Origin of the sequence: Anabaena sp. 90 (genome assembly GCF_000312705.1) — a bacterium.
In the GTDB taxonomy this organism is placed as follows: domain Bacteria; phylum Cyanobacteriota; class Cyanobacteriia; order Cyanobacteriales; family Nostocaceae; genus Dolichospermum; species Dolichospermum lemmermannii.
Genome location: NC_019427.1, coordinates 2,413,258 through 2,470,928 on the forward strand (window position 1 = coordinate 2,413,258; position 57,671 = coordinate 2,470,928).

The window sequence follows — 57,671 nt, forward strand, 5'->3', positions numbered from 1 at the left end:
TAATATTCTACTTTTGAAAAATTTTGTTCTCCACTTCTTAGGGATGAATATTTCAAAAATTTTCAAATGTCTGTTGTTCAGAATTTTCACGGATATCAAAACAGCCTAGAACCAATATAACCTTGATCATTAAAGGATGATCAGATATTTTATTTGCTATTTTTAGATAAATCCTGAAAAGTAATCAAGTCTGATAACCTTACTAAAGGAGTAATTATAAAGAAATAGAGCTACGCTTTTAAATCGGTCATAAGCATTATTGTAAATTCGCTTTAACTATAAAATTATTCTCTGTTACAAGAATTTTCATTCACCATTAGCACGATTTCATAAATTTATTCCTCCTCTATCAAGAGATAAAACAATACTACTTAAGAAAGAAGAAAATTATCTAGAAAAAGATATTCTTGTAAGAATCGGATAAGCAAACAAAGACATAATTGGCGACTCCGAAAAGAGCAATTTTCATAAAAGACAAGGTTTTACAGAATATAAATCCCATCTGATAGTTCCCCACACTAATCAGAAAGTGATTTTGCTCTTTTGTGGACTAATACCGCAGGGCGGAATTAAAAATTAACAATTAAAAATTAAAAAAGCAGATTGTATAAGCTTTTTATGAATCTTTAATGGTTAGTTGACTTACGCCGTTGTGGACTAGTGTAATTTTGAAGAATTTGTGAAAACTGGTTGATTGAAAAATATCATTCCAGCTTTTTATCAACTTGAATAGAGATTTGCAAACAGGTTATTAAATTTAAGTTCAAAGGAGTAGATGACAATGCTTGCAGAAAAAACACTCGACCAACCAATATATATAGAAATGCGTTTGGTAGATCAAGCAGACAAACTAGAAAGACTTCTGTTGTCTGAGGAGGAAATAGCAGCTTTAGAAAAATTAGCAATGTCGGGAGAATTCGACTCTGAAACCACCCAAAGATGGTTTGCTAATTGGGGTGGTGGTGGTGGTGGATGTGGACACTGTAGACACTGTAGACACTGTAGACATTGCAGACACTGTAGACATTGCGGCGGTGGCGGTGGATGTGGTGGTGGTGGTGGATGTGGTGGTGGTGTTGGTCATGCAACAGTATCAGGTGTATTGGAGGACACTGATGAAATTGGATTTGGATACTAACTAAACCTAGAGAAATAACAGAATGTAGAGACGTTACATGGAACGTCTCTGCATCTAGAAAACGCACTGACAAGCATTCAATTCCTAAAACCAATTTTATGAAATTAAATGATGGTAAGCGGTTACGGCTATTAGAACACGTTGTTATTAATGTGATGCCGTCAGATTGTAGTGGCGAAGAAAGTATGATCTTCAATACGACACGGCGAACTTTGAGAGTAAAAGGTCAAGCTTTACATAATGTGGAAAACATTGTTTTACCTTTACTAGACGGCTCTCGAACCATAGGAGAAATCCGCAATGCAATTGGCGAACAATTGACAGATTCTTCCCTAAATCAATGTTTAGAGTTTTTGATGGACAATCGCCTAGTAGAAGAGTCTCTAGAAAATACAAATGATTTAGATAGTCGTGCTTATTTACTTCCTCAAATCAGCCTTTATCATGAATTAGGCTTTGACCAAAAAGATGCTCGAAAAAACTTAGCCAATGCGAGGATTGCTGTTTTTGGACTGGGAGGTTCGGGACTGATAGCAGCAATTAACCTAGCTACTGCTGGGATTGGTTTTGTCCGTTTGTGTGATGATGCCTGTATCCTGCCGGCGGATTCCCTGATGATGTCAGGTTCGGGATTGAATAAAATTGGCACTTTTCGCAGTGTAGAAGCAGCGCGACAGATTGAGTCCATTGGCGGAATCACCGAGGCTGAGATTGTCACAGATGGTTTAAATGACGACGCAACCATCACTTCTTTGCTGGAGGACGTTGACCTTGTAATTGTCGCTACTGATGCCGTATCTGTGAATCTAGCCTATCGTCTGAACAGACTATGCTTGAAGATGCAGCGCCCATTGCTACCCGGTGGAGCGGCTGGGGTGGAGGGAACTGTCGGTCCGTTGGTTTTTTCCCAGGACAAACCCTGTTATCTATGCTATCGGATGCGGTCTATGGCTTGTTCCAAGTTTCCAGAGGCGGAATTGGCGGTTGAACAGTTGCTCAACCGAGAACGACGTTCTCAACCAAGGCTACGGGAAAATTTACCGATAGGTCAGATGTTGGTGGGTAGCTATTTAGCTCTTGAGGCTGTGAAAATGATGCTCGGTTTGGCGATCGCTACTGACGGAAAACTACTACATATAGACTTACTTGGCACAAAACTTACTCATAACGTTGTCCTCAAAAAACCAGGTTGTCCCCATTGTTCAGCCAAGATAGGGGTAGAAACAGCTTGATAATTTCTACCCATAACTAGCCTTATGTTACTGTTTGTCCAAGTCTTCAATAAGTTGATCAACAAATTCCCTTAACCGTTGCTGCTGTGTTAGGGACGGTTTTAATTTTTTCTCTGACCCCAGGCAACACCTTAAACTGCAAAGGTGATTTATCGTACGCTACCTGATTTTGTGGTTTAAATTTAATCCGAGGCATTGCCAAATCCTAATATGTCTGATATACTAGATATCATAGCCCAACATTGAAAGGTCGAATCAATGCTTTTATCATTCAAAACTGCACTAATTCCAAATAACCGACAGATTACAGCTTTTCGCAAAGCCTCTGGAGTAGCTAGACACGCCTATAACTGGGCAAATGCTCAAATCATAGATATTTTAGCTACTCAAAAAGAAGGCGAAAAACTTAAATTACCATCAGCTATTGACTTGCATAAAAAGTTAGTTGCTGAGGTAAAATCTGAGCATATTTGGTATTACGAAGTTAATAAAAATATCCCTCAGAAGGCGTTAGCTGATTTACGCCAAGCATGGGATAGGTGTTTTAGGAAGACATCAAAACAACCACGATTCAAGAAAAAAGGTCAACGTGATTCTTTCTATTTAGAATCAGGAACTAAGGCGAAACCGTTAATTAAAAACGATGGTAAAAGAATTAAATTACCGTCAATCGGCTGGGTACGTTTAGCCATACCTTTACCGATTACAGCAACTCATAATTGCGTGATTTCTAGACAGGCTGATAAATGGTTTATTTCTGTTAAATACGAAGTTGAAAAACCTCCTATACTTGCAGACAGACCGACCATTGGTGTTGACATTGGTATCAAAGAATTAGCAGTTTGCAGTAATGGTGAAGGATTCTCGAATCCTAAAGCCTACCGCCATAAGAGTAAACGCATGAAACGTTTACAGCGTAGTGTGAGCAGGAAAATTAAAGGCTCTAATAACCGTAAAAAAGCTGTGAGAAAATTAGCTAAATTACACGCCAAAGTTTCTAATATTCGCCAGGATTCTATTCACAAATTAACCTACTATCTAGCTAAAAACCACAGCATAATTAAGATAGAAGATTTGCACGTTAAGGCATTTTTGAAGAACCACAAATTAGCAGGTGCAATTGCAGATTGTGGGATGTATGAATTTAAAAGGCAATTAGAGTACAAAACTGAGAAGTTTGGCAGTGAATTAATCCTTGTGGATAGATTCTTTCCTAGTTCCCAAATATGCTCTAACTGCGGTAATCATCGTCATAAAATGCCATTAAAAAACCGCGTTTATATTTGTCCTGATTGTGGCTATAAAGCTGACAGGGACTTAAATGCAGCGCGTAATATTGACCGATGGTTTGTGGATATTTTTATCCCTGTAGCGTAGCGGTTCCTTTTAGGAACTACGGTCAGAAACGGTAAGTTCTACCGAGATTGCCTGTGGAGCGGAAAAACCTCTTAGAAGCCATTCTAAGACCGTGATGAAGCAGGAAGTAAACACTAAGGTTATCGCTGTCCAGATGTGTCTAGACTTTGGTAATTTTGGGTAAGTTTTATAGAACGGAACGGAAAAAGATAGGAGAGAACACAGTGAATACAGCGATTGCAAGTCCCCGTTGGCAAGATCTAGTCAGCCCCCATACTGGCGTTATCCGCTCCTTAGATAGATTCACCAAGCCTTATACAGAGTTCGATTTTCCCGTTTTGTGGCAAGCCGAATTAGCCAATTTTCAGCTTCGTAAACAGTCTGATGATTTACGCTACGGTGTCGGTAGGGGCATGACGGATGAACAAGCCATTTTTGGGGCTGTGGGGGAAGCTATAGAAAGATACTGCGGTGGTATTGTTGATTATCGGCAAATAATTGTTAGTAGCTACGAAGAATTAGGTAATCGTGCCGTCCCTTCGACCGTTTTTTCTCCTTTTTCTGACCAACAATACTCTCACCCAACTTTCCCTTTCCCGGCCTTTAATCCCACAACGCAGACTTCGTGGATGAATGCCCTTTCCTTAACCAGTAAGCAACAGGTTTTAGTTCCAGCCTTCTTGGTTTATTTAGACTGGGGTGGCGACCAACCAGGAGATCATATTTTACCTGTTAGTTCTAACGGTATGGCTAGTGGACCATCTTGGGAGTTTGCTGCCTACCGGGGTTTGTGCGAATTAATTGAGCGTGATGCTTTCATTATTACCTGGTTAAATCGCCTCCCTGCCCCACGCATCTATTTTGACCACCTACCAGGAATTGAGACGGAAATTGCTCGCCACTATGCCCGATTTGGCATTGAGTTAGTTGTCTTCCAGTTGATTACTGATATTCAAGTCCCAGTTTTCATGGCCATGTTAATTGACCGTTCGGGCAAAGGTCCCGCTGTGTCCACTGGTATGGGATGTCATCTTGATGCACCAACGGCTTTCCACAAGGCAGTTTTTGAAGTTTGTCAAGCTCGCTTTGGTGACATAGAACGGATGAAAACTGGCGCTGGGGCTAATCTCCATCAATATAGTGATATTCAGAATTTAGATGATCACAACGCTTTTTTTTACACAACGGCTCGGCTAGGTGAGTTGGATTTTCTATTTCACCATGACCAATCTTGCCAAGTTGAATATTTACCAACTTATGAATCTGAGTCTGAAGCAGAGAATTTGCAATCAGTAGTTGCCAAGTTAAATTCAGTAGGTGTTGAACCTTATGTAGTGGAAATTACTGCCCCTGATATCGCCTCTCTTGGTTTTCGAGTGGTGCGGACTTTAGCCAGTGAAATAGTCCCTATATATTTTGGTTATGGACAAGAACCACTGGGGACTCGGCGGTTATTCGAGGTCCCAGAAAGGTTGGGTTATGGTGGCCGACGGACTAAAAATGACTTAAATCCCTGCCCACATCCTATGGCTTAAAACAGCCGTCAGCGGGTTGTTGATTAAACCCAGAATTAGCTTACTATACTCAAAACGGTTGGGACATGGACTTTTGTAAAATCACGAAAAACCTAGTAGTCCGTCAAATTTATTTTGACGGGTTTTTGGTAGTGCGGGCATACTTCGACAAGCTCAGTACAAGTCTTGCCCGCGTGAGCGAGACGCTCACACTACAGGGCATCTTGCCCGCGTGAGCGAGACGCTCACACTACAGTCCGTCATTTTTGGATTGACAGACTACTAGATTTGTAGGGGTTTAGCATTGCTAAACCCCTACCCGCTTAAATCAAATAATTAAGCCGTGTTGAGTATAGTTGAATGCTGATAGGTGATAGTTTGTTAAAACGAGGAAATTAGCACAATGCACACAGCCAATGAACCTCTGGAGTTAGCTCTTCTCTATCATTTAAACTCTCCAGTCCCTAAAAGTTATGTTAAGCGGGTTCCGGCTACTGAACTGCGATATCTGCCAGAAGCTCCTTTTCTGGAATTGCCAAAAGCACCACGTGATAACCCGCTGTCTGAGCTTTTAGCGCGACGTACTTCTGTGCGATTATTTGAGCATCAGGTAATGCCACTTGTCGCCTTAGCTCAACTGCTCGACTCAGGATGTGGACTCAACGGACTGCGGGAAGTGGATGGTCAATGCTATGAGGCTCGTAACTCTCCTTCTGCGGGGGGGCTTTATCCTCTGGAGGTGTTCGTATCCACACAAGCGGTAGCAGGTTTGGTTAGCGGACTATATCACTATGAACCTCGCGGACACGGGTTACATTGGGTAAATGATGCAGTCCCAACAGATTTTGTAGAACCATTATTGCAGCAAGATTACATTCTCAATGCCAATGCTCTGTTTGTATTCACATCGGTTTTTATGCGCTCAATGGGCAAATATGGGGCGCGGGGCTACCGCTTTGCACTTTTAGAAGCTGGTCATCAAGCTGAAAATATCTGCTTAATGGCTGGGCAATTGGGGCTGGACAGTCTTTGTATTGGTGGATTTCATGATCTGGGTTTGAATGCTATGTTGGGTATTGATGGAGAACGTCATGCTGCTCTTTATTGTGTTGCTGTTGGGAGGAAGGGATAATTTTTTTAGGCTTCGCCCCGCTTCGCTAACACGCAGAGTCTCAGAGGCTCAGAGAGGAGGAGTTTGAGGAATTTTTCTTTACTGTCATTAGGGACTTCCAAATAAAAAAATGTCCCAAAACTAACGCAAAAACCCTCTCTATTTCTTCTCTCTCTGTGTTCTCTGTGCCTCTGTGGTTCGTTTGTTCATTTATTTATTGGGATAATTTATTTCCCGGAAGTCCCTTAGCAGCTATGACTTAAATATTGCTAAATTAACAAAGGATGCAACTATCTCATTCAATATGGTATCTAGTTCTATAAGATTCTCGGATATTCAAGGTCATTGGTCCCAAGGGTTTATTGAAGCTTTAGCAGCACGGCGAATTCTCAGCGGGTATTCTGATGGAACTTATCGCCCTAATAACCCTGTGACTCGGGCTGAATTTGCAGCTATTATCGCTGCAATTTTTTCCCTGCCTGTCAAACGGGAATATGTACCTTTTGTAGATGTTCCCCAGACGCATTGGGCGATAAACGCGATTAAAAAGGTCTATGAAACTGGATTTTTAACGGGTTATCCAAATCGGCGGTTTGGGATAGATGAAGGTATTGCTAGAGGTGATGCTTTAGTAGCAATGGTCAATGGCTTAGAACTTGCTGGTCAAGTTGACCTAGATTTAGTAAGTAAACTAGCAGAAATTTATCAAGATGGATCTTTAATTCCTTACTATGGGATTAATCAAGTCGCGTTAGCAACTCGTGCTGGTTGGGTAGTTAGTTATCCGAACAGAAAAATACTTAATTACAAAAAAGCCGCTACTCGTGCAGAAGTCGCAGTAATGGTTTATCAGGCTTTAGTATATTTAGGAAAAGCGGAAAAAATCCCGACTGATTATATTGTTGTTCCTCCAACCATCCCTAAACCTACCACTGCTCATACTGTTAAGCTAAATCATCGGCGGGAATTTCGGGGGGCTTGGGTTGCGTCTGTATGGAATAGTGATTGGCCTTCTCGACCGGGACTGGCTGTGGAACAGCAAAAAGCCGAATTATTAGCGATTATTAAACAGTTACAAGCTTTGAATTTCAATGCTTTAGTTTTGCAGGTAAGACCAGAAGGTGATGCTTTATATGCTTCGGAATTAGAACCTTGGAGTGCTTGGATAACGGGAACTCAGGGAAAAGCCCCATCACCATTTTATGATCCTTTGGAGTTTGCGATCGCCGAATGTCATCAACGCAATATTGAATTACACGCTTGGTTTAATCCTTATCGTGCTAGAGCAAATAGTCAAGTTTCTACCGTTCGTCCCCACATTGCAGTTACAAACCCCGAAGTTGTTTATCAATGGGGTACTCAACAATGGATGGACCCCGGTGCAAAAGTCGTTCAGGACAGAGCATACAACGTCATTATTGATGTTGTCCGTCGTTATGATTTAGATGCTATTCATTTAGATGATTATTTTTACCCCTATCCCATATCTGGTCAACCTTTTCCTGATCATAAAACCTACGCAGCATATCAAACCAGTGGGGGTAAACTAAATATAGAAGATTGGCGACGCGAAAACGTCAATCAAATGGTATTGCGACTTTCTCAAGGAATTAAAGCCACCAAACCTCATGTAAAGTTTGGAATTAGTCCCTTTGGTATTTATCGTTCTGGAGAACCTGCGGGAATTGTCGGTTTAGATGCCTACAGTGTCCTCTATGCAGATTCTAAAAAATGGTTACAGCAAGGCTGGATAGATTATATTGCTCCTCAACTCTACTGGCGTACTGACCAAACCAAACAAGCCTATCAAACTTTACTGCAATGGTGGACCGAAATCAATACTAAACAGCGTCACATCTATGCAGGTAATAATCTCGGACAATTAGATGGTAAGGAATGGAAAAATAGCGAAATTGCCAAGCAAATTCAGATTTCTCGGAATTTAGCAGGTAATTTGTCTTTAGGTAATATCTTTTTTAGTATGACTGGCATTCAGGAAAATCGCCAAGGCATCGCTGACCAATTTAAAACCTATTATCCCACACCTGCCTTAATTCCCACTATGTCATGGCAAAGTTCCATTACGCCACCACCTCCCAAAAACCTCAAGTTTATGGATGGTAAATTAAACTGGGAAGCAGGAGATGATCAACCTGTGCGTTCTTGGACTCTGTATTTGCAAAATAGCAATAATTGGCTAATTCAACGCATTTTATCCGCTGGTACTACCTTTGCGACAGTTCTACCAGGAACTTATGCAGTCTGTGCTGTGGATAGATTAGGGAATGAAAGTGCAGGTATGATGATTACCGTAACTTGACAATTAGCAAGTTGGGTTTTCTCCAGTCAACCCAACTACTTTTTAACTTATGTTTTTTCCAAAACCTATAAGTTTTTTCAATCAGATTTTCAAAAAAAAGCGCATTCCTCTATATTGTCAATAATCTTGAGAATATTCTCAATAATTGCCCCTAAAAACGTTCATTTCAGGACTTGATATTCTCAACTATTTTTTTTACAATAATTTTGATTATGATCCAAGGGTTATTTTTTATTTAATTTATTAATACATCAAACACCCTCTTAGCAAAATTCTCAAAATAAATATGAACTCGGTAGATATATAATTAGTCTACTGAGTTTTTTTATTTATTGGTACTGAGTAATTATATGAATGAAAGTAGTTCTTCTATTCCTCATAAAATTATTGGTGTTGCTGTTATTTGGAATGACCAAAAACAGATTTTAATTGATAGACGACTTCCTACAGGTACAATGGGTGGTTTATGGGAATTTCCAGGGGGGAAAATTGAAGTTGGTGAAACTATTCAAGAATGTATTAAACGAGAAATTTCGGAAGAGTTGGGTATAGAAATTGTAGTTAGAGAACATCTGATTACTATTGACCACACTTATGCTCATTTGCGGGTGACTTTGATAGTTCATCATTCTCAGCATTTAGCGGGTGTTCCTCAAGCCATAGAATGTGATGAAATTCGCTGGGTAAGTTTGGATGAATTAGATAATTTTACTTTTCCAGAAGCGAATGGGGAAATTATTGCGGCTTTGAGAAAATATCATCAGGAGAATTGATAAATTAGATAGTTATTAGGAAGGGTTTAGCAATGCTAAACCCCTACGAAATCTGAATTTAATTATCAATTTTGATTTTAACAAAAACCTGTTCCTTGGCATTTTTGACATTTTGAGGATCTGCGTGAACCGTAAGGTTGGATTCTCCCTGTACCTTGACAGGAAGAACATTCAGTTTTATGTTCTTTGTTCTCAGAACTGTTAGTATTTTGAATGTCTGGTGATTTTTCATTAGCCATGATTTTTGCTTTTATTTGCTGCTTTATTTGATCTGGGAATATCGAATTTATTTAGTTAAAACAAGATAGGTTAAAATTACATAATTGATATAATGCGTCACAAAATTACTATTCAAGAATGATAAAAAAAGCGAAACCTTTCATAAGTGAAATATTAATTCTCAATATCATCAGCCGCAGCTTAGGGATTTGTAATCTACGTTCCAAATCCGAGCTAGTCCCTTAGCACTTAGTTCTGCTCTAATTGAATCTTTGGCTTGACAAGCCTCGGAAATCATTTTGATATAATCACGCCCAATCTCACTCTCACTTCTTTGTTTTTGAATATCTACTAATTGACGATTAGTTTCAGCATTTTTTTGATCAGGTGAGCTAAAGGAATGAATTACACCAACAACTCCTTCTATTTGATTGCCTCCTGTACCATTAATATTATTAGTGGGAGTGGTACGTATAATTGCAAAACCACAACTACCACCGCAGTTTGGATAGTTTAGAGATCCTATATTAGAGTTGACGTTTGCATAATTATTTGAGCCTGTTTGTAGTAGTGTTGTGGGAGTAACTGTTACTGATCCAGCGCTTTGTGTAATAGGAGAGGTAACAGAAGCTTGTTCTGTTGTAGACGTTGCAGACTGCGTTGTATCTCCTCCTCCTGATAATGCTTTATCTATATTTATTGAGAAAGAGAAAAAGCTTGTTAGTACAGCAAATAAAATTGGATTTATTGATCTGTTTTTATTATTCATGAGTGTTGGCATAATTGTTTTTAGTGATTTCAATCTATAAAAAGAAGTGGAGATCGCTATCCATAGAAAAAATGCGATAGCGAAGCTCCGTAGGAATCGCCAGTCTCCAAAGCAAGAGTCATCTAATAAACACTTATGGACGAGTCAACGCTCTCTTGAAATGAGTTTCGCTACCTACTAAATCCCCAACATTCTCAAGCTGAAATCCATTAGCTGCGGTTAGAGGTACTGAAGAACCAGGAGTACATCCAGCACTCTTGCGCCCCTCTAAATGGATGTGAGAGAAAGAACCATTTGCAGGGTTTTGCGAAGATGTAGTGCCTAAAACATCACCGCGATTAACAGTTGCTCCATTCTGAACAGAACGGTTCATATGACCAATTAGCATACTCCGATTATTGTCTATTGATAGACAAACTAAGTCCGAGTTAATGTGATAAACTTTTCCAGCCGCAGGAGCAAGTACCGGGCGGTTAGCAGAACGATTTTGGTCTCCCCAACAAGCATTATTGCTACCAAAATCTTGACCCACTGATAAATCTAGGGCATAGGAATTTTGATGAGATACAGAGCCTCGATATCCTTGACATACATACCAAGTTTCACGCGATCTGAATGGTAGAGTAATCTGACCAGAAGGAGGTGGTGGTGGTGGAGTCACTGTACCATTCCTAAACCGTTGATTGGGACTGTTACGATCGCATTGCCATACGTGGATTTTACCGCCATTGTCACGGGTGGGGCTGTCTACACAGAGATTTGTGCCTGTACGTTGAATCTGAGAGAGGCCATTACCCAACGAGATGATATTGAAATTCTGGTCAGGATCGTTAGCGTCGCAAGGCCAAGTATTAACTACACCTCCATTTGTTAGATAATGTGAATTTAAACACTTGCCAGTAGAACCATGTCGAAGGAGAGTACCACCACGATTGCCAGAGATGCGATCAAATTGTTGATCTCGGTCAGTAGAACTGAACTCCCAAAGCGACATAACAGGATTTCCATCTACTTTGCGGAAATTGTTGTTGGTATTGAGAGCCTTATTGCTACCATCAACGACAAAGTTTTCGGCTAAAGCGGCAGCACCACCAATAAAGGTAGCAACTATCGTAAATAATACAAGAAGGTTAAATTTCTTCATGTTTTCTCTCTTAATTGACTGATTTTTGTTTTTTCTATGTCTAAAGTTTAATGCCGTGTATTCAGTGTGTCAGTGGTTTAAAGTGTTGTGTTGGGTTAATCTAATAAGTGATATAAAGTAACTTCAAGTGACATTGGGACTCAAAAATGAGATAAACTACAGCTTAGATTACTCAGTGTGAAATCAGACATGAATGTAGAAGACGCTATCAATTTTGCAAGTACGTTAGTTCATCAACAAACAAATAAACCTTTAAGCACACCTCAAACTATTATTATTCGTGAACTGTGGTTAAATCGTGAACTTACATATCTAAGTATTGCCTTGGCTAATGGATATACTGAAGACTACATTAAGCAAGTGGGAAGCAAACTGTGGAAAACACTAAGTGCTAAGACCGCATTAGGAGAAAAAGTTACCCAAGAAAATTTTAAGGTGGTTTTCGAGAGAAGATGGAATTTACAATTACAACCACCTCCACCTATCATTGACAATCATTTTGTAGGTCGGGAAAGTGCATTTACCCATATTAACGACCTCATCAATAAAGGTGCGAAAATCATTCTTATTCAAAGTCCAGGTGGTGGTGGAAAAACGACTCTTGCCAAGAAATATCTGCAAAATATGTTTAAAATAGTCATAGAATTTCCTATTGCCAGAGAAACAAAAGATATTGCCTCAATAGAAAGTTTATTAGAGGAAAAGCTGCGTCAACTAGGAGAAGAACCTGGACGGGAGTTGATGGTATCCTTACAGCGATTAAAACAGAAACTTGAAACAGAGGAAATAGGCATATTAATAGATAACCTCGAACCTGCTTTAGATGCTTCTGGAAAGTTTATTGAACAGCATCGTAGTTATGTAGAATTGTTGCGAGTTTTAACAGATTCTAAAGTTAAATCGCTTACCTTAATTACCAGTCGTGAAAAATTGCATGAAGCGAGTATTGAAATTGAAACTTATGGGCTACCTGGTTTAACTTTAGCAGCATGGCAAGAGTATTTTAATCATCAAAAGATAATAATAAATAGTGAATCTCTGCAAGAAATTCGTGATGCTTTTGGTGGTAATGCTAAAGCAATGGATGTTATTAGTAAAGCAATAATACAAGATTATGATCGTGATTTAGAAAAATATTGGTTCAAAAATAAGGAAGATTTACTGATTGAATCCACATTAGAAAACTTAATTAAAGAACAGTTCAAACGACTTGAAGAAATTAATCTTCATGATGCTTATAATTTACTATGTCGTATGGGATGTTATCGTTATCAAGATGTGCCAACTGTACCAGAAAAAGGTTTATTTTGTTTACTTTGGGATGTGGCAGAAAATAAGCATCAAAAAATTATTAGAGTTTTAAAAGAACGAGGTTTAGTTGAATTTAATCATGATGATTATTGGTTACATCCAGTAATTCGGAAAGAAGCAATAGATAGATTGATAAATAGTGAAGATTGGGAAAAAGCAAATATACAAGCAGCAGAGTTTTGGACTGAAAGTGTTGAAGAATTTAAGACTATATACGATGTAAATATAGCATTAGAGTCTTACTATTTATATCTACAAATTGGATCTTTAGAAAAATCTAGAGAGGTAATTTGTCAAACCAGAATAAATCAATTTGATGAAGTTGAACATCTTGGAAATTCCCTAATGAGATTTGGGTTATTAGAAAAATTAATAAACGTAATAATAGAAGTAGGAGAAATTGATGGATATTCATTTGTTTTAGCAAAACTTTATAATATGTTAGGTACAACATATAGATTAATAGGAAAAATAAGAAAAGCTATAGAATGCTATTATAATTCAAAAAAAATATCTGGAAAATGTTTAGAAGATAAAAATTATATAACAAATATAGATTCTCAAGATAAATTTTGGATAAAGCGGATGAATATACTTGCTTTATTGCATCAAGGAATGTGTTACTTAGAATTATATGAATTAGAAAAATCATTGATTTATTTTGAAGAATTATATTATTTGATCAATAAAAATAAAGATTGTGGAGAAATTTCACAGAAAATTGGATTATGGGAAAATGAGACAGATCAATTTGATGGATTGGCTTATGTTAACTCTTGTCTTAATAAAAGGAACAAAGCTGAATATTTTGCTAACATAACATATGAAAGAATATCTAGGACAGGCATCAGTGGTTGGGGAAAAAGTTTTGAAGCTATATTAATTGGAATAACTTATAAAAATATAGGTGATTTTGAAAAAGCATTTGAAATGTATTCTAAATGCGTTCAATTCTCTAAAAATTATGCTTTTTTACAATGTGAAGCAAAATCTTTATATTGTTTGGCAGAACTTTACCGAATCCAAAATAACTTTAAAATAGCGCTTACCCATCATCAAGAATCAATCGAAATCTTAGAAAAAATTGGTGCAAAATGTGATCTAGCAGAAGCATACTTTCAACTAGCATTAACCTATCAAAAAATGGAAAATAAAGCCAACAGTGAAGAATATTTTCACAAAGCAATGGATCTTTGGAGTCCCCAACAAATAGATGCACCCAAGCAAATCGAGCGAGTATTGAAAGCAATGAATGATTAAAAATTATTTGTGTGATGTGGGCAATATTCAATAAATACTAAATTAGTTGATGCGATCTCTGTACGTGGAGATATTTATGGTTTTAATTAATTGAAAAATTAGGCTTTTATGGTATAATGGCATTACTAAAAGTGCTTTTTCAACAAAAACAACGTTTATTTTTAAAATGAAAAGTAACAATCTATTAACTGTATTTTATTTGTTACCAATAATTTCCTACAATAGTTAAAAAGACTTTTATAAAAGGTGTAAGTAAAAAAATGTCTAAAACCGTTGCTGACGTAATGAGTCGTGATCCTATCCTTGTCCATCCTCAAACTCCCTTAAAAGAAGCTATCCAAATTCTGGCAGAAAAACACATTAGCGGTTTACCTGTAATTGATGACGCAGGTAAATTAGTCGGAATTATCTCAGAAACAGATTTGATGTGGCAAGAAACTGGTATAACTCCCCCTGCATATATCATGATTTTGGATAGTGTGATTTATTTACAAAATCCTGCAACCTATGAACGAGATTTACATAAAGCTTTAGGACAAACCGTAGGGGAAGTTATGAGTAAAAATCCCCTAACTATTTCTCCTGATAAACCATTAAGAGAAGCTGCAAAACTAATACAAGAACACAAAGTTCATCGTCTCCCAGTCCTTGACAATGCGGGTAAGGTAATTGGTATTCTAACTCGTGGTGATATTATTCGCACTATGGCCGCAGAGTAGCAAAGGAGAGAAATATTATCTGACAACTAACAACTGTACGGGCGAAGCATTTGGAGAACTATTTTTGGCAATGACTGATAATTTATCTTCCAAATGCTTCGCCCCTACTGACAACTGTACGGGCGAAGCATTTGCAGAACTATTTTTGGCAATGACCGATAATTTATCTTCCAAATGCTTCGCCCCTACTGACAACTGTACGGGCGAAGCATTTGGAGAACTATTTTTGGCAATGACTGATAATTTATCTTCCAAATGCTTCGCCCCTACTAACAATTAACAACTGACAAAGGACAATTAAATGAGTGTGTCTGCTGATAGTATAAGAGAATTACTGCGTTCTGACAATTTAGGCGATCGCTTGCGTGCAGTCAATCAAATTCGGGAACTAGAACCACAAATCGGTTTAGAATTAGTCCAAATTGCCATTCAGGATAAAAGTGCGCGTGTCCGTTATTCGGCCGTAAGTCAAATGGATACCCTGGGAACACAGGATTTACCATTATCCTTGAATATCCTCCGAGGTTTACTTCATGATCCAGAAGCAGATGTTCAAGCAGCCGCAGCAGACTGTTTAGGTGCGCTGAAATTACATGACGCTTTTGAAGACTTGCAACAGCTTTACCAAGAAACACCAGAATGGCTGGTACAGTTTAGCATTATTGCGACATTAGGAGAATTAGGAGATCCGCGAGCCTTTGAATTGCTTACCCAAGCACTGGCTTCCGATAATGGCTTAATTCAAACTGCGGCCATTAGTTCCTTTGGTGAATTGGGAGATCCAACAGCAGTTCCTCTCCTAGTTCCATACAGCACTAATCCAGATTGGCAAGTACGTTACAGAGTAGTACAAGCTTTAACTCGTTTGGGTAGTGATGAAGCTAAATCTATTCTAGCAACCTTGGTAAATGACGAAGTAGAGGCAATTGCCAAAGAAGCAAAAGCTGGTTTGCAGTTAGTTTAATTTAGTAGTTGCGTTTACGTAATCAAGCGCAACTGCTCACCTAATTTTGGCAAATAGCTTAATTTTTGATTCATACAAAAACTCTATCTAAGTTAAAAAACCAACCATCAGCCTATATTACTACTGACGACTATTTCTGTGACTCAGTGAATTCTGCTTTGTGAATAGTCCTAAAAAAGTAGTACATTGAAAAGTGCATCTAGTAGCATTAAAATCTTGATTAAATCACCTGTGCGGAAAATCGTTATTGCTGGAAACTGGAAAATGTTTAAAACCCAGGCAGAATCCGCAGAATTTTTAAGCGGATTTTTGCCTCACCTGGAGGAAACCCCCTCAGAACGAGAAGTGGTATTATGTCCTCCCTTCACCGACTTAAGCCTGCTGTCCAAATCTTTACATGGTAGCCGTGTAAATTTGGGCGCACAAAACGTCCACTGGGAAGAACATGGAGCATATACAGGCGAAATTGCCGCCCCCATGCTCACGGAAATCGGTGTGCGTTTTGTCATTGTTGGACACAGTGAAAGACGGCAATTCTTTGGAGAAACTGACGTAACTGTCAATCTCCGTCTTAAAGCCGCCCAAAAGCATGGACTCACACCCATTCTTTGCGTTGGGGAAACTAAACAACAACGAGACGCAGGGGAAACAGAATCAATAATTAGCAACCAATTAAAAAAAGACTTGGTAGATATTGATCAAACTCACCTAATTATTGCTTATGAACCAATTTGGGCAATTGGTACTGGTGATACCTGTGAATCCAAGGAAGCAAATCGGGTAATTGGCTTAATTCGCAGTCAATTAACTAATCCCCTAGTTCCTATCCAATATGGCGGTTCAGTCAACCCGAATAATATTGATGAAATTATGGCACAACCAGAAATTGACGGCGCTCTCGTTGGTGGCGCTAGTCTAAAAGCTGATAGTTTTGCCAGAATTGTCAACTATCAATAATGGGGATTGGGGATTGGGGATACATCAATTAAAAGTTAAAAAATTTCATGTCTAACAACTTAACTATCCGAGATCACTGTTTTACCTGGGGAAAGCGGACTTATCTCATGGGAATTTTGAATGTCACCCCGGATAGTTTTAGTGATGGTGGTAAATTTAACACCACCTCAGCGGCTTTAACCCAGGCAGAAGCAATGGTTTCGGCTGGTGCTGATATTATTGATATTGGTGGACAATCAACCCGTCCAGGGGCAGAACAAATATCCCTAGAAGCAGAACTTGAGCGGGTGCTATCTGTCTTGGAGTTGCTACGTCCAATTATTGATATTCCTATTTCTATAGATACAACTAGAGCAGAAGTAGCTAAAGCAGCAATTATCGCTGGAGCAGATATAGTTAATGATATTTCTGCTGGAACATTTGACCCCCAAATGTTGCCAACTGTTGCTAGTTTAAATGTGCCGATTGTCTTAATGCACATCCAAGGAACTCCCCAAACTATGCAAAAATGTACTGATTATGAAGATCTAATTGCTGATATTTATAACTTTTTATCTGAGCAAATTACAAAGGCTACACTTTTGGGAATTGACAAAAATAAAATAATTATTGATCCTGGTATTGGTTTCGCTAAAAACCATGACCAGAATTTAGAAATTTTTCGCCGCTTAAAATCACTAAAAACACTTAATTCTCCAATTTTGGTGGGAGCATCTCGTAAGAGTTTTATAGGTAATATTCTTAATCAACCAGATCCGAAATTGCGAGTTTGGGGAACAGCCGCAGCCTGTTGTGCAGCCATTTTCAATGGTGCAGATATCCTCCGAGTTCACGATGTTCAGGAAATGCAACAAGTTACTTTAGTAGCAGATGCTATTTATCGTGAAGGTTAGGAGTCAGTAGGGGCGAAGCATTTGGAAGATAAATTATCGGTCATTGCCAAAAATAGTTCTCCAAATGCTTCGCCCGTACAGTTGTTAGTTGTCAGTTGTCAGTTGTTAGTTGTTAATTAAGTCCATTACCATTACCGTTACCGTTACCGTTACCGTTACCATTGCCATTGCCATTGGCTTTACCATGATTTTCTTGTACTGAATCAGAAATCAATTCCTGAAACATTTCTGTTGAGTTAGCAGGATCTACAAAGACAATTTTGGCATTATTGCTTTCACCTAATTTTTGACTAGCATCTACATAATCTTGGGCAACAAGATACCTTAAAATATCCTTACTTTCAGGATGATTCCGCAAGGCTTCTGAAATTATTTCTATAGATGTTCTAGTTCCTTCCGCTCGTTTAACTGCCGCTTGTCGTTCCCCTTCTGCGGCTTCTATAGCTGACTTTTTCTTAATTTGTGCGTTTTGTTGAGCTTCCATTGACTTGCGGACACTTTCCGGTGGAGTGATGCTCTGAATATCTAAACGGATAATTTCAATTCCCCAAGCGGCTGTAATTGAATTTAATACGCCTAATATGCTTCGGTCTATCTCGTCTCTAGACATATTAGTATCCTCTAAAGAATTCTGAGCGATATTTTCCCGGAGGGTAGTTGTGGCTAAGTTAGATAAGGCAGTTTGTAAATCATCAATGGCATAAAAACTTTTCTCAATATCTTTAATCCGCCAGTAAAGAATTGCATCAACTTCTAAGTAAACTCCGTCTTTAGTAATGACATTTTGGGGTTTAATATCTAACAACTGCTCTCTGGTTGTATCCTCCATCACAATCTGATCAAGAATAGGAACGATAAAGCTGATTCCCGGATTAAGTTTGCGATGATACCGCCCCAAGCGTTCAACTAAGGCCACATTCCCTTGATTTACCATCTTTGCAGATGCCAAGGCATAACCTACTAGAGCTAAAAATATGATAAAAATTATTGGGTCCATTGAATTATTCTCCTCCTTCAGCTTTGGGCAGAATTGATTATTAGGGTTATAGCTTGCAGTAAATTAAAATGGGTTAAGTGCGTAATTTCCCAATCAGTAACTATAAAATGATAAACCTGCGATCGCATTATAGGCGATCGCTACACCTCTAATCATAAATTGCTGAAAAAATAAACTCAGATGTATAATAGACATCCCCGAAAAAGATCGTAGAGACGTTCCATGGAACGTCTCTACAAGGGTTTCAAGTCACGTACATTTAATTCTCGGAGATCTCTAAAATCCAGTAGTGAATAGTCTGATAATCCCCAAAATAGTACCTAGAGGACCAGCTACAGTATTAACTCTATCACCAGTTTTAGCTAAACCGTTGCGATCAACTATGACAACATCATTGTTGCGAAGGATCGGATTGGTTTCCTCATTAATTCCTTTAGCTAAATCCACTTTAACTGGACGTTTAGTAACTGTACCATTGGTATTGAGGCGAATTAATTCTACAGTTCCTTTACTAGCTCTACTATCATTGAAACCACCAGCCGCTAATAATGCCTGATTTAAAGAACTATTCGGTTGTAGTTTTACTGCTCCTGGTTTTTTGACTTCACCCACTACACCCACTTCAATAGTATTTGGGGACAAAGTAGTTGTTGCTAATTGGGTAGATTCAGCGGCACTAATGTCCGTAGCTGTAGGAATGACAATTGTATCTCCATCCTGCACCACAATGTCTTGATTGATATCACCGCTTTGTAGTAATTCCCATAGATTAATATCTATAGTTTGTTCCGTACCAGTTCGGGTAGGACGGCGTAATTTAATCTTCCGCACATCCGCAATGGACGTAATTCCCCCTGCTAGTTGTAAACTCCGCATTACAGTTGGTAAACCACCACCAGCACCACCACCCTCTGCTCCACCTGCATTTCCAGCAGTAACAAGATAAGAACCAGGACGGTAAACTTGACCAATTACCACCACTGAGCGGGGTGAAGTTTGACTAGCGGCAAAATTAGCTGCAAATAAATTTCGGGCTTCAGCCACATTCAAACTGGTAGCTGTGGGGACAACGATGGTATCTCCATCTCGTAAAGTAATCTCTTGGGATATTCTGCCTGTTTGCGTTAATTCCTTTAAGTCCAAGGAGACTGTCTGCTCTCCAGAACGTCCTACCTTGCGGCGTAATTGTACTTGAGTTACATCTGCTGCCAGTGTCACACCTTGGGCTATGGTTAATGCAGCTAATACCGTTGGATATTGGACACCGGGGTTATTCCCTGCTCCTCCTTCTAAGCTGAGGGTATAAGCACCTGGTCTTGTTACCTCTCCCGCAACAAATACATTGATGGGACGTGGTGATAATAAGTTGACGGAAATCAGGGGACGTTTGAGAAAGCGAGCATATTTTCTGGCGATTGTATCAGCAGCTTGTTCTGTGGTTAGTCCCGAAACAGGGATACTGCCAATTAAAGGCATATTAATTGAACCACCGGGAGGGACTTGATATTCACCTGTATATTCTGGTACTTCAAATACATTAACACGGATGCGATCGCCGCCGCCTAATAAATAATCTGTAGCGATACTACTGGATGTTGATGCTACTGGCTGTCTTTGTGCCAAACTCACAGATGGCAAAATGATATTCACTGTTGTTAACAATGCTAAACCCATCGTTGAGTGGGTGAGAAATTTACACAAATCTTTATTAAGCATATTTACCTGAGAATTGAAAATGGCGATATTTAGAGTTATTCGGAAACATTTTAACATCGAGTATACTGAAGAATCGTAGTGACTCAACAATTTTATTTTCTAATAAATCTTTAGTTTTCCGGACATAAATAATTTGTTGCGTAAGGAATTTGATTTTAAATCTTCTTTGAGGTTAGGAAATATTTTCAGTGCTTTTTGCAGGTTAAGTTTCCTAACTTATAACAATTTTCGATCCTATATTAACAACAAATTTATCAACTGATAGTACAGTCATAGCCCTAAATTGATCAGGAAGTATTAACACATAAGTAACTGATTTTTAGAATGATCAAATAATTCGCAAAAATTACTACTTATGGGTGATTCATTCCTCTTATTTTCTAGTTGTTTGTGCTAATTAAGGGGATGATTTCGGATTTGAATTTGATGGATAAAAAACTCTTCTAGAGATTGACGTGACAGATTCATAGTGATAATTTTTCCCCCCATTAATCTCAAACTAGACAGAAAATCATAATAATCTTCTTGGAGTATACCCTGCCAAGAACCATCAGCCCCAAATTCTAAATTACCTATCCATTTTTTCAAGATTTCCCCGTCTCCGCCTTGACCTTTAACATGATAGGTGTTTTGATTCCCTAAAAGTTCACTGAGAGAACCGCAACAGATTAATTCTCCTTGAGCAAGAATAGCCACGCGATCGCAAATTTGTTCAACTTCACTCAACACATGACTATTAAAAAATATGGTTTTACCAGATGCTTTCAGCGAAAGAATAATTTCTCGCATTTGGTAACGTCCCAGCGGATCAAGTCCAGACATGGGTTCATCCAAAAAAACCAAATCTGGATCATTAATTAAAGCCTGTGCCATTCCCACACGCTGAAGCATCCCTTTAGAATAGCGCCGCATTTGCTTTTTGCGAGCATCAGATTGAGATAACCCCACTAATTCCAACAATTGGGGAATGCGTTGACGTTGTAACTTTTGGGGAATTTGAAATAAACCCGCTGTCAACTGCAAAAATTCCCAACCGCTCAGATATTCATATAAATAGGAATTTTCTGGGAGGTAGCCAATATGCTGCTTGACTTTAGCGTTGCCTATGGGTTTACCTAGCAATAATCCCCGTCCAGATGTAGGGCGAATAATTCCCAGCAACAATTTTAACAGCGTGGTTTTACCCGCACCATTGGGACCCAACAAACCAAAGGTTTCTCCTGGGTACACTTGTAAAGAACAGTTTTTGAGCGATACAACTTTTTGATTGAGCCAAAATCCCGTGCGATAGACCTTTCGCAATTCAGAAGTCAGGACTACGGGTTTTTTATCTAGGGGATTTTGTTGATAATCGGGGTTGTCTACAACAGAATTCATGGGGATGAAACTACCAACTACTGACTATTTAGAGCTAACTAATAGATTAACCGATGCTGAGGATTTTTATAAGAAAACAGGGTGAAAACCCCATAATTGACACCTAAAAATCCCAAAATTTTTTAGGTGTTGATGTCTTTTAAGCCGGGAATGAAAGCCTTCTGGGGATTTATCCCCCAGTGACCGAAAAGACGGGACACAAGCCCCGTCCTTCCAGGACGGCTTTATGTTAAAATTTGGTCATAGTCGCCATAGGGCATTGGGAGACTTTAAACGGACATGGAGGGACGATAGGACCACTTGTGGCGTGTTCTGGCGAAGTGTCAAGTGTTTCCCCGCACCTTCAGGTCGGTGAGTATGTCAAAAATTGATTATATTTGATGTTATAATCTCAATCAACAGGAAAGGTAATCAACCTGTCTAAAAACCTAACTGCCTAACGGTAATCTGTACCTTGACAATTAAATCTATGCGGTTCTATTGCATTGTTCTAGTTTCCTCCTCGCAGTAGGTAAAAGATTTATAGGAGCTAGACTTGTGTTGAGCGAAGTCGAAACACGAATCAGAATTTTGAAACAAATCGTTTCTAGTTAAACAGGACTTGCAGCAATGCAACTACGGTCGGGCAGACCGAAAGTTAACCCTTCGGCTTCGCTCAGGGTTAAAGCCGAGCGGAGTCGAGGCTTTAACGCTTGAGGAGAGTCCCACCTCTGGGCTGGATAACGCAAGGAGTCTAGTTTAAGTGGTCTCGTTGAACCAAGAATCCCTGTGTCTTTAGACCGGGGAGTGTCAAAACACACCTTTGGAACTAGGAATTGTTTCTGCCCGTCGGGAATCAATTTCCACCGCCATTCGTATTGCTCTAGCAAAGGCTTTAAATGTAGCTTCAATAATATGATGGGAATTAATTCCATCCAATTGGCGAATATGTAACGTCATTTGGCTATGATTCACCAACGCCACAAAAAACTCCCGCACTAGCTGGGTATCATAAGTTCCCACCCGTTGAGTAGGAATCTCTAAACCATAACTAAGATGCGGTCTACCAGAGAAGTCTAAAGCAACTTGCACTAATGCCTCATCTAAAGGCGCAAGAAAATTCCCAAAGCGGACGATTCCCTTTTTACTACCCAAAGCTTGGAATAAAGCCTGTCCTAAAGTAATCCCCACATCTTCGTTAGTGTGGTGATCATCAATTTCCCAATCACCTTGAGCTTGAATATCCAAATCAAAAAGCCCATGGGAAGCAATTTGATGGAGCATATGATCTAAAAAAGGAATACCTGTAGAAACTTTACATATCCCTGTACCATCAAGATTGATAGTAACGTAAATATCTGTTTCCCCAGTAGTGCGGTGAACTGAAGCTATCCGAGAAGTTTGTTTGTTGGTCATTTGTCAGTTGTTAGTTGTTAGTTGTTAGTTGTCAGTTGTCAGTTGTCAGTTGTCAGTTGTCAGTTGTCAGTTGTTAGTTGTCAGTTGCCAAGGAATATTTCTCTTCCCTACTTCTTTCTTCTTTCTGACTCGGTGACTCCTGACTCCTGACTCGGTGACTCCTGACTCGGTGACTCCTGACTCGGTGACTCCTGCCTGTTACTACATTCCCATAATTTCATAACCTGCATCTACATACAGGATTTGTCCAGTAATACCGCTGGCTAAATCACTGCACAAGAAAGCCGCAGTATTCCCTACTTCTAATTGAGTAACGGTGCGACGGAGAGGGGCGACTTGCTCAACATGATGAATCATATCTAGAATACCACCCACGGCTGAAGATGCTAAGGTGCGAATGGGACCTGCAGAAATGCCATTGACGCGAATATTTTCAGGACCGAGTTCTGCGGCCAAGTAACGAACACTGGCTTCTAAACCAGCTTTAGCCACACCCATGACATTATAGTTAGGAATTGCTCTAACTGCTCCTAAATATGTAAGAGTAATAATACTTCCGCCTTGAGTCATCAAAGGTTTGGCTGCACCGCTTAACTGTACCAGTGAATAAGTGCTAACTTCCAAAGCTGTATTGAAACCAGAACGAGAAGTTTGACTAAAACCTCCAGTCAAATCTTCTTTTTTTGCAAAGGCCAAACAATGCACTAAAATATCTATTTTCCCCCATTCTTGCCGGATGGTTTCAAAAGTAGATTGAATTTGCTCGTCATTTTCAACATTGCAGGGCAAAAATAGGCTAGGACTGAGCGGTTCTACCAATTCAGAAACTTTTTTTTCCATTTTACCCTTGTCATCTGGCAAGTAGGTAATGCCCAAATTAGCCCCGGCTTTGTGCAGTTGTTGGGCAATTCCCCAAGCGATAGAACGGTTGTTGGCAATACCTGTAACTAGGGCATTTTTTCCAGATAGATTCAGCATAAACATTGCTAATGTAATTCATCATTAGGAGCATACTAGAATCTGAGTCTAGTTTGACTGTGTTGGGCTAGAGATTTTCCAAAATACTCCAAGCATAAGCAGTAAGCCCCCAAAAAACCATGACCATGTTCACAAAAATTCTCAAGAAATTGGCAATTTTTAGAGGCAAAACCTTGAGACTATAATTAGTGAAACTACTTATCAATAATTACTAGCTAAACGGAACAACAATTATGTATCATTATAAACGAAAGACTAGGAATTCCGCGTTTGAGTATAGGAAAAAACAGAAAATTTAATGATGATCTATTGATTTTTCAGGTGTATTCTTAGGTAATTAGTTTTTGTTTTTCTGGCATTGGGTAGGGGAAGGGAGAAAATGATAGTGACACAAGATAAAGCCCTAGCAAATGTTTTTCGTCAAATGGCAACGGGGGCTTTTCCTCCAGTCGTGGAAACATTTGAACGGAATAAGACGATCTTCTTTCCGGGAGATCCTGCCGAACGAGTTTATTTTCTTCTCAAGGGTGCTGTAAAACTGTCGAGAGTCTATGAGGCAGGAGAAGAAATAACGGTAGCTCTGCTCCGGGAGAATAGCGTTTTTGGCGTGCTGTCGTTGCTGACAGGGAATAAGTCTGATCGATTTTATCATGCAGTGGCATTTACCACTGTAGAATTACTTTCAGCCCCAATTGAACAAGTCGAACAGGCACTGAAGGAAAATCCAGAATTATCCATGTTAATGCTGCGAGGTCTTTCTTCGCGGATTCTTCAGACGGAGATGATGATTGAAACTCTTGCTCACCGGGATATGGGTTCAAGGTTAATTAGTTTCTTGTTAATTCTTTGTCGAGATTTTGGCGTTCCTTGCGCTGATGGCATTACCATTGATCTGAAGTTATCCCATCAGGCGATCGCTGAAGCAATTGGCTCTACTCGCGTGACAGTCACTAGACTGCTGGGAGATTTACGCGAGAAGAAAATGATTACAATCCATAAAAAGAAGATTACTGTGCATAAACCTGTTGCTTTAAGTAAGCAATTTACTTAGAAGTTATGGGGGAATGGAGTTGGCACGGGTTCTATTTTTGAGGTAGTGCGGTCTTGGGATCTCTCCAAGCAGAACAACTACCGTAGAGATTCAACCGTTAATTTGGGGGAAGATCTCAAAATTGGATAATTTCTACTTTTGCCTAACTCCATTTACCCACAGACAATGGTTAAACGTAGTAGGCTGGATCAGTCAGCATTACGGTAGCTAAAAATGACCACCGGGTACATTCTGATTGCAGCAATTCTCATTTTGGGAGGCGTAATTGCCACCGTGGGCGATCGCATCGGCACACGAGTTGGCAAAGCTCGTCTCTCACTCTTCAATTTACGTCCGAAAAAAACTGCTGTAATTGTCACTATTTTTACAGGTGGTCTAATTTCTGCATCAACTTTGGCAATCCTATTTGCGGCTGATGGCGGATTGCGAAAGGGCGTATTTGAGTTAGAGGATATTCAAAGAGATTTGGGTAACAAGCGGGAACAACTAAAAACCGCAGAGGCGCAAAAAAGCCAGGTAGAGAGTGAGTTAAATAAAGCCAGACAAGAACAAAGTCAGGCACAACAAGAATTACAGAAAATTAATAAATCATTACAGGCAGCAAATACTAAACAAAAGGCTACACAAGCCCAACTCAATCGCACTCTGAACCAGCAAGCTAAAACTCAAGCCCGACTTAATCAAACTCAAAGTCGTCTTGGGGGAATTGTGATTCAGTATCAACAAGCTAGAAATGAATTACAAACTCTTTACAATCAGCGACAAACATTACAAACGGCGGTGGAAGAGTTAAAGACGGAACGAAAAAGATTATACGCCCAAGCTAAAGAAGCTATTGATGAAGCAAAGACGGTGATTGAAAAACGCGATCGCAAAATTGCTAAATTAGATAAACTTATTCAAAATCGTAATCTCGAAATTAAACAGCGGGAAGAAGTTATTATTACTAGAGAATCTCGCTTGAAAGAATTAGAGAAACAACAACAATTTTTAGAGCAGGAAGTAGCCAGACTAGAAAAATATTATCAGTCCTACCGTGACCTCCGCTTGGGTAAACTAGCTTTAGTGAAAGGTCAAGTGATAGCCGCAGGGTTAATTACTGTGGACAAGCCTGATGCGGCACATCAGGCAATTATGCAAATTCTCCAGGAAGCTAACCGCAATGCCAACATTCAGTTAACTGAACCTGGTGGTACACCAGTAAATAAAGAAATACTCCGTGTTCCCAAAGATAAAGTTGAGCAGTTAATTGCACAAATTAAAGATGGTCGAGAATATGTAGTGCGAATTTTCTCCGCAGGTAATTATGTCAGAGGTGAAAAGCAAATAGAATTCTTTGCAGACGCAGCGAGAAATCAACTCGTATTTTCATCAGGTGAAGTGCTGGCTACTACTACAGCGGATTTAAAAAATATGACATCTGAACAAATGCGTCAACGCCTAGATTTACTAATTTCCGCTTCTCAATTTCGCGCCCGGAACGCGGGAATTGTCGAAAGTGTCCAAATAGAAGGCACTTTTCCGCGCTTTGTTACCCAATTACAGCAGACGGAACAGGAAGTAGAAATTAAAGCCGTAGCCGCAGAAAATACTTATACTGTAGGTCCGCTAAGAGTCAAATTAGTAGCCATTTTGAATGGACAAATTCTTTTTAGCACCTGACAAAGTAGGCAAGGGGGCAGGGGGCAGGGGAGTAGGGGAGGTAGGGGAAGTAGGGGAGGTAGGGGAAGTAGGGGAGGTAGGGGGAGAAAGAATTTTTCCAATGACAACTGACAACTGACAACTGTACGGGCGAAGCATTTGGAGAACTATTTTTGGCAATTACCGATAATTTATCTTCCCAATGCTTCGCCCCTACTAACAACTGACAACTGTACGGGCGAAGCATTTGGAGAACTATTTTTGGCAATTACCGATAATTTATCTTCCAAATGCTTCGCCCCTACTGACAACTGACAACTGACAACTGACAACTGACCAATGACTAATACACAACCTGTAATTTTAGGATTTGATCCTGGTCGTGATAAATGTGGGATTGCCGTGATGGGATTGGATAGACAAATATTCTCTCATCAAGTTGTATTGGCAAATGAGGCGATCGCTAATATTGAAACACAACTGCAAAGATTCCCAGTATCCTTAATTGTCATGGGAGATCAAACAACAGCTAAAAAGTGGAAACAGCAACTTAATCAAGAATTAAGTAAACCCACCAATATCATTTTGGTTGATGAACGTTATTCCACTTTACAGGCACGCGATCGCTATTGGCAGATGTATCCACCCCAAGGCATCATCAAACTATTACCCAAGGGTTTGCGTCAACCGCCCAGGCCAATAGATGACATTGTAGCCATTCTCCTGATTGAACGATATCTCAACCGACTAACTGACAACTAATTTACAATTCAGCCCGAATTGTAAAAGCATAATCCCCCCCAGGTTCTAACTGATAGTCCTGTTGTTCTAAAAACCGCCCTAGAGGTTCTTTGATTAAAGCACGACCTTGGGAAGGCTTTACAGAAAGTTCTCCCCGGCGGAAATGCCACTGGAAATGCCACTGAAAATTACCGGCGCTAACTTCACCTTCTAGAAAGCCTTGTTGCCAAGATTGGCGGGTAATTTTCACATAAGCAGTAGTTTCTGGCAGACGTTTAGCACTCACGCTTGTTTGATGTCACGGATGGGATAAAGGACAATTATTTATAGGGTTACTTATTCTATGTACCAAAAATAGCTTAATTTTACAAACTAATAAAAACAAGATATGTTAGCAAGCCCTAATTAGTCCACCCCAAATAAAAAAGGTTGCTGAATTGCTGCAACCCTAATGTTTAGCAGTATTGTGTTTTTAATCAATAGATGCCAATTCAACGGCTTGTAAAGATTTTGTCGTATCTAGAATTTTTTTATTATTTTCTGACCTGATCGGATTACCATTACCAGAATTTATGCTTGGAGATGAGTTCTCTTCTGTCTCATCATTGCTAGGTTCATGGATAATCAGGGTATTACACGGAATCGTATCTGATATAATAGCACTGGCCATCATCCCAGTATGAACTTCCATTTGTGCTTCTGGAAGAACTTCAAACACCAGCCTTTGTCCGGGAAATACAACCCTTTCAAAATACCAATTGGGAATATTGGAGATACGAGTCACCTGGATCTTACTCGTAGCATTGACGTAGCAACAGAGAATCTTCCCCGAATGCTCTGGTGGTAGAGGATCTAATATCTGAGCCATAACTGCTGAGGAGCTTATTTGCGCCACAATTTTACATTACATCAGTAAAGCTAACACCCGATGATCCCGAGTAACTGTAACTGTGACTACCAACTGCAATTTTCTGCATTATTTCTATCTAAAGATATATAGAGATTTTGACACTCTCCGGTCTAAAGACGCGGAGATTCTATAGAGAGTTTCAGTCTATATCCCTCAGTTATCCCAGTTTCAGGCATTGCCTTAAATATTTGGGTTCTTGCCCTGATTTCGTTTGCCCTGGCGGGCGAAATCATATCTGACAAGCGTAACTTTCCGAGAGTCCTTCGGTAGCTTTTTATGTCTTTAGTGACAATTTGATTCTATCACGAATATGGATTAAAATTTGAAATAATTTCAAATTTTCAAATTAACGTCAATGCAGGATAAAGGAAAGCAACTAGTACATCACGGCGTAAATAAAGCAACCATATTCAATCGCCAAAAAGCCTACTGTATATTAGTTTTGACTTTTGACTTTTGACTTTTGACTTCCGCCCTGCGGTACTAGCCTTCATCCCTTGTCTAAAGCCCAAATGTGGCTGACTGAGTCAGCCACATTTTCAAGGGTTTTCGGCGTTCTTCCTTATAAAAGTTTTCAAGAACTAGAGAAAATCGCTGATGTTTTGCAATACTGTAGCCAAAAAAAGTAAAATTGTACCTCACTGATTTGAAAATTGCTATGATTATAATTGATAAAGCTGTAAAAGGTGTTCACCATTGAAGTGAATCAAATGAGTTGCATCTTCTGCTACCCATACATCAGTCTCCCAAGAAATTTCTGGTAAATACTCTTTCATGGCTTTGCGGTTAAGGAAAGCTGTCACCATAACAAGGGGTATTTTAGAGTTTTTGAACAAACTTTCAAGTTCAGTTTTACGTTTAGCATCAATTGGTCCATGGGATGTCACAGCTTCAATTAAAACTAACCAGTTTTGAGCCAGGAAATGAATGATGATATCCGGCATTTTTCCATGAGTATCAATTTTAATTCCTAATTGCAACAAAGCTGATTCATCAAAATGGACAAATTTTTCATCTGTATCACCAACATAAATGATGTTACTACTAGGTGTAAATCGTGGACAAAAATCATTAATTATTTTCTCAATTAAAATATTTTGACCACCTGGTGAAAGTGCGATTACTTTACCTAGAATATTCACTTCTATTCTGGCTTTTAACCTTTCTTGAGCATATTTGGTTTTGAGGGTTTCAATAGATGCTAAATAGGTTGACAGACTTTTATCCCATTCATCAGTTTTAAATGTCCGCAGCAGTTCTAAAGCACTATCTTCAATTTGGTATACTGTTTTTGGACTATTAACAGGACGCTCAATATTATCAGGATTTACAACAATTAAACCTGCATCAATAAATTGGTGTACAGTTTGACGACGGACTGTTTCTCGCGTATTAGGTGCATACTTTTTAGCATATTGTTGTTCCATAAATTCCATCATTGGTGTAATACCTTGAAGTGGTGCTTTTGCAGATATCCAAGGTTCATGGGGTTTTAAATCAAGCAATGCTAGTAAAGTTAAACCAGAACGTTCATTTAGTTGCTTACGTGGAAAACCTAAAGTAGTCAGTATTTCTATGGCTTCATCAATACGCGATTTAATGACAATTGGATTATTTTCTGATGAATTAGTCATATTTAATAATATGGTATTTATTAGTTGATCTATTTCGGACTGGTTAGGAAATTCTGCTCCTATATGTTTACCTAGTGCATAAAGTTGTGCTAAATTGGGGTATTTTAAACTTCGTAAATCAGTAGCATTTACTTGAGTATGTCCATTAAATAGACGGAAAAATGCATCTACTAGACTAGAGTTAAGATAAGCTGCAAGACCTCTAGCTACAATTAAATCTAGTCCATGTCCCTGTTGATGAAAATAATTCAAATGGTTTTCAAAGCCAATACTAGGAGTATCAATTTTTGTGGAATCATAAACAACAGCAACAAGTCTTTTTTTTTCCTCCTTAGCAGAAACCCGTTTAATTAAAACATAATGTTCATTAGGAATTACAAGATTAGTTGTCTCTTTACATAATACTATAGCTTGACATTTTTTAGTATTCTTTGGGTAGCTGATATAACCATCATGAAAATGAGTTGGATATATCAATGGAACTGTACCTTTTTCTTGATTGAGTTTCAAATATGATTTGATTCTAAAATCAACTACTTTACCTGTAGAAACATTTAAACATAAATCTTGAATTTTGCAACTAAAATGGTTGATTTGCTTAACTATTTTCTGGCTTAAATTATCTGTTATAATGTGAATAAATTTTTCTGTGTCATCAGGATGAATAACATCTGTGTAAGGGATTTCATGAGATAGGATTATATCATCTTCAGCATTAATACTAGAGCTAATTAATATATTAGCTGGATTTTTTGGCTGTTTATTTGCATGAAAAATAACAGTTTCTTGCAGTATCTTATCATCAGAAAATACTTCTTGACGAGAATCGAATAAATGAATTTTATCTAACGCCATATTTTCTAGAAAAAATTGCCGAAACTCTCGAAAATATGAGCCATTGCAAAAACTTCGGGGAGTAATTGCTACTAGTTGTCCATTTGATTTTAGTAATTTAATTGTGGCAAAAATAAAACCTGTATATATGTTAGTAGTTTCTAAGCCTATAGAACGTAATAACAGACGGTATTTTGATTGAGCATTGATTTTATGATATGGTGGATTAATAATGGCGTGTGTAAATTCAGTTGTTATTGAAGGAGCAAATAAAGGAAATTGTAATAAATTAAATACTGATTCAATAAAATCACTATGATAGATTTTGTATGTAAATTTTATACCTAATTGCTTACAAGCATTATGACAACATTCTAAGGTTTTTTCTAAATAATTAATCAAAATAGGGTCAATTTCGTAAGCGGTAATATGTAAAGATTTTGGTTTTTTCTGAAGTTGACACAATTCAGCTACAACGGTTGTTAATAATGCACCAGCCCCTGCACCCGCATCTAGTAATGATATTTCTGATAAACTAAAATCAAACATATTTGCCATTAAACTGGCTATTGATAAGGGTGTTAAAAACTGCCCTTTTTGATTTTTATGATCTTGGCTAATTTGATTATTAGCTGCTGTATGTATTAGCTCAACTTGATATAATAGATTTTCGGTAATAGTTTTGCCCCTATCTATAAGCGTCAATGTTTGATTGTTGTTAATAATCATTTTGTGTTTAGATATTCACATTTAAATATCACTAAAAAGTAATCTAACTATATGTGACAAATATAGCATATCTTAATACTTAAATTTATCCTATATTAAATATAATTATCCATACTCCCCACAACCACCCCCCAATTTAGATACAATCTATAAACTGACATAACCTTGACTTAACCAAAATGACAAGCATCTCCACCCCTACCCTCAAAATCCCTGAACTCCTAGCACCTGCGGGTAACTGGGAATGCGCTCAAGCAGCAGTAGAAAATGGTGCGGATGCGATTTACTTTGGTTTAGAAAAGTTTAACGCGAGAATGCGGGCTGAGAATTTCACAGCAGCAGATTTACCCGAATTGATGGAATTTCTGCACCTGCGGGGTGTGAAAGGTTATATCACTCTGAATACCCTGATTTTTCCCCAAGAACTAACGGAAGCACAGCAATACCTCAAAACCATCATTTCTGCGGGTGTTGATGCTGTTATCGTGCAGGACGTGGGTATTTGTCGGCTGATTCGTCATCTTTCCCCTGACTTTCCGATTCACGCTTCAACGCAGATGACTATTACCAGTGCTGCGGGGGTAGAATTTGCTAAATCTTTGGGTTGTCAATTGGTAGTTTTAGCGCGGGAATGTTCGATTTCGGAAATTAATAAAATTCAACAACAAATATCTCAAAAAAACACTTCCTTACCTTTAGAAGTTTTCGTTCACGGTGCTTTGTGCGTCGCATATTCTGGACAATGTTTAACCAGCGAAGCACTAGGAGGACGTTCTGCAAATCGGGGAGAATGCGCTCAAGCTTGCAGAATGCCTTATGATTTAATTGCAGATGGAGAAGTTATTAATTTAGGTGATCGAAAATATTTATTAAGTCCTCAAGATTTAGCAGGTTTGGAAGTTTTACCAGAATTAGTAAAATCTGGAGTTACTTCCTTAAAAATTGAAGGACGTTTGAAAGCACCAGAATATGTTGCTAACGTGACTCGCGTTTATCGTCAAGCATTAAATCAACTATTAGAAACAAATATAGAAACATTTTCTAGTCGAGAAAAAGACCAATATAATTTAGAAATGGCATTTTCTCGCGGACTATATACAGGTTGGTTTGAGGGAATTAATAATCAAGAATTAGTGCATGGGAGATTTGGTAAAAAACGGGGTGTTTACTTGGGAGAAGTTACCCGAATTAGAAATGCAGAAATCACAGTGAAATTAGAAGCACCTGTGAAACCGGGAGATGGCATTGTTTTTGATTCTGGACATCCTGAAAGGAGGGAAGAAGGGGGAAGAATATATGCAGTTATTCCCAATGGTCGAGATGTAATATTAACCTTTGGTAGAAATGATTTAAACTTCCATAGTATTCACATAGGTGATAAAGTTTGGAAAACAAATGATCCAGAATTAGATAAACAAATTCGTCAAAGTTATACTGGAGAACATCCCCAATTTACCAGACCGATTAATATCGAAGTGCATGGAGAAATTGGTGAAAAATTAATAGCTATATCCCGTGATCAATCTTGGAATATAGTTCAAGTAGAATCAGAAATATTGATAGCTGAGGCCCATACAAAACCCCTCTCTACAGAAAGATTAAAAGAACAATTTGGACGGTTAGGAAATACACCTTTTCATTTAGACACTTTTATAAATAATCTCAACGGTAATATTATGTTACCCGTGAGTGAGTTAAATCGAATGCGTCGGGAAATAGTTAGTAAATTAGAGGAATTAAGAAGTAGACCAAAACTTTGGGAATTAAATCATCAGGGAAAATGGCAAGATCTAATTAGTTCTAAATCTACACCAATTCCTGATTTTCCTTCCCTGATTGTTTTGGTGAGAAATATCGAACAATTAAAAGCAGTATTAACAGCAGATATCAAAACTATATATTGTGAATTTGAAGATCCTCGTAAGTATAAAGAAGCAGTAAAAATAGTCCGAGAATCAAAACAGGAAGAAATTAGTATTTTTGTCGCACCACCCCGGATAACTAAACCTGGAGAAACCTGGATTTTAAACCAAGTTCTTGCTTCCCAAGCTGATGGTTATTTAATTAGAAATTATGATCAATTAGAATATTTTGCCACAGAAAGATGTGTTGGTGATTTTTCCTTAAATATTGCTAACCCTTTAACCGCAGATTATTTTCAACAACGCTTTAATTTAGAACGATTAACCGCATCTTACGACTTAAATATTAACCAACTTGAAGCTTTAATTACAAATTATCCACCGCAAAACTTTGAAGTAACAATACATCAACATATACCAATGTTCCACATGGAACACTGCGTATTTTGCGCTTTTCTATCTGACGGAACAGACTACACCAATTGTGGTAGACCTTGCGACACACAAACTGTTACAATTAGAGACAGGGTAGGTAGTGAACACATTCTTAAAGCAGACGCAGGATGTAGAAATACAGTATATAACGCTACTGCACAAACTGGAGCAGAATACGTGCAACGGTTGATAGGATTGGGTTTACAGTATTTACGGGTTGAATTTGTCAATGAGACACCGGAACAAGTGCAAAAAATAATACAAAGCTATCAAAAATTACTCGAAGGAGAAATCATCGGTTCGCAACTTTGGAGAGAATTGAAACTACAAAACCAATTAGGTGTGACTCGTGGTGCGTTGGGGATGAATTAGATTAATAATGATAAATATTATTACGATATTTACAGTCACTGTTAACTAATTTACGTATCAGTAATAGCGTACTAGTACCATTAAATTCAAACATACAGCGGTTTCCGCTCTTATGAGGTACAAAGTTGAATCATGAAACTCTTGTAGTGCGGGCATCTTGCCCGCTAGATATGTACCTCATAACACCGGGAAGTGCTGTAAGTTAAAGCTTTACTGAGATAAATGGTATTGAAGTGATGAAAGAAAACTTAAAAATTTTCCAATGTTCTGAAAATAAATATGTTGATGCAAAAATTTTGCCTTTATCTCAGAAGCATCTTGAAGAGATAGAATTGTCTTGGAAACCTGAACTTAACAAGAATAAATGCTGGGACAAAGATTTAGAATTTAGCAAATATTTACATGAGAAACCATCCTTAAAATTCTATGTATTGGAATGTAATTTAGTTGCCCAAGGTATAATTGGGTTAATTCCTGGTCGTCCGTCAATGTTAGAACGGGGTGAAAATTTAGTTTACGTGGCTATATTAACTGTAGCACCTTGGAATCGCGCAGATATTAACAATTCACCGAAGTATAAAGGAATAGGTACAACTTTAATAACATTCGCAGCTATGTTTAGTATTCACTTAGGATTTGAAGGTAAGATAGGTTTACATTCTGTGAAAACAGCAGAAAGTTTTTATAAACGTTTAGATTTTCTTGATTTAGGGAATGATATAAATTACAAGAATTATCACTATTTAGAGTTACCTATTGGTAATGCTGAGTTATTAGTTTTAAACTCTTTATTGCTTGACAATTTAAGTAATTAGGGTGCCAATTTTTGTCGTACCACTCCAGATAACTAAACCTGGGTAAACCTACATTTTAAAATAAGTTCTTAACTTTGGCCAAAATTGAAGCTACAAAACCAATTAGGTGTGACTCGTAGTGCATTGGGGATGATGTAGCTAAACTATGATAAGTAGTATTACAATATTTATGCACCTTGTTTACTACTTTTTATGTCAAGTTTAAATCCTCAGTGTCAGCAATTGCAAGCACAAGTTGAATCTATTCTCCAACTTCTACAGCAAGAAGCAGCTTTGCGTTCTCAAGATATTACATCTGTGAAAATTTCTTTGGATAAAGCGATTTCTCCCAAGTTTGAAATTGTGTTTGCGGGTGCTTTTAGTGCGGGTAAATCAATGTTGATTAATGCACTTTTGGAGAGAGAATTATTATATAGTGCAGAAGGACACGCAACTGGTACAGAATGTAAAATTGAATATGCACCTGTAGATTCAGAAAGAGTTGTTTTAACCTTTTTGAGTGAAAAAGAAATTCAAGAACAAGCGGTGTTTTTGTGTCAACAATTGGGATTTAATACCGTAGAGAATATCAATAAACAAGATGTAGTTGATTTATTGCATCAAGGTTGTACAGCAATTATTCAACAAGAAGGAGGAGAGAGTAAATCAGAACGTGCAAAACAAGCAAAAGCATTAATTTTATTGTTAGAAGGATATGTTGCAAACAAAGAAAGAATTAACAGCTTTAATAATGCAACCTATTCCATGGAACAGTTTAATTTTACTAACCTCAAAGAAGCCGCAGGATATGCGCGTAGAGGTAGTAATAGCGCGGTTTTGAAGAGAATTGAATATTATTGTTATCACCCGCTTTTGGAAGATGGTAACGTGATTATAGACACACCAGGAATTGATGCACCAGTCGAAAAAGATGCACAATTAGCTTATGCAAAAATTCAACACCCAGATACATCAGCAGTAGTTTGTGTTCTCAAACCTGCTTCAGCAGGAGATATGACAAAGGAAGAAACCCAACTGTTAGAAACAATGCGGGAAAATGCGGGGATAAGAGACAGGGTTTTTTATATCTTTAACCGCATTGATGAAACTTGGTACACTAACCAACTTAGACAACGGTTAGAAGATTTAATTAACAGTCAATTTCGAGATACTACTAGAGTTTATAAAACTAGTGGTTTGTTAGGATTTTACGGAAGTCAAATTAAACAAACAACGCGATTAGATAGATTTGGTTTAGATTCGATTTTTGCAGAAAGTGTTAAAGGTTTAGATGGGAAAGAAGAAACACCACAATTTGTAAATGAATTTAATCGCTACTGCGTTGCTTCAGGTAAACTTTCTCCCAGTCAATTTAGAATTTCTCTCCATAATTATGAAACTTCTAATCACAACTATGTGAGAATTTTAAGCGAACAGGGAACACCATTAATTAACCAACTAATTCAAGATAGTGGAATTGAAGAATTTCGTACATCAATTACTCGCTATCTGACAGAAGAAAAACGTCCCCAATTATTCAAAAACCTTGCAGATGATTTAGAAGATATTTGTATCAAACTCAAGAACCACTATCAAAGTGTGCAAATTGATTTAGATAGTCAACCGCGAGAAATCGAAAGTATGAAAGAATATGAGTTGCAAAAATTAAATCAGCAACTCCAGCAAGTTGGAAGAGATTTTCATCAGCATATTCATGATGAAGTTAACAGATTAATTAATAATAATTGCGAAGAATTTGAAACAGATTTTCGACAATTACAATCACGCATGATTCGTCGTCTTGATGAATTACTAGATACCTTTTCCGTTGCAGAAGCTTATCGTCGCGCAACTTTGAGTCATCCTAGAAACGCAACCGCACCCTTATTAGCTATTTTAGTAGAGGCTTTTTATTACCTATCAAATCAGTTGGAAGACATTTTAATAGAGTCTTGTCAACAAGTTATTGCTAATCTATTTCAACAGTTAATGACAAAGATTAGAAAAGCAGAATATTACCGTCAATTATATCGTTTGTTGGGTAATGATGGGGGAATTGAATTACAGGTAAAAGAGATAGAAAAATTGATTACTCAAGCTTTGGTAACTGTTGCTAGTGTTGAATGCGATCGCTTTGTGCGAGAAAGTCCTAGATTTTATAATGAAGGAACTTTTTCTATCTATCAATTTCGACAAGTGTTGGAACAAACTTCTCAAGGTTATGATGCAGAAAGTATTGTTGACGCTGAACCTGCAATTAGACAATTATTGAAGTTAGACTTTGAACCGAAAGTTTCCCATACTATTCGTCAATCTTTCCGTCAAACTATCAACCAAACTATCAAAATTCAGTTGTTACCAATGGGGGAAAAACAAGCAGATGAGATATTACAACAATATCCTTATGCGAAGGCTTATTTAGAGAAGACTTTACAACAAGAAGCTGAGGAAAAGATTGCTAATAATCAACGTTTGTTGAGTCAGGTTGGGGAGAAAATTCAGGAATATAATACAGCAGTTGCGGGAATTAATAGCTGTTTACAAGCGATGCAGTTATATGAACATTTACTGCCGATAATTGGGGAAGAAGAGGTATAATGTTTGGGGTGAATGCAGGATTTTTCTGTGTTCACCTAATTTTGAGGTTTCGCGCAAAGTCGCAAAGAAGCAAAGACGCAAAGGAAGAAAGAGATGGAAGAGAAGTTTCAAATTTTGGATTCTGAAGAAGGTGATGTTGTGATTGATTTTGGAAATAAAACTTTCAAATTAAGTCTGTTAGTTTCACTAATGACAGAAATCATTTTGAATAAAAAGCTAGAAGAATTGAACAATAAACTCCGTGATCATGGTAGTGGTAAACTTCCATCTTATGACGAATCTTATTGGTCAAGTGCAGGTGTAGATTGTCAGATTTTAAAACCTAGTAAAAATTGGCAAAAAGGAAAAATAAGAATGAAAGTTTCTCTAGAATTTTGTCCTGAAGAACCAGAAATCAAAGAACCAGAATCACCCCTTATGGAGATACAACGTAAGCTAAATGAAGCTACATCATAACTCTTACCTTTGCGCCTTTGCTTCTTAGCGCCTTTGCGCGAAACCAAAACATGAACAAAACCCCACGAATCCCCATACCTCAAGAAGTGAGAACCTACGTTTTCCAAAGAGATAAAAATCAATGTCAAAGCTGCGGTAAAATCTCCCAAGAAACGCAACTCAGCATTGATCATATTATCCCCTTATCTCGTGGGGGAAAAAACGATATTAGTAACTTACAAACTCTGTGCTTAATTTGTAATCAGCAAAAAACTAATAACATTGATAACCGTTTTCGCCGACATTTTGAAACTTAGTGACATTTAGATCCCCGACTTCTCTAAGAAGTCGGGGATCTGATTCTTATTCTTTCACAGTTTTAAACCACTTAGTTATCCCGTCAGCTAAAATATTAGCCATTTTCTTCTGTGCTTGAGGATTAACTATCTCTTCAAACTCATAGGGACTACTCATAAAACCCAATTCCAATAATACCGCCGGTGCAGCACTAGGACGAGTCAGGGCTAAATTATTCCAAAATACACCGTAGGAAGGTTTACCAAGTTTTTTAACTACGTAATTTTGTAAAAATACTGCGAGGCTGTGTGATTGAGGATGATACCAAAAAGTACCAAAGCCTTTAGTTTTTTCCGCATCACCATTATCTGGTAAAGAGTTATGATGAATGGAAACAGCGATCGCAGGTTCTTGTTTATTAATTATCGTCTGACGTTCCCCCAAAGACACATCTCGATCATCTTCCCTCGTCATCACCACCTTAGCACCGCGCTTCACCAACTCATCTCGCAGCAATTGAGAAATTATCAAATTCACATCTTTTTCTAAATACCCAGTTGGTCCACTCGCACCAGATTCTTTACCTCCATGTCCTGGATCAAGTACAATTTTGATGCCAGATAAAGGTAGGCGTTTACTATTTTTAAGCTGGGGTGGATGACGTAAAGTTAAAACCAAAGTTGTATTGTCATACCTCAGCTTATAGCCCCACTGTTGGAGCTTTTTGAGGTTAAAAGTATATTTGACCTGTGTGGGGCTTACCTGTTGCCAATCTAGGCGAGAAATTAGGGGATCATCATCTAGACGAATTGTGTCTGTTTGAGCAGTGGTATTGTAGAGGGTGAGAATAAAGGAGTTATTTCCCTGTTCTACACTCACGGGAACAGCAGTTTCTAAGGGAAAACGCATCTCCGTTGCTTCAGCCAATTGCCGATAGCCGACACTCCGAATAACTGTCTGTGGTGCAACCGCACCTGATATAATTGTAGTTTCCTTGCTATTAATCCAAGCCCCATAGTCTAAGCGCAACCATTCACCTTCTTTTCCCGTAACACTTGCCATAGTTCCCTTTGGCAATGGTGTCAGTCGTGAATAATCGGTACTAGGTCCCGTGCGAGTAACGCCTGATTCTGATGCAATTTCTGCAACTGCTAATTGTGTGGGCGCGAGAATTTCGATTTTACCTAAACCAGTTTGAGTTATTCTTTGATCATTCAGTTGTAAATTAAATTGAGGTTTTCCTAAATCAGCAGCATTTGCGACTGTTGTACAACCTTGGTATTTGGTAAGAATAGAAAGATTAGGCTGATTTAACCCCGTCAAAATACTCGAATTTGGAGGTAATTGTGCAAGTGAAGGCTGGGGTAAAAGGGCAATATTTTGATTTACCAGATTAACCGAGACAGTAGCTTGAGGTGGTGCAACTGCACTAAAACAAATTAATTCTCCTGGTAATCTGGCAATATCGACAGCAGGAGTCAAGGAATCCTTAGCAAAGCCTAACCCTTGGGGTAACTCAGGTTGAGTAGATACCCTGATGATCTTAATCTCTCGTTCTTGATTTTGGTAACGAACTTTAAATATATTTTCTCCTAACTGTAAGGGAAAACTGGGGGAAAAATGCCCGGCTTTGCTACGGTTAACGAGCTTACCATTAATTAAAACTTGCCCGTCGGGGGGCGCTGTACCGATAAAAAATATTTTTTCTGTGCTGGTTTGGTAGTTTGTCGGGGGAAAAACTACTAAAAGTGGTTCTTGTGCTAATGCAACTGAGGAGGTGACTAAAAAATTAAATAATACTAATCCTAAGAGTTTTTTCATGGACAAACACAGAAGATTTCAGAATAGGGACTGTGGCACAATGGCCAAGATGGAGTCAAACATAAATGATGTGGAAATGGCAATACATTGGCCAAAAAGGTTGGGACGTGGAGTTATTGGGCAAAATTCATCCTCCAAACAAGCCTCGAAAATCGTCTACACAAATTCTCCTGCGGGAGCAAAATCTATATTTAGAAGTTGCTAGAAATTGAAAATACTATGACTAAGTTTATCTTTGTGACTGGGGGCGTGGTTTCCAGTATTGGTAAGGGAATTGTAGCAGCAAGTTTGGGACGTTTGCTCAAATCACGGGATTATTCGGTTTCGATTCTCAAGCTCGATCCCTATATTAACGTTGATCCAGGGACAATGAGTCCTTTTCAGCATGGGGAAGTTTTTGTCACCCAAGACGGTGCAGAAACAGATTTGGATTTGGGACATTACGAACGGTTTACTGATACTTCTATGTCTCGGTTAAACAGTGTTACTACTGGCTTGATTTATCAGTCAGTTATTAATAAGGAACGCCGAGGCGACTATAATGGCGGTACTGTTCAGGTAATTCCGCACATTACCAATGAGATTAAAGAGCGAATTCTCAGAGTTGCTAAAGAAACTAATCCTGCCGCGGTAATTACGGAAATTGGCGGAACTGTGGGTGATATTGAATCACTACCTTTTCTAGAAGCAATTCGTCAACTGCGAAAGGAAGTAGGAAAGCGTAATGTGTTGTATATGCACGTTACTTTGTTGCCTTGGATCGCTGCGGCGGGAGAAATGAAAACCAAGCCTACTCAACATTCTGTCAAAGAATTGAGATCAATTGGCATTCAACCAGATATTTTAGTATGTCGGAGCGATCGCCCCATTCCGGTCGGCTTGAAACAAAAGTTATCAGAGTTTTGTGATGTCCCTGTAGAATGTGTTATTACCAGTCCAGATGCTCGCAGTATTTATGAAGTTCCAGTAATTTTAGAACGGGAAGGATTAGCTGAACAAGTTCTTAACTTACTACAAATGGAACAGCGTCAACCCAATATGACCCAATGGGAAAACATGGTAGACCGGATGTATAATCCTAAATATACCGTCGAAATTGCTATTGTTGGTAAATATGTGCGGTTAGGTGATGCCTATCTTTCTGTAGTCGAGTCTTTACGTCATGCGGCTATTGCGACCCATGGTGATTTGCGTCTGCGGTGGATAAACTCGGAAGTTTTGGAAAATGAACCACCGGAAAACTATCTTGCAGGTGTTGATGGTATCATTGTTCCGGGCGGTTTTGGTAGTCGGGGCATAGATGGGAAAATTGCGGCGATTAAATACGCCCGCGATCGCCAAATTCCCTTTTTAGGTTTATGCTTAGGAATGCAGTGTTCCGTGATTGAATGGGCGAGAAATGTCGAAGGCTTATCTAATGCCAATAGCGCCGAATTTGACCCATATACTGACAATCCGGTTATTAACCTGTTGCCAGAACAACAGGATGTAGTAGATTTAGGCGGGACAATGCGCTTAGGACTTTATCCTTGTCGGGTACTTCCCAATAGCCTAGCTTTCCAACTTTATCAAGAAGAAGTCATTTATGAACGCCACCGTCACCGTTACGAGTTCAATAATGTCTATCGTAGTCAGTTATTAGATTCTGGTTATTTGGTGAGTGGCACATCTCCAGATGGTAGATTAGTGGAAATTATTGAATATCCCAAACATCCTTTCTTTATCGCTTGTCAATTTCATCCTGAATTTCAATCTCGCCCCAACGCACCTCATCCTTTATTCAAAGGATTTATGACCGCTGCAATTTCTCAATTTCATTCGACAACTACCACACCCAAGCCTGTACAAGTTTCTTAGTTGTCAGTTGTCGGTAGGGGCGAAGCATTTGGAAGATAAATTATCGGTCATTGCCAAAAATAGTTCTCCAAATGCTTCGCCCGTACAGTGCGAAGCATTTAGAAGATAAATTATCGGTCATTGCCAAAAATAGTTCTGCAAATGCTTCGCCCGTACAGTTGTCAGTTGTCGGTTGTCGGTTTTCCGTTCTATAAAACTTACCCAAAATTACCAAAGTCTAGACACATCTGGACAGCGATAACCTTAGAGGATGTTTGAAAAGTGGTATTCCGTAATTTTCATCACATTGCTACCCCCCTTAGTCCCCCCTATGCTTTGGGGGGAAACAATAAAAATCCAGTTCCCTCCCCTTTACAAGGGGAGGGTTAGGGTGGGGTAAAAAATATTTGATACATCAACCATAACTTTTCAAACACCCTCTTAGTGCTTATTTCCTGTTCAATACTATTGCCAAAATAAGAGCCTTGATAATTTTTGGCAAAAACGGCAAAAATAATCATATATAAGCGTTTCGATGAAAAGGTAGTTTAGAATCTAAAACCCTTATCCTACCGTCAATACATTTAAAAAATCCTTGTCGGAAACCTTTAAGGAATTTTTAGGGGTGATTGTTTTTGCCAAGCAAGAGCGAGGAACGGGAGTTCATGGTTAAAGCATTATCATCTCACCCTCGTAATTTGACTAAGGTATTGCTGTTTAATGGCATTTTATGACGATGATTACCGCAGTTAGAGGATGTTTGCGAACTAGGAAAGAACCTATCCACAAGGATTAGTTCACTCCCGAATTTCTCAGTTTTGTACTCTAATTGCCTTTTAAATTCATACATCCCACAATCTGCAATTGCACCTGCTAATTTGTGGTTCTTCAAAAATGCCTTAACGTGCAAATCTTCTATTTTAATTATGCTGTGGTTTTTAGCTAGATAGTAGGTTAATTTGTGAATAGAATCCTTGCGAATATTAGAAACTTTGGCGTGTAATTTAGCTAATTTTCTCACAGCTTTTTTTTCTTGAATCGGGGTTGTTTGATGTTTTTTACAAAACACCTATCCCAAGCCTAGCGTAAATCAGCTAACGCCTTCTGAGGAACATTTTTATTAACTTCGTAATACCAAATATGCTCAGATTTTACCTCAGCAACTAACTTTTTATGCAGGTCAATCGCTGATGGTAATTTAAGTTTTTCGCCTTCTTTTTGAGTAGCTAAGATATCTATAACTTGAGCATTTGCCCAGTTGTAAGCGTGTCTAGCTACTCCAGATGCTTTACGAAAAGCTGTAACCTGTCCGTTATTTGGAATTAACGCGGTTTTGAATGATAAAAGCATTGATTCGACCTTCAATGTCGTGCTATGATATCTAGTATATCAGATATATTAGGATTTAGCAATGCCTCGGATTAAATTTAAACCACAAAATAAAGTAGCCTACGATAAATCACCCTTGCAATTTAAGGTTTTACCTGGAGTCAGGGAAAAAATTAAAACCGTCCCTAACTGGCAGCAACGGTTAAGGGAATTTGTTGATCAACTAATTGAAGACTTGGACAAACAGTAACATAAGGCTAGTTATGGGTAGAAATTATCAAGCTGTTTCTACCCCCATTACCAATTACCTATTGCCAATGCTAACTTAGCAGCGCCTACCATTCCCGCTGTATTTCCTAATTCTGCGGGGAGAATTTGCAAACCTGCACGGGAAGTTGGTAAAACTCGTTTTTCGATTTCTGCTGTTAATGCAGGTAAGAAAAATTCAAAACTCCCACTGACACCACCACCAATAATAATTGCTTGGGGTGTCAGCACATAGAGTAAACTGGTTAAACCAATTCCTAAGTCTTTACCATATTCTTGCCAAAAAGTCAAGGCTTCTATATCTCCAGCTTGGGCAAGTGCGCCTAATTCTGCTGGTTCTTTGCCTGTGCGGCGACGGATAGCAGAGATTGAAGTATGCTGTTCTAATGAGCCTTGATTGCCACTATTACACATTGGTCCATCAGGATTTAAGGTAATTAAACCTAATTCTGCTGCTGCACCTTGATGTCCGACAAATAATTTACCATCAAGAATAATTGCCCCACCAACGCCAGTCCCCAAAGTTAGTAAAATCAAATTGGGGAAATTTCGGCCTGCACCTAACCAAGCTTCTCCTAAACCTGCACAGTTAGCATCATTAGCCAAAATTGTCGGTTTACCCGTTTTGGCTTCTAACCAATCTGCTAGGGGGACATCATGCCATCCTACTAGATTAATAGCAACTTTCGCAATTCTTCCCGCAGCATCAGCAGGGCCAGGAGTACCTAAACCAATGGCGACACTTTCATTATTGGGGTCAATTTGTGATATTGCATCTACTATTGTCAATAATACAGCCTCTGGTGTTGCGGGTTGGGGAGTATCCACAGATAAAGATTGCAAACAATTACCATCTGCTGTGAACCGACCAAGTTTAATCGCAGTTCCCCCTAAATCAATACCAATTACTTGCTGCATAATTTTAATTTATTTTATTTTTACTGATAATTTGCACGTTGACAATGGGGTGTAAATTATTATGTGCCTGTTGCCAATTTGCGATTGGCGCACCTTTTAAAATACCAGACAAGGCTAGAGAAACCATAAATCCACCTGTAGCAGCCGCAATTAAAGTAATATTATCGTTCACAAAACTCTCTCAGTAATAATTAAATTTTTGTTGGTTGACAACTAACAACTGTACGGGCGAAGCATTTGGAGAACTATTTTTGGCAATGACCGATAATTTATCTTCCAAATGCTTCGCCCCTACTGACAACTGTACGGGCGAAGCATTTGGAGAACTATTTTTGGCAATGACCGATAATTTATCTTCCAAATGCTTCGCCCCTACTGACAACTGACTATTACCTATTTTCTCTTCTTAGACGAGGATTGACAAATTCATTCAACCCCTCACCAAGTAGTGATAACCCTACAACTAAAGTTGTCATTGCTAAACCAGGAAACAGAGTAGTCCACCAAATGCCTGTAGGTAGTGCTTCTAGAGCTTGTTTTAAATCATATCCCCATTCTGGCACGTCTTCGGGTAATCCTAACCCTAAAAATCCTAACCCGCCTAAAACTAAGATGGCATCTGCGGCGTTGAGGGTAAAGAGGACGGGGACGCTTTGAATAACATTGAAAAATAGATACCTTGATAAGACAACCCAGGTAGAAGCACCCATGGCTTGTGCAGCTTCTATATATACTTCAGTTTTGACGCTGACGGTGTGGTTACGGACAACGCGATAATATTGGGGAACGTAAGCTATACTAATAGCGATCGCTGCATTTAAGATTCCTCTTCCCACGACAAAAGCCAATGTTACTGACAGTAGTAAACCTGGCAAAGTATAAATACTATCCATAAGAAATAATAGAGCTTTATCTAATTTTCCCCCCAAATAACCGCTGACCATGCCCAAAGGTACACCGATGATCATGCTCAATGATGTCGCTAAAGTCACAACTTGCAGCGCGGCTTGTACACCAAACACACTGCGAGAAAAGACATCATAACCCAAACGGCTCGTTCCAAACCAATGTTTGGCCGAAGGTGGTTCATGAATAGGGTTAGAGAGAAACTCTCTGGGGTTTTGCAACCATCCCCAACTTTGGAAAACAGGAGCAAAAAAGGCTAAGAAGATGAAAAATAGGGTCATACCAATCCCAATTAGCATTAATCGCTGGGATAGGCTCGGATTTTTCGTAAATTTCCAGAAATTTGGTAATTGCTTTTTTATAATCGTCATGGGGAAATTCAGAACTGGGTATATTCAACTCGTTCCCAGTCTCTGACTGGGAATGTAGATGTGAGGCTCTGCCTCGAATCAAGTATAGTAGAGCCACAGCTTTTTGGAGTCTATTCCCCGGTAGAGCTAGGGAACGAGGGATAGTAGCCATGTCTATTTTCAGCCTCTAGATAGTGAAAGTACGTCTATATAAGGATTTTAGCCTATTTTTAACCCCCCAGTTAGAACTGTTGAACAGATGGGGAAAAAAGTTTTTTCCTGGAAGTGATATGAAATTGATCGGAATGGGGTAAGTTATTTCCATCAAGAAACGAACAATAGTCCAAATCAGGGAAAAATACCATGAAAACCGAACTAAAAGCCAAATTCATCCAACAAATCCTCAGCAAAAAGAAAGATAGCGAAGGTTTCACCCTTATTGAACTGTTAGTTGTTATTATCATCATCGGTATTCTATCCGCTATTGCTCTACCTTCTTTCATCAACCAAGCAGCAAAAGCTAAACAAACGGAAGCAAAAACCACCGTTAGTTCAATCAACAAGGGGCAACAAACCAGACGGATAGAACAAGGCTCATTTGCTTCCACTATTCCCGATGTAGCAGTTGGACTAAACACCACAAGGACTGGTAACTATGACTATATTTTAAATGCTAGTGCTACATCTGCCACTATTGCGGCTTCTGCTCTCGATACGAGTTCTCTCAAAGGCTATGGCGGTGGTGTATTTATCTCAGCGAGTGGTGATGCTCCGAGTATCATTTGTCAAACAGTTAATGTCCAAGGCGCTACTACTTCAGGTAATTTACTTCCGACTAGTGGTACAAGTTGTAACACTCCTACTATGGACGTTCTCAAATAAAGTTTTTGGCACTGCTGAATAGACATCTGAAGAGCAAGATTGTAGAGACGAGAATCCCTACCCGGGTCGAGTCTCTACAAGGGTTTTAGGTAACGCCTAATTCCCAGCAGATGTCTAAGAGGTTGTTTGAAAAGTTATGGTTGATGTATCAAATATTTTTTACCCCACCCTAACCCTCCCCTTGTAAAGGGGAGGGAACTGGATTTTTATTGTTTCCCCCCTTTACAAGGGGAAAGGGGGGTAGCAATGTGATGAAAATTACGGAATACCACTTTTCAAACACCCTCTAAGAGGTTGTTTCAAAAGTATTGTATGAAACCCATAATCTCCAAAAACCTAACCCCCTCCCCCCCTTCCCTACAAGGGAATGGGGTTTTTAAAGCCTCTCCCCTACCAGGGGAGAGGTTTGGAGAGGGGTCTGTTTACACATTAAAAACTTTTAAAACATCCTCTAATCAAAAAATTCATTGACAAGATAATTAGATCAATACCTTTGCCATTTTCCCGTAGGTTGGGTTGAACGAAGTAAAACCCAACGTAAACTCAACGTATTTGTTGGGTTTCGTTCCTCAACCCAACCTACAAATCTAATCAAAAAGTTCATTGACAAGATAATTAGATCAATACCTTTGCCATTTTCCCGTAGGTTGGGTTGAACGAAGTAAAACCCAACGTAAACTCAACGTATTTGTTGGGTTTCGTTCCTCAACCCAACCTACAAATCTAATCAAAAAATTCATTGACAAGATAATTAGATCAATACCTTTGCCATTTTCCCGTAGGTTGGGTTGAACGAAGTAAAACCCAACGTAAACTCAACGTATTTGTTGGGTTTCGTTCCTCAACCCAACCTACAAATCTAATCAAAAAGTTCATTGACAAGATAATTAAAAGTAGTTCAATTTTTAAATGATTACCACCAACTTAAATACTCAAATTTCTGCTATCCCAAGCTTATTAACTATTCAAGAATATGAACAAAATATTACAGAAAATCCCCAGGAAGTTACTAATTATTGGTATTTAGGATTAGCTTTGTTATTAGCAGGAAGAGAAGAAGAAGCGCAGATAGCCTGGATGACTCCACTGCTAGAATTTGGAGAGGAAGAATCAGAACAATGGCTACTGCAATTAACAGAAATTTTATTCAATGCTGCCCAACAACAGGAAACAGATTCTCAATCTCAACTAGCTTGGGTAATTCGTCAACACATTAGAGAATTTGTCCCTGGTGATATTAATAATCTTTTAAAAATAATTGAACTAAATATTGATTTAAAAATTGAGGATTGGGAAACAACTATTAATCAATTAATTGCTATTATATCTGAACTAATAGAACCCCCTATTTTTGATGAGACATTATTAGTGCAAGTGATTGAGAAGTTGCTTCTTCCTAACCCAGTTAATCCTCCTGCTTTGATAGATAAATTAGTAGAAGCCTTTATACCTTATTTAATAAATTCTGAAACTATTATTAAATTATTGATAGATAAGGCTGATAGCTATTATTTTTGTTTTAACCTTGGGATGTCAATTTATTTCTGCAAAATTGGCTTCCGCTTAGAACCTGATAGTCTATATTTTACTGTCAAAATAATCAGTACCCTACAATTACTAGGAAGAGATTATTATCAAGAGTCTATTGATTGGGCAAACAAATATTTAGCAACGTCCCCAGAACCAATTAAGCAAATATATGGCACTCACTACTTACTTGCAGCATTTTTAGAGTCTCTCGAAAATCCAGAAAAAGCTCTACAAACGTACCAAAAATATAAACAACTTTTATGTGATCTTGTCAGCAGTGAAACAGAAAGCAAAAGTTTACTTACAAACTCCCTCTTAGCATTTGGTCACTTTTTCCTATACATGGAAGATAATCCCCATGAAAATAGATTAATTCGCAATAGATTAGCTACTTTATGTCAAAAAATGATCTGGAAAGAATTTCCTGAAGAGATCAACATTTATCAACAGCGTTTGAATAAACCTCGTCCTGCTTTGAGTAAGCGTCCTTTAAGGATAGGCTATGTATCGGAGTGTTTTCGTTCCCATTCTGTTGGTTATTTAGCTTGGTGGTTATTAAAATATCATAATCGCCAAGAATTTGATATTCATTTATATTCTTTAAAAGAGAATATTTATGATCTACAACAACAAGCTTATCAAAACGAATTTGGTGATCATTTTCATCAATTATGCCCGCCGATAGTGACAATTGCAGATAAAATAAATGAAGATGAAATAGATATATTAGTTGATTTAGATAGTTTAACATCCTATGGAAATTGTGCTATTTTAGCCCTGAAACCTGCACCAATTCAAGTTACTTGGTTGGGGTATGATGCAACTGGTTTGCCCGGAGTTGATTATTTTATTGCTGATAACTATGTCTTACCTGCATCAGCACAGGATTATTATACAGAAAAGATTTGGCGACTCCCGCAAAATTATATTGGTATTGATGGTTTTACCGTGGGAACACCAACTATTAGTAGAGAATCTTTAGATATTCCTAATGATGGAATTATTTATTTTAGTTCTCAAAGTGGATTAAAACGTAATCCCGATAATATCCGGTTACAAATGCAAATTATCAAACAAGTTCCTAATAGTTATTTTCTGCTGAAAACTTCTCGCAGCAATCATGAAGATATGCAAAATTTTATTGCCCCCCTTGCTGAAGCCCAAGGACTTGATTTAGAATGTTTTAGGTTTTTACCCACTGCACCTACAGAGATGGAACACCGCGCCAATTTAGCCATTGCAGATATCGTTTTAGATACCTATCCCTACAATGGTGCAACTACTACTTTAGAAACATTATGGATGGGTGTACCGATAGTGACAAGAGTGGGGGAACAATTTGCAGCCCGGAACAGCTATACAATGATGATGAATGTGGGTGTAACTGAAGGTTTAGCTTGGAGTGATGAAGAGTATGTCGAGTGGGGTGTGAGGTTGGGTAAGGATGAGAAATTAAGACAAGAAATTGTGTGGAAATTGCGAAAGTCCAGACAAACATCACCGCTATGGAATGGTCAGAAATTTGCCCGGGAAATGGAGAATGCGTATCAGCAAATGTGGCAAAGGTATATTCATCCATAAAATCAGCAATGCCGGAAATCGAAGCGCCGGAAATTATGTTAATCTTTAATCAAAAGGCTGATTTTACAGCACTTCCCGGTGTTATGAGGTACATATCTAGCGGGCAAGATGCCCGCACCACAAGAGTTTCATGATTCAACTTTGTACCTCATCAAAGCGGAAAACGCTATAAATGACCCATCCTAACAAAAAAAGGATTGTGATTATGTTAAATAAAACACCAAATCAACTACAAAGACTGTATGAAATTGACGATTATCTCTGGTTGGAAGAAACTATTAAGCTTCTAAAAGCAAAAAATTTAGAAAACTTAGACTTAGAAAATTTAATTGAGGAGTTAGAAAGTTTGGGAAGAAATGATTTAAACAAAGTTAGAAGTCTATTAAGACAAATTATAATTCATATTTTACTATTAGAATATTGGCAAGACGAATATGATCGAAACCATCGGCATTGGCAGGGAGAAATAATCGCTTTTAGAGATGATTTAAACAATAGCTTAACTACTACATTAAAAAATAAGTTAGTTCAAGAATTAGATCATATTTACAATGTTGCTTTGAAAGTTGTTGTTCAAAAAACAGGATTAGCATCAAATCTATTCCCTGATAATTGTCCCTATTCTTTAGAACAATTATTAGAGGATGTTTGAAAAGTATCAGAATTAATTCAGATCCCCCCAACCCCCCTTACAAAGGGGGGCTAAATTCCTCAAAGTCCCCCTTTCCAAGGGGGATTTAGGGGGATCTGCGGGTGTCAGATCCCACACGAAAAAGTTTTCAAACAACCTCTTAGATGATAATTGGTATCTTCAAAAGTAACTGGATTTGATACAGCGGTTCTTGGTTGAGTGAAATACAAGGACTTCAGCTATCAAAAAGAATCAAAAGTTGCACTATTGCTTAACCCAACCTACATTTCTAAGACTCTTAAAATTGACTTATCAAACTATCCAATGGATAACTTTCTAAGTTACTAACTGGTATTTGTGCTAAATTTATTTTAGCTTCATTACTCAAGATAACTCTACCATAAATGCGGGGTAATAAAGATTGCCATTGCATATCCCCTAGTTTACCTACCAGAGAAATATCTATGGTATCGCTAATATCTAAATCTTCCATTAACAGATTCATAGCTACACTAGATAAAAACATTTCTGCATCTTCAATAGCAATATTACCTGTGTGGATAATCAGAGTAATTTTTTTATTTTCAGAATGATTTGCTAATGTTTGAATCACCTCTTGTAACTCTAAACCTAGTTCATCTTCTGGTAGTAACCAATCTGGGAATATAATTAAGTTAATATCTCTGAGGTTTAAAGATAACTGTGTTGCATTAACTAAAGCATTACTAACAGTTTCAGCCATCTTTCTCCAAGAGAACTTTTTAGCCTGTGCTAAACCTGCATTGATTAAACTATTTCTGATACTGGGTTTTTGGACTTCACATAAAGCATCTGCTAATCCCATAACATCATGATCATTTATATAAATAGCTGCTGCTCCTGCGACTTCGGGAAGGGAAGCGTTACGGGTGGTAATTACCGGACAACCACAGCCCATAGCCTCTATTACTGGCATTCCAAAACCTTCATATTTAGAGGGATAAACTAAAGCTACTGCACCAGCATAAGCTAATCGCAATTCTTCATCAGTTAATTGCAGTCCATAAAAAGTACACCCTGGGATATATTGTCGCCATTCTGAAGGTAATTGGTTGCCTGTGCCAGTAGAAATAATATCAAAACTTTGTTTATTGACTAATTGACTCAAGGCTTGGAAAAAAAGAATTGAATTTTTATATCCTTGTAAATTACCCAAGAGAAAATAAGGTTTATTAATACCATACTTGTGTTTGAAAGTATTAATTTCTTTTTCAGAAGCAGGAGAAAAAAGAGGATCTACACCACAGTGAGCAACAGTAATGGATTCTAAGGGTATATCAGGGAAACATTTATGTAAGTCTTTGGCTGTATGTTCAGAGATGGAAATATAAGATGATGCGTGTTGTATACCGTTATGTTTTTCACGCCACATAGGTTCATTTAAGTTTCCTCCTAATACTTCGGGAATCATATCATAAGCCATAAATACCGAAGGTGTTTCTATCGGTGTGGTGTAGTAGGTGGAAATAAATAAATCTGCTGATTCCTCATGACAAACATCTTGCAGCATTTGTTTATCAGCTTCGGTATTGTTATAGTTGTAGGCGGAAATTGTCCGATAACGAATACCGTTAATTTTAGGCGCAGTATTGGCTCTATCTAAGACTAGAATATGACTAGCAAATTCTGTGTTTGCCCATTGTTCTAAAAGACTTTGCCATACTCTAGCGATTCCTGTTTGATATAGTTGGAAAAAGACACCATCAATAAGAATAGTTGGTTTTATTTTTTGGATTTTATTTTCTTGTTCCTCTACTTCTTCTGGTTGTAAAAACTTCCAATTATTACTATTAGTGGCTCTCTGTGCTATTGGTACAATACCAAAAGACTCAGCCAGGTCTACCCTCGTTTCATCTCCTACCCATGCAAAATAATCTCGCAGCAAAGTGGGAAATTCATTGTTTGCTTGTAAAGCTAACCATTGAGAAACAGCATTACTATAGCCATAGTATTCTTGTTTAAATTGTAATTGTTCTAGTGTTACATAGGCAAAGTGTTGAAACACTAAACCATTCTTTTCAGTTTCATTATGTAAAAAAGGATTTATGGCTGCGATATTTTGATGTTTTCCATCTAGAAGAGATTTAACTAATATGGGAGGTTCATGTGCTGCCCAAAATGCACCAGGTTTAAATTGCCAAGTTCTCAACCAGTCTTGCTGAGGATTTTGTGCATAACAGTTACGGGTACTGATTATGAGTTTTTCCCCAACGAAATACCAACACCAATAAAATGCAGCAGTTTTTTCAGGGTTACTTATGAACAGTTCTCTAACAGTACAAATCTGCTCTAATGTCCACAGTTCATCTACATCAATTTGCCATAATAAACACTCTTCTTGAATATTAGCAAGCGGTGCATTCACCATTTCCCTTTTACCATCCCAAAACGCGCCTTCGGGTTTACGGTAAATTGTAATGTTATTTGGATATAGTTTCGCTAGTTCATCCAGATATTCTTTAGTACCGTCATAGCTGCGACCATTTTTATGAAGTTCGTCACTAATATTTCCACCAAGTTGTACACTCCAACTTGTATCGTGTTTTAAGTCAGCTACGCCTTCAATAATATGCCAATGCCATTTAAATGGAAGTTGTTTTAAGACTTCTATATGATATTGAATAAATGGTTGCCCATTCAAAACAATGGTAAAAAAGTTAATTGCTAATGTTAGTGTTGAAATAGCGTTGATTTCTTTTTGCCCACAAGCTAAACTGGACGAATATTCGTGATTTTCTAAATAAAATTTAGCCGTTTTATGCCATACACGTTCTGGTCCAATCCAAGTATGTATAACATCATGGAATGCTATCCAGCCACTGGTTTTTACCAATGGAAAAGACATTTCAAAATCTTTTAAGACATCTAGGTATTGGTGAGAGCCATCAATGAATATAAAGTCAATAGCTTTGCCACCTGTAAATTCGTGCCAACGACCTATTATATCATGAGAGTATCCACGTAAGGGTATTACATATTCTTCTAGACCATTCGATTTAACATTATGCTGCCAAATTTCAAAAAATTGCCGCTCAGAAAAATCAGAATCATTGCCATCCCATGTATCAATTGAATAAATTTTTCGCTTTGTTCCTATGCAAGCATATCCCATAGCAACTGTCGAGCGACCTTTAAATGAACCAATTTCTACTATCACTGCGTCTTCAGGTAGTGACACCACCTTATTGAAAAGGAATTCTTCCTGTCCAGGAATCATGAATCCTTTAACAGATTCAACAGCAGACCGAATGTTATTATAGCTAGTTTGCTTCATAGACGTTTTTTTAAAAATAGCATACCCATTACGAACATTATGATTAGAAGTAATTAGAATATATTCATAGTCATACTCTTATTTACTTACCCTAATAATTAAATTTTACTAGTGATCAATCTTACTTTCCCCCATTCTCTTCCTCACATCCGCCAAAACAGCTTGATAATCATGTCTGTCTGGATGTAATTTTACCAACCTTTCCATCAAAGCGATCGCTTGCTTTGTCCCCTAACCCCCTCAATTACCCCTACCTATATATAGAGAGTACCCACAATTTCCAAAAATCTATCACTTTCTGGATATACTAATGTTAATTTTCACAGATCTTTACAATTGACATGAAAATGTCAGTATCAATCCCTTGACTCCTGCTATAATCTATCCATATTTTATGATACAATTATTAACAAATATCCAAGTGATTTTAGAAACGCAATTGATTCTTCTCTACATACTCACCGCAGTCACCGCTTCCATACCTTGTATTTAAGGAATAAAACCCATAACCCGCCTGGGAATTAATTCCCAGTCTCATAGTTCAAGTCCGTTAAAACGGACTAATAAACTTTCCTAATATTTAGTCATCTTTAGATGACTTTCGCTATTAGCAAGGAACTTGAGTTCCTTGCGGGATAGAGGTTTTACATCATATCAGATTACTCAATCATCAAATTCAACGCCTAATTCTCGCAATTTCGCTGCTAATTTATCAGCCCGTTGTTTTTCCTGTTCCGCCCGTTGTTTTTCTTGTTCAGCTTGTTCTTCTCCTGTTAACAAGAAATTTCCTGCTAAATCCCACCACCTTAACCAAGGTAACTCGACATTTTTATATGTTCCTTGCCAAATTCCTAATTCAACACCCATTTTTTCAATCACATAATGACCCCTTGCATTAGGTGGCATCAGGTGATATTGTCCTTCGATTAAATGATATAATTCTAATAATGATTTCTTTTCTTCATAAATACCGTAAAAAGGTACTCTAATCGCTTTTTCATAAACCCAAAATTTTCCTTGATATGGAGTTTCGTCCCTTTCTTCTCTACCATTACCTGATACAAATTCAATGACAATTAGGGGAGCAACTAATTCTTGCCACATCACATAAGAACGGCGCATTTGACCATTTAGAGCCGGTGGCACATCAGGAACATAAAACCAATCTGGCGCTTCTGCACCTCGTTCTGGTGGTTCTGTAATCCGCCAATAAATACCGCTATCTTGTCCTATGCAAAATTGCTTATCTGGATGAATTGTTTGTAATTTTGACCAGATAGATTCTGTTAACAGAATACTTTGAGGATGTTCTTGAAAATTTTTCACGAAATTTCCATCTTCACAGGGTAATTGAGTATGATCTGGTAACTGTGTTGAAGGAGCAAGTTTCAGGGTGTCCATAATTTTCCATTTTGGAAGAATATGTTTGGTGTTAGCTAAGACGAGATATAGTTTTATATCTCATCAAACTATATTATAAACAATTCTGATATGATTTTTATTTTCCTATTGTCTTCTTTGTATTCGCTAAAACAGTTTGATAATCCTGTCTCTGTGGATGTAATTTTACCAACCTTTCCATCAAAGCGATCGCACTTTTATTATCCCCCATTCGCAATCGAATCATAGACAACTTCTCAAGTGCAGTTTGATTATTTGGTTCACGTTGTAAAACCAACTCATACCCCTTAACCAGTTTCTGTAAATCAGTCTCAGCAGATTGAACTACTGCTTGCTTTGGTTTTTCCCAAGCCTGTTTGATGGTATTAACCCCTCCAAACAACATTGAACCACCAAATGAAACCATTCCAATATATGTAACAATTCTTTTCTTTCGCTCAATCTGCTTACCGCGCTGAACTAAATAATCATCTCCTGAAGTAGCCATGTATCAAAAATTGCTGTTATCCAAATTGCAGCATCACTCCTACAATATAGAATACCCACCACCAGCAAAAAAAATATCACGCATAAATATTTTTTAGAGGATGTTTGAAAAGTATCAGAATTAATCGAGATCCCCCCAACCCCCCTTACAAAGGGGGGCTAAATTCCTCAAAGTCCCCCTTGGAAAGGGGGATTTAGGGGGATCAGATCCCACACGAAAAAGTTTTCAAACAACCTCTTAATTATCCCCAAATCAAACCACTACGGGGAGGAATAATTAAACAAACATTTTCCTCTTTCCAGATAATTTCCCCATTCCCAAATAAAACTTGATTTGGTTGACTTTGTAAACTACTACAATCTAGGTTGACTGTAATAGTTTCAGTTCCTATATTCACAGCAATAATTAATTCTTCACTTTCTAAAATTCGCGCAAATACATAAACTGTTTCTTTTGCATAGAGAACTTGGTATTTACCAATTCGCAAAGCCGGATAATTTTGCCGAATAGCAATTAATTGTTTATGAGTATTTAAAATTTTGGAATTCCAGTCAGATTCAGGAGGGAAAACACGGCGACAATCAGGATCTATTCCTCCAGGTAAACCCACTTCATCACCATAGTAAATACTAGGCGCACCGGGAAATGTGAATAATAAGAGATTACATAATTCTACACTTGCTTGATCACCGTCAGCAATGCTAATTAATCTGGCTGTGTCATGGCTACTGAGAATGTTTAATTGTGTTAGTTGAATTTCCCAAGGATACAGTTCCAAAAGGCTGTGAATTTTGGCTGCATAACCAGCCGCATCTAAAGGAGGATAGGGATAATAACTCTGAGATTCTACGAATTCTAATACTACTTTATCGCCTACTGCAAACGCCAGCACTGCCTCATTAAATAAATAATTCAATACCCCATCAAACTGTGTACCATCGAGCCATTCACGGGCATCTGTCCAAACCTCACCGACAATATAAGCATGAGGATTAATACCTTTAACTCGTTGGCGAAATTCCTGCCAAAAACCCGGAATTTTAATGTCATAAGGCACATCTAACCGCCAACCATCAATGCCAAATTCCAGCCAATATTCGGCAATTTTCATGATATACTCCTTCACATCTGGATGATCATGATTAAAGGTTGGTAAAGAGCGAATCCCCGCCCAAGCATCATAGTTAGCAGGTAAATTACCATCATAAGGGGCAAGCGGCCAATCTTGAATTTTAAACCAATTTACCCAAGGAGAATTAGAACCATTTTCTAACACATCATGGAAAAAGAAAAAGCCTCGACTAGAGTCAGTAACTCAGCCCTAAAGGGACTGAGCTTGTAAGAAATTGCAAGCTGTACTGACCAGTCTAAGTCTTCACTGACTACGTTTTTTGAGTCACGACACCCCGGAATGCGTAGCTAGTTCCCTGCTCTGTCATTTGCAATTAAACAGTTTTAAAGTCACTGAAACAGTGTTGCAAGTCTAAAAAGCTCTTAAAACATTGACGAAGCTAACATTACCCCAGAAATGGGAGGCTCTTCGGAGCAACACATTATGCGTACAGAGTTGGGAATTTTGAATCGGTAATTGTCCCGTTGAAAGTACATTACAAAAGTACACCGAATTTACCAACTCCAAGGCGGTAATGAAAAAATATTCAAGGCGGTTAAAACCGCACGAGTCGTTTCCCTCTTAGCACTGAAGTGTCTGAGTTTCCCACTTACCGGGTATTTTTATGATTAAATACGCCATCAAGAACTATTTTCATATTGCGGGCGTGGGCGGCATCTATTAATACTCGCAAAGCCTGATTACCCCCCAACATCGGATCAACCTGGTAATAATCATGGGTATGATAACGATGATTACTAGCAGATTGAAAAATGGGTGTAAAGTAAATTGCATTCACCCCTAAACTTTCGATATAGTCTAATCGTTCTAT

The 57,671-nt window shown here is 38.2% G+C and carries 54 protein-coding genes and 1 pseudogene (1 of these 55 running past the window's edge); 29 read left to right on the forward strand and 26 right to left on the reverse strand.

Going from position 1 to position 57,671, the window contains the following annotated elements:
* Positions 1–781 precede the first annotated feature (781 nt).
* The 7 genes from ANA_RS10555 (at position 782) to mutT (ending at position 9,444) form a co-directional block, all read left to right on the forward strand.
* Entirely contained in the window at positions 782–1,138 is a 357-nt protein-coding gene (locus ANA_RS10555; RefSeq protein ID WP_041457948.1) for a hypothetical protein, read from the forward strand.
* A 98-nt stretch (positions 1,139–1,236) separates the two neighbouring features.
* Complete coding sequence (locus ANA_RS10560) at positions 1,237–2,370, forward strand: TOMM precursor leader peptide-binding protein (RefSeq protein ID WP_015080054.1); 1,134 nt, start codon at positions 1,237–1,239, stop codon at positions 2,368–2,370.
* Between the two features lie 258 nt (positions 2,371–2,628).
* Positions 2,629–3,747: an RNA-guided endonuclease InsQ/TnpB family protein gene (locus tag ANA_RS10565; protein WP_015080055.1), complete on the forward strand. Its 1,119-nt coding sequence runs from the start codon at positions 2,629–2,631 to the stop codon at positions 3,745–3,747.
* Between the two features lie 203 nt (positions 3,748–3,950).
* Positions 3,951–5,261, forward strand: a complete 1,311-nt coding sequence (locus ANA_RS10570) for a YcaO-like family protein (protein ID WP_015080056.1) — start codon at positions 3,951–3,953, stop codon at positions 5,259–5,261.
* Between the two features lie 382 nt (positions 5,262–5,643).
* A complete protein-coding gene (locus ANA_RS10575) occupies positions 5,644–6,372 on the forward strand; it encodes a SagB/ThcOx family dehydrogenase (protein ID WP_015080057.1) in 729 nt (242 codons plus the stop codon).
* 283 nt (positions 6,373–6,655) lie between these two features.
* A complete protein-coding gene (locus tag ANA_RS10580; protein ID WP_015080058.1) occupies positions 6,656–8,671 on the forward strand; it encodes a glycoside hydrolase family 10 protein in 2,016 nt (671 codons plus the stop codon).
* A 350-nt stretch (positions 8,672–9,021) separates the two neighbouring features.
* On the forward strand, positions 9,022–9,444 hold the full coding sequence (gene mutT, locus ANA_RS10585; protein WP_015080059.1) for an 8-oxo-dGTP diphosphatase MutT: 423 nt from the start codon (positions 9,022–9,024) through the stop codon (positions 9,442–9,444).
* A 77-nt stretch (positions 9,445–9,521) separates the two neighbouring features.
* Here the strand turns inward: mutT and ANA_RS26535 are convergent, their stop codons facing one another.
* The 3 genes from ANA_RS26535 to ANA_RS10595 all read right to left on the reverse strand — a co-directional run bounded on the left by ANA_RS26535 (position 9,522) and on the right by ANA_RS10595 (position 11,576).
* A complete protein-coding gene (locus ANA_RS26535; protein ID WP_158310521.1) occupies positions 9,522–9,683 on the reverse strand; it encodes a hypothetical protein in 162 nt (53 codons plus the stop codon).
* 170 nt (positions 9,684–9,853) lie between these two features.
* Positions 9,854–10,432, reverse strand: coding sequence for a hypothetical protein (locus tag ANA_RS10590; protein WP_148279043.1), 579 nt, complete (start codon positions 10,430–10,432; stop codon positions 9,854–9,856).
* 133 nt (positions 10,433–10,565) lie between these two features.
* Complete coding sequence (locus tag ANA_RS10595) at positions 10,566–11,576, reverse strand: ricin-type beta-trefoil lectin domain protein (RefSeq protein ID WP_015080061.1); 1,011 nt, start codon at positions 11,574–11,576, stop codon at positions 10,566–10,568.
* A gap of 189 nt (positions 11,577–11,765) precedes the next feature.
* Here ANA_RS10595 and ANA_RS10600 point away from each other — a divergent pair, with 189 nt between their 5' ends.
* Positions 11,766–14,147: a tetratricopeptide repeat protein gene (locus ANA_RS10600; RefSeq protein WP_015080062.1), complete on the forward strand. Its 2,382-nt coding sequence runs from the start codon at positions 11,766–11,768 to the stop codon at positions 14,145–14,147.
* Between the two features lie 260 nt (positions 14,148–14,407).
* The gene (locus ANA_RS10605) at positions 14,408–14,866 is read left to right on the forward strand and encodes a CBS domain-containing protein (RefSeq protein WP_015080063.1); all 459 of its coding nucleotides are present in this window, start codon (positions 14,408–14,410) and stop codon (positions 14,864–14,866) included.
* A gap of 15 nt (positions 14,867–14,881) precedes the next feature.
* On the opposite strand, the gene ANA_RS10610 is transcribed toward ANA_RS10605, so the two are convergent.
* Entirely contained in the window at positions 14,882–15,142 is a 261-nt protein-coding gene (locus ANA_RS10610) for a hypothetical protein (RefSeq protein ID WP_041457951.1), read from the reverse strand.
* Positions 15,143–15,167: 25 nt separating this feature from the next.
* Here ANA_RS10610 and nblB point away from each other — a divergent pair, with 25 nt between their 5' ends.
* From nblB to folP, 3 genes are all read left to right on the forward strand, one after another.
* On the forward strand, positions 15,168–15,830 hold the full coding sequence (nblB, locus tag ANA_RS10615; protein ID WP_015080064.1) for a phycobilisome degradation protein NblB: 663 nt from the start codon (positions 15,168–15,170) through the stop codon (positions 15,828–15,830).
* A gap of 231 nt (positions 15,831–16,061) precedes the next feature.
* Positions 16,062–16,787 carry a triose-phosphate isomerase gene (gene tpiA / locus ANA_RS10620; protein ID WP_015080065.1) on the forward strand — a complete coding sequence of 242 codons (726 nt, stop codon included), beginning with the start codon at positions 16,062–16,064 and terminating at the stop codon, positions 16,785–16,787.
* Between the two features lie 47 nt (positions 16,788–16,834).
* Positions 16,835–17,680: a dihydropteroate synthase gene (gene folP / locus ANA_RS10625; protein WP_015080066.1), complete on the forward strand. Its 846-nt coding sequence runs from the start codon at positions 16,835–16,837 to the stop codon at positions 17,678–17,680.
* Between the two features lie 112 nt (positions 17,681–17,792).
* On the opposite strand, the gene ANA_RS10630 is transcribed toward folP, so the two are convergent.
* From ANA_RS10630 to hisB, 4 genes are all read right to left on the reverse strand, one after another.
* Positions 17,793–18,677, reverse strand: coding sequence for an SPFH domain-containing protein (locus ANA_RS10630; protein WP_015080067.1), 885 nt, complete (start codon positions 18,675–18,677; stop codon positions 17,793–17,795).
* A gap of 276 nt (positions 18,678–18,953) precedes the next feature.
* Positions 18,954–20,393 (reverse strand): polysaccharide biosynthesis/export family protein, encoded by a 1,440-nt coding sequence (locus ANA_RS10635; protein WP_015080068.1) that lies wholly within the window; start codon positions 20,391–20,393, stop codon positions 18,954–18,956.
* Positions 20,394–20,786: 393 nt separating this feature from the next.
* Positions 20,787–21,770 (reverse strand): ABC transporter ATP-binding protein, encoded by a 984-nt coding sequence (locus ANA_RS10640; protein WP_015080069.1) that lies wholly within the window; start codon positions 21,768–21,770, stop codon positions 20,787–20,789.
* 789 nt (positions 21,771–22,559) lie between these two features.
* Positions 22,560–23,165 (reverse strand): imidazoleglycerol-phosphate dehydratase HisB, encoded by a 606-nt coding sequence (gene hisB / locus ANA_RS10645; RefSeq protein ID WP_015080070.1) that lies wholly within the window; start codon positions 23,163–23,165, stop codon positions 22,560–22,562.
* 21 nt (positions 23,166–23,186) lie between these two features.
* Between hisB and ANA_RS28180 the strand changes: the two genes are divergently transcribed.
* Positions 23,187–23,315 carry a hypothetical protein gene (locus ANA_RS28180; protein ID WP_256380179.1) on the forward strand — a complete coding sequence of 43 codons (129 nt, stop codon included), beginning with the start codon at positions 23,187–23,189 and terminating at the stop codon, positions 23,313–23,315.
* A gap of 51 nt (positions 23,316–23,366) precedes the next feature.
* Here the strand turns inward: ANA_RS28180 and fabI are convergent, their stop codons facing one another.
* Positions 23,367–24,143 carry an enoyl-ACP reductase FabI gene (gene fabI, locus ANA_RS10650; protein ID WP_015080071.1) on the reverse strand — a complete coding sequence of 259 codons (777 nt, stop codon included), beginning with the start codon at positions 24,141–24,143 and terminating at the stop codon, positions 23,367–23,369.
* A 379-nt stretch (positions 24,144–24,522) separates the two neighbouring features.
* On the opposite strand from fabI, the gene ntcA reads away from it, so the two are divergent.
* Both ntcA and ANA_RS10660 read left to right on the forward strand, forming a co-directional pair.
* On the forward strand, positions 24,523–25,194 hold the full coding sequence (gene ntcA, locus ANA_RS10655) for a global nitrogen regulator NtcA (RefSeq protein ID WP_015080072.1): 672 nt from the start codon (positions 24,523–24,525) through the stop codon (positions 25,192–25,194).
* A gap of 213 nt (positions 25,195–25,407) precedes the next feature.
* A complete protein-coding gene (locus ANA_RS10660; RefSeq protein ID WP_015080073.1) occupies positions 25,408–26,856 on the forward strand; it encodes a DUF3084 domain-containing protein in 1,449 nt (482 codons plus the stop codon).
* Here the strand turns inward: ANA_RS10660 and ANA_RS27610 are convergent.
* Complete coding sequence (locus tag ANA_RS27610) at positions 26,846–27,082, reverse strand: hypothetical protein (protein ID WP_235081800.1); 237 nt, start codon at positions 27,080–27,082, stop codon at positions 26,846–26,848. The genes ANA_RS10660 and ANA_RS27610 overlap by 11 nt on opposite strands.
* Positions 27,027–27,167, reverse strand: coding sequence for a hypothetical protein (locus ANA_RS24515; RefSeq protein WP_235081801.1), 141 nt, complete (start codon positions 27,165–27,167; stop codon positions 27,027–27,029). Before ANA_RS24515 ends, ANA_RS27610 begins: the two co-directional genes overlap by 56 nt.
* A 7-nt stretch (positions 27,168–27,174) precedes the next feature.
* Between ANA_RS24515 and ANA_RS10665 the strand changes: the two genes are divergently transcribed.
* Positions 27,175–27,597 carry a pre-16S rRNA-processing nuclease YqgF gene (locus ANA_RS10665; protein ID WP_015080074.1) on the forward strand — a complete coding sequence of 141 codons (423 nt, stop codon included), beginning with the start codon at positions 27,175–27,177 and terminating at the stop codon, positions 27,595–27,597.
* Position 27,598: 1 nt separating this feature from the next.
* Here the strand turns inward: ANA_RS10665 and ANA_RS10670 are convergent, their stop codons facing one another.
* From ANA_RS10670 to ANA_RS10680, 3 genes are all read right to left on the reverse strand, one after another.
* Positions 27,599–27,862, reverse strand: a complete 264-nt coding sequence (locus ANA_RS10670; protein ID WP_015080075.1) for a DUF3146 family protein — start codon at positions 27,860–27,862, stop codon at positions 27,599–27,601.
* 186 nt (positions 27,863–28,048) lie between these two features.
* Complete coding sequence (locus ANA_RS10675; protein WP_041457954.1) at positions 28,049–28,444, reverse strand: DUF1830 domain-containing protein; 396 nt, start codon at positions 28,442–28,444, stop codon at positions 28,049–28,051.
* A 704-nt stretch (positions 28,445–29,148) separates the two neighbouring features.
* Positions 29,149–31,683, reverse strand: coding sequence for a BsuBI/PstI family type II restriction endonuclease (locus tag ANA_RS10680; RefSeq protein WP_015080077.1), 2,535 nt, complete (start codon positions 31,681–31,683; stop codon positions 29,149–29,151).
* Positions 31,684–31,862: 179 nt separating this feature from the next.
* On the opposite strand from ANA_RS10680, the gene ANA_RS10685 reads away from it, so the two are divergent.
* From ANA_RS10685 to ANA_RS10705, 5 genes are all read left to right on the forward strand, one after another.
* Complete coding sequence (locus ANA_RS10685) at positions 31,863–34,352, forward strand: U32 family peptidase (RefSeq protein WP_015080078.1); 2,490 nt, start codon at positions 31,863–31,865, stop codon at positions 34,350–34,352.
* 236 nt (positions 34,353–34,588) lie between these two features.
* Positions 34,589–35,167, forward strand: a complete 579-nt coding sequence (locus tag ANA_RS10690) for a GNAT family N-acetyltransferase (RefSeq protein WP_015080079.1) — start codon at positions 34,589–34,591, stop codon at positions 35,165–35,167.
* Positions 35,168–35,359: 192 nt separating this feature from the next.
* Positions 35,360–37,744, forward strand: a complete 2,385-nt coding sequence (locus ANA_RS10695; protein ID WP_015080080.1) for a dynamin-like GTPase family protein — start codon at positions 35,360–35,362, stop codon at positions 37,742–37,744.
* Positions 37,745–37,837: 93 nt separating this feature from the next.
* A complete protein-coding gene (locus tag ANA_RS23545; RefSeq protein ID WP_015080081.1) occupies positions 37,838–38,200 on the forward strand; it encodes a KGK domain-containing protein in 363 nt (120 codons plus the stop codon).
* 50 nt (positions 38,201–38,250) lie between these two features.
* Entirely contained in the window at positions 38,251–38,496 is a 246-nt protein-coding gene (locus ANA_RS10705) for an HNH endonuclease (protein ID WP_015080082.1), read from the forward strand.
* Positions 38,497–38,542: 46 nt separating this feature from the next.
* Here ANA_RS10705 and ANA_RS10710 read toward each other — a convergent pair whose 3' ends face one another.
* A complete protein-coding gene (locus ANA_RS10710; protein WP_015080083.1) occupies positions 38,543–40,297 on the reverse strand; it encodes an N-acetylmuramoyl-L-alanine amidase in 1,755 nt (584 codons plus the stop codon).
* Between the two features lie 65 nt (positions 40,298–40,362).
* Here ANA_RS10710 and ANA_RS26540 point away from each other — a divergent pair, with 65 nt between their 5' ends.
* The 3 genes from ANA_RS26540 to ANA_RS28185 all read left to right on the forward strand — a co-directional run bounded on the left by ANA_RS26540 (position 40,363) and on the right by ANA_RS28185 (position 42,348).
* Positions 40,363–40,509: a hypothetical protein gene (locus ANA_RS26540; protein ID WP_158310523.1), complete on the forward strand. Its 147-nt coding sequence runs from the start codon at positions 40,363–40,365 to the stop codon at positions 40,507–40,509.
* A gap of 7 nt (positions 40,510–40,516) precedes the next feature.
* Complete coding sequence (locus ANA_RS10720; RefSeq protein ID WP_015080084.1) at positions 40,517–42,154, forward strand: CTP synthase; 1,638 nt, start codon at positions 40,517–40,519, stop codon at positions 42,152–42,154.
* A 71-nt stretch (positions 42,155–42,225) separates the two neighbouring features.
* The gene (locus ANA_RS28185) at positions 42,226–42,348 is read left to right on the forward strand and encodes a hypothetical protein (RefSeq protein ID WP_256370223.1); all 123 of its coding nucleotides are present in this window, start codon (positions 42,226–42,228) and stop codon (positions 42,346–42,348) included.
* Positions 42,349–42,818: 470 nt separating this feature from the next.
* Here the strand turns inward: ANA_RS28185 and ANA_RS27615 are convergent, their stop codons facing one another.
* Entirely contained in the window at positions 42,819–43,202 is a 384-nt protein-coding gene (locus tag ANA_RS27615; protein WP_051155176.1) for an RNA-guided endonuclease InsQ/TnpB family protein, read from the reverse strand.
* Positions 43,203–43,213: 11 nt separating this feature from the next.
* Positions 43,214–43,483, reverse strand: coding sequence for a helix-turn-helix domain-containing protein (locus ANA_RS27620; RefSeq protein ID WP_235081803.1), 270 nt, complete (start codon positions 43,481–43,483; stop codon positions 43,214–43,216).
* Between the two features lie 61 nt (positions 43,484–43,544).
* Here ANA_RS27620 and ANA_RS27060 point away from each other — a divergent pair, with 61 nt between their 5' ends.
* Positions 43,545–43,712, forward strand: a complete 168-nt coding sequence (locus tag ANA_RS27060; RefSeq protein WP_200863821.1) for a hypothetical protein — start codon at positions 43,545–43,547, stop codon at positions 43,710–43,712.
* Positions 43,713–43,759: 47 nt separating this feature from the next.
* On the opposite strand, the gene ANA_RS10730 is transcribed toward ANA_RS27060, so the two are convergent.
* From ANA_RS10730 to ANA_RS10740, 4 genes are read right to left on the reverse strand one after another with little or no spacing between them, the layout of a single operon-like run.
* A complete protein-coding gene (locus ANA_RS10730; protein WP_015080085.1) occupies positions 43,760–44,647 on the reverse strand; it encodes an ROK family protein in 888 nt (295 codons plus the stop codon).
* 4 nt (positions 44,648–44,651) lie between these two features.
* Positions 44,652–44,819 (reverse strand): hypothetical protein, encoded by a 168-nt coding sequence (locus ANA_RS27065; protein ID WP_015080086.1) that lies wholly within the window; start codon positions 44,817–44,819, stop codon positions 44,652–44,654.
* 9 nt (positions 44,820–44,828) lie between these two features.
* The gene (locus tag ANA_RS10735) at positions 44,829–45,029 is read right to left on the reverse strand and encodes a hypothetical protein (RefSeq protein ID WP_015080087.1); all 201 of its coding nucleotides are present in this window, start codon (positions 45,027–45,029) and stop codon (positions 44,829–44,831) included.
* Between the two features lie 7 nt (positions 45,030–45,036).
* Positions 45,037–45,924, reverse strand: coding sequence for an ABC transporter permease (locus ANA_RS10740; protein WP_015080088.1), 888 nt, complete (start codon positions 45,922–45,924; stop codon positions 45,037–45,039).
* A 342-nt stretch (positions 45,925–46,266) separates the two neighbouring features.
* On the opposite strand from ANA_RS10740, the gene ANA_RS27630 reads away from it, so the two are divergent.
* The 4 genes from ANA_RS27630 (at position 46,267) to ANA_RS10755 (ending at position 50,548) form a co-directional block, all read left to right on the forward strand.
* Positions 46,267–46,785 carry a type IV pilin-like G/H family protein gene (locus tag ANA_RS27630; RefSeq protein WP_015080089.1) on the forward strand — a complete coding sequence of 173 codons (519 nt, stop codon included), beginning with the start codon at positions 46,267–46,269 and terminating at the stop codon, positions 46,783–46,785.
* A gap of 909 nt (positions 46,786–47,694) precedes the next feature.
* Positions 47,695–49,896 (forward strand): O-linked N-acetylglucosamine transferase, SPINDLY family protein, encoded by a 2,202-nt coding sequence (locus ANA_RS10750; RefSeq protein ID WP_015080090.1) that lies wholly within the window; start codon positions 47,695–47,697, stop codon positions 49,894–49,896.
* Between the two features lie 8 nt (positions 49,897–49,904).
* The gene (locus tag ANA_RS28190) at positions 49,905–50,030 is read left to right on the forward strand and encodes a hypothetical protein (RefSeq protein WP_256370224.1); all 126 of its coding nucleotides are present in this window, start codon (positions 49,905–49,907) and stop codon (positions 50,028–50,030) included.
* Between the two features lie 71 nt (positions 50,031–50,101).
* Positions 50,102–50,548 carry a DUF29 domain-containing protein gene (locus ANA_RS10755; RefSeq protein WP_015080091.1) on the forward strand — a complete coding sequence of 149 codons (447 nt, stop codon included), beginning with the start codon at positions 50,102–50,104 and terminating at the stop codon, positions 50,546–50,548.
* Positions 50,549–50,825: 277 nt separating this feature from the next.
* Here ANA_RS10755 and ANA_RS10760 read toward each other — a convergent pair whose 3' ends face one another.
* From ANA_RS10760 to ANA_RS10780, 5 genes and pseudogenes are all read right to left on the reverse strand, one after another.
* On the reverse strand, positions 50,826–53,840 hold the full coding sequence (locus ANA_RS10760) for a class I SAM-dependent methyltransferase (protein WP_015080092.1): 3,015 nt from the start codon (positions 53,838–53,840) through the stop codon (positions 50,826–50,828).
* A 663-nt stretch (positions 53,841–54,503) separates the two neighbouring features.
* On the reverse strand, positions 54,504–55,241 hold the full coding sequence (locus tag ANA_RS10765; RefSeq protein WP_015080093.1) for a Uma2 family endonuclease: 738 nt from the start codon (positions 55,239–55,241) through the stop codon (positions 54,504–54,506).
* A 97-nt stretch (positions 55,242–55,338) separates the two neighbouring features.
* Positions 55,339–55,728, reverse strand: coding sequence for a tetratricopeptide repeat protein (locus tag ANA_RS10770; protein ID WP_015080094.1), 390 nt, complete (start codon positions 55,726–55,728; stop codon positions 55,339–55,341).
* Between the two features lie 241 nt (positions 55,729–55,969).
* A pseudogene (locus ANA_RS10775) lies at positions 55,970–57,034 on the reverse strand (alpha-amylase family glycosyl hydrolase); the annotation flags it as partial.
* Positions 57,035–57,449: 415 nt separating this feature from the next.
* Positions 57,450–57,671, reverse strand: the 3' portion of a protein-coding gene (locus ANA_RS10780; protein ID WP_041457959.1) for an alpha-amylase family glycosyl hydrolase. It continues 174 nt past the right edge of the window; the window shows 222 of its 396 coding nt (coding positions 175–396); its start codon lies off the right edge, out of view; it ends in the stop codon at positions 57,450–57,452.

What these genes read in the sequence shown, in the direction of transcription:
- ANA_RS10750 (WP_015080090.1), top strand. Translation starts at nt 47,695, where the DNA reads ATGATTACCACCAACTTAAATACTCAAATTTCTGCTATCCCAAGCTTA.
- ANA_RS27060 (WP_200863821.1), top strand. Translation starts at nt 43,545, where the DNA reads ATGCCTCGGATTAAATTTAAACCACAAAATAAAGTAGCCTACGATAAA.
- ANA_RS10580 (WP_015080058.1), top strand. Translation starts at nt 6,656, where the DNA reads ATGGTATCTAGTTCTATAAGATTCTCGGATATTCAAGGTCATTGGTCC.
- ANA_RS10675 (WP_041457954.1), bottom strand. Translation starts at nt 28,444, where the DNA reads ATGGCTCAGATATTAGATCCTCTACCACCAGAGCATTCGGGGAAGATT.
- ANA_RS10710 (WP_015080083.1), bottom strand. Translation starts at nt 40,297, where the DNA reads ATGAAAAAACTCTTAGGATTAGTATTATTTAATTTTTTAGTCACCTCC.
- ANA_RS10560 (WP_015080054.1), top strand. Translation starts at nt 1,237, where the DNA reads ATGAAATTAAATGATGGTAAGCGGTTACGGCTATTAGAACACGTTGTT.
- ANA_RS10685 (WP_015080078.1), top strand. Translation starts at nt 31,863, where the DNA reads ATGACAAGCATCTCCACCCCTACCCTCAAAATCCCTGAACTCCTAGCA.
- ANA_RS26535 (WP_158310521.1), bottom strand. Translation starts at nt 9,683, where the DNA reads ATGGCTAATGAAAAATCACCAGACATTCAAAATACTAACAGTTCTGAG.
- fabI (WP_015080071.1), bottom strand. Translation starts at nt 24,143, where the DNA reads ATGCTGAATCTATCTGGAAAAAATGCCCTAGTTACAGGTATTGCCAAC.
- ANA_RS10770 (WP_015080094.1), bottom strand. Translation starts at nt 55,728, where the DNA reads ATGGCTACTTCAGGAGATGATTATTTAGTTCAGCGCGGTAAGCAGATT.
- ANA_RS23545 (WP_015080081.1), top strand. Translation starts at nt 37,838, where the DNA reads ATGGAAGAGAAGTTTCAAATTTTGGATTCTGAAGAAGGTGATGTTGTG.
- hisB (WP_015080070.1), bottom strand. Translation starts at nt 23,165, where the DNA reads ATGACCAACAAACAAACTTCTCGGATAGCTTCAGTTCACCGCACTACT.
- mutT (WP_015080059.1), top strand. Translation starts at nt 9,022, where the DNA reads ATGAATGAAAGTAGTTCTTCTATTCCTCATAAAATTATTGGTGTTGCT.
- ANA_RS10690 (WP_015080079.1), top strand. Translation starts at nt 34,589, where the DNA reads ATGAAAGAAAACTTAAAAATTTTCCAATGTTCTGAAAATAAATATGTT.
- ANA_RS10695 (WP_015080080.1), top strand. Translation starts at nt 35,360, where the DNA reads ATGTCAAGTTTAAATCCTCAGTGTCAGCAATTGCAAGCACAAGTTGAA.
- ANA_RS10595 (WP_015080061.1), bottom strand. Translation starts at nt 11,576, where the DNA reads ATGAAGAAATTTAACCTTCTTGTATTATTTACGATAGTTGCTACCTTT.
- ANA_RS28185 (WP_256370223.1), top strand. Translation starts at nt 42,226, where the DNA reads ATGCTTCGCCCGTACAGTGCGAAGCATTTAGAAGATAAATTATCGGTC.
- ANA_RS10760 (WP_015080092.1), bottom strand. Translation starts at nt 53,840, where the DNA reads ATGAAGCAAACTAGCTATAATAACATTCGGTCTGCTGTTGAATCTGTT.
- ANA_RS10600 (WP_015080062.1), top strand. Translation starts at nt 11,766, where the DNA reads ATGAATGTAGAAGACGCTATCAATTTTGCAAGTACGTTAGTTCATCAA.
- ANA_RS10755 (WP_015080091.1), top strand. Translation starts at nt 50,102, where the DNA reads ATGTTAAATAAAACACCAAATCAACTACAAAGACTGTATGAAATTGAC.
- ANA_RS10555 (WP_041457948.1), top strand. Translation starts at nt 782, where the DNA reads ATGCTTGCAGAAAAAACACTCGACCAACCAATATATATAGAAATGCGT.
- ANA_RS27620 (WP_235081803.1), bottom strand. Translation starts at nt 43,483, where the DNA reads ATGCTTTTATCATTCAAAACCGCGTTAATTCCAAATAACGGACAGGTT.
- ANA_RS10705 (WP_015080082.1), top strand. Translation starts at nt 38,251, where the DNA reads ATGAACAAAACCCCACGAATCCCCATACCTCAAGAAGTGAGAACCTAC.
- ANA_RS10565 (WP_015080055.1), top strand. Translation starts at nt 2,629, where the DNA reads ATGCTTTTATCATTCAAAACTGCACTAATTCCAAATAACCGACAGATT.
- ANA_RS10640 (WP_015080069.1), bottom strand. Translation starts at nt 21,770, where the DNA reads ATGAATTCTGTTGTAGACAACCCCGATTATCAACAAAATCCCCTAGAT.
- ANA_RS10665 (WP_015080074.1), top strand. Translation starts at nt 27,175, where the DNA reads ATGACTAATACACAACCTGTAATTTTAGGATTTGATCCTGGTCGTGAT.
- ANA_RS10630 (WP_015080067.1), bottom strand. Translation starts at nt 18,677, where the DNA reads ATGGACCCAATAATTTTTATCATATTTTTAGCTCTAGTAGGTTATGCC.
- ANA_RS27610 (WP_235081800.1), bottom strand. Translation starts at nt 27,082, where the DNA reads ATGCTTCGCCCGTACAGTTGTCAGTTGTTAGTAGGGGCGAAGCATTGG.
- ANA_RS10720 (WP_015080084.1), top strand. Translation starts at nt 40,517, where the DNA reads ATGACTAAGTTTATCTTTGTGACTGGGGGCGTGGTTTCCAGTATTGGT.
- ANA_RS26540 (WP_158310523.1), top strand. Translation starts at nt 40,363, where the DNA reads ATGATGTGGAAATGGCAATACATTGGCCAAAAAGGTTGGGACGTGGAG.
- folP (WP_015080066.1), top strand. Translation starts at nt 16,835, where the DNA reads ATGTCTAACAACTTAACTATCCGAGATCACTGTTTTACCTGGGGAAAG.
- ANA_RS27630 (WP_015080089.1), top strand. Translation starts at nt 46,267, where the DNA reads ATGAAAACCGAACTAAAAGCCAAATTCATCCAACAAATCCTCAGCAAA.
- nblB (WP_015080064.1), top strand. Translation starts at nt 15,168, where the DNA reads ATGAGTGTGTCTGCTGATAGTATAAGAGAATTACTGCGTTCTGACAAT.
- ANA_RS10730 (WP_015080085.1), bottom strand. Translation starts at nt 44,647, where the DNA reads ATGCAGCAAGTAATTGGTATTGATTTAGGGGGAACTGCGATTAAACTT.
- ANA_RS10740 (WP_015080088.1), bottom strand. Translation starts at nt 45,924, where the DNA reads ATGACGATTATAAAAAAGCAATTACCAAATTTCTGGAAATTTACGAAA.
- ANA_RS10635 (WP_015080068.1), bottom strand. Translation starts at nt 20,393, where the DNA reads ATGCTTAATAAAGATTTGTGTAAATTTCTCACCCACTCAACGATGGGT.
- ANA_RS10590 (WP_148279043.1), bottom strand. Translation starts at nt 10,432, where the DNA reads ATGAATAATAAAAACAGATCAATAAATCCAATTTTATTTGCTGTACTA.
- ANA_RS10680 (WP_015080077.1), bottom strand. Translation starts at nt 31,683, where the DNA reads ATGATTATTAACAACAATCAAACATTGACGCTTATAGATAGGGGCAAA.
- ANA_RS10605 (WP_015080063.1), top strand. Translation starts at nt 14,408, where the DNA reads ATGTCTAAAACCGTTGCTGACGTAATGAGTCGTGATCCTATCCTTGTC.
- ntcA (WP_015080072.1), top strand. Translation starts at nt 24,523, where the DNA reads ATGATAGTGACACAAGATAAAGCCCTAGCAAATGTTTTTCGTCAAATG.
- ANA_RS10575 (WP_015080057.1), top strand. Translation starts at nt 5,644, where the DNA reads ATGCACACAGCCAATGAACCTCTGGAGTTAGCTCTTCTCTATCATTTA.
- ANA_RS10765 (WP_015080093.1), bottom strand. Translation starts at nt 55,241, where the DNA reads ATGGACACCCTGAAACTTGCTCCTTCAACACAGTTACCAGATCATACT.
- ANA_RS10660 (WP_015080073.1), top strand. Translation starts at nt 25,408, where the DNA reads ATGACCACCGGGTACATTCTGATTGCAGCAATTCTCATTTTGGGAGGC.
- ANA_RS28190 (WP_256370224.1), top strand. Translation starts at nt 49,905, where the DNA reads ATGCCGGAAATCGAAGCGCCGGAAATTATGTTAATCTTTAATCAAAAG.